The 42,191-nt window shown below is 38.4% G+C and carries 32 protein-coding genes and 1 pseudogene; 23 read left to right on the top strand and 10 right to left on the bottom strand.

What is annotated here, in order from left to right; genetic code table 11:
- Positions 1-242: 242 nt before the first annotated feature.
- On the top strand, positions 243-1,496 hold the full coding sequence (locus IQ226_RS15065) for an FGGY-family carbohydrate kinase (RefSeq protein ID WP_193896633.1): 1,254 nt from the start codon (positions 243-245) through the stop codon (positions 1,494-1,496).
- 47 nt (positions 1,497-1,543) lie between these two features.
- Here IQ226_RS15065 and IQ226_RS15060 read toward each other — a convergent pair whose 3' ends face one another.
- Complete coding sequence (locus tag IQ226_RS15060; protein WP_193896631.1) at positions 1,544-2,914, bottom strand: hypothetical protein; 1,371 nt, start codon at positions 2,912-2,914, stop codon at positions 1,544-1,546.
- 233 nt (positions 2,915-3,147) lie between these two features.
- Between IQ226_RS15060 and IQ226_RS15055 the strand changes: the two genes are divergently transcribed.
- A complete protein-coding gene (locus IQ226_RS15055; protein ID WP_193896629.1) occupies positions 3,148-4,656 on the top strand; it encodes a UbiD family decarboxylase in 1,509 nt (502 codons plus the stop codon).
- A 139-nt stretch (positions 4,657-4,795) separates the two neighbouring features.
- Positions 4,796-5,272, top strand: a complete 477-nt coding sequence (locus IQ226_RS15050) for a DUF1499 domain-containing protein (protein ID WP_193896627.1) — start codon at positions 4,796-4,798, stop codon at positions 5,270-5,272.
- A gap of 225 nt (positions 5,273-5,497) precedes the next feature.
- On the opposite strand, the gene IQ226_RS15045 is transcribed toward IQ226_RS15050, so the two are convergent.
- A complete protein-coding gene (locus IQ226_RS15045; RefSeq protein ID WP_193896625.1) occupies positions 5,498-6,157 on the bottom strand; it encodes a rhomboid family intramembrane serine protease in 660 nt (219 codons plus the stop codon).
- Positions 6,158-6,740: 583 nt separating this feature from the next.
- Between IQ226_RS15045 and IQ226_RS15040 the strand changes: the two genes are divergently transcribed.
- Both IQ226_RS15040 and IQ226_RS15035 read left to right on the top strand, forming a co-directional pair.
- Complete coding sequence (locus IQ226_RS15040; protein WP_193896623.1) at positions 6,741-7,355, top strand: 2OG-Fe(II) oxygenase; 615 nt, start codon at positions 6,741-6,743, stop codon at positions 7,353-7,355.
- A 249-nt stretch (positions 7,356-7,604) separates the two neighbouring features.
- Positions 7,605-7,988 (top strand): hypothetical protein, encoded by a 384-nt coding sequence (locus IQ226_RS15035; protein WP_193896621.1) that lies wholly within the window; start codon positions 7,605-7,607, stop codon positions 7,986-7,988.
- Positions 7,989-8,078: 90 nt separating this feature from the next.
- Here IQ226_RS15035 and IQ226_RS15030 read toward each other — a convergent pair whose 3' ends face one another.
- A complete protein-coding gene (locus IQ226_RS15030) occupies positions 8,079-9,275 on the bottom strand; it encodes a 1-deoxy-D-xylulose-5-phosphate reductoisomerase (protein WP_193896619.1) in 1,197 nt (398 codons plus the stop codon).
- Positions 9,276-9,452: 177 nt separating this feature from the next.
- On the opposite strand from IQ226_RS15030, the gene IQ226_RS15025 reads away from it, so the two are divergent.
- A complete protein-coding gene (locus IQ226_RS15025) occupies positions 9,453-10,775 on the top strand; it encodes a hypothetical protein (RefSeq protein ID WP_193896617.1) in 1,323 nt (440 codons plus the stop codon).
- A 42-nt stretch (positions 10,776-10,817) separates the two neighbouring features.
- Here IQ226_RS15025 and IQ226_RS15020 read toward each other — a convergent pair.
- Positions 10,818-11,093, bottom strand: a pseudogene (locus tag IQ226_RS15020) (Uma2 family endonuclease); the annotation flags it as partial.
- Between the two features lie 241 nt (positions 11,094-11,334).
- Between IQ226_RS15020 and IQ226_RS15015 the strand changes: the two are divergent.
- The 12 genes from IQ226_RS15015 to IQ226_RS14960 all read left to right on the top strand — a co-directional run bounded on the left by IQ226_RS15015 (position 11,335) and on the right by IQ226_RS14960 (position 26,883).
- Entirely contained in the window at positions 11,335-12,516 is a 1,182-nt protein-coding gene (locus tag IQ226_RS15015; RefSeq protein WP_193896615.1) for a hypothetical protein, read from the top strand.
- A gap of 11 nt (positions 12,517-12,527) precedes the next feature.
- Positions 12,528-13,934 carry a DUF2079 domain-containing protein gene (locus IQ226_RS15010; RefSeq protein ID WP_193896613.1) on the top strand — a complete coding sequence of 469 codons (1,407 nt, stop codon included), beginning with the start codon at positions 12,528-12,530 and terminating at the stop codon, positions 13,932-13,934.
- 319 nt (positions 13,935-14,253) lie between these two features.
- Positions 14,254-15,543: a glucose-1-phosphate adenylyltransferase gene (locus IQ226_RS15005; protein ID WP_193896611.1), complete on the top strand. Its 1,290-nt coding sequence runs from the start codon at positions 14,254-14,256 to the stop codon at positions 15,541-15,543.
- Positions 15,544-15,636: 93 nt separating this feature from the next.
- Entirely contained in the window at positions 15,637-16,092 is a 456-nt protein-coding gene (locus IQ226_RS15000) for an AAA family ATPase (protein ID WP_193896609.1), read from the top strand.
- A 317-nt stretch (positions 16,093-16,409) separates the two neighbouring features.
- Positions 16,410-17,387 carry a DnaJ C-terminal domain-containing protein gene (locus IQ226_RS14995; protein WP_193896608.1) on the top strand — a complete coding sequence of 326 codons (978 nt, stop codon included), beginning with the start codon at positions 16,410-16,412 and terminating at the stop codon, positions 17,385-17,387.
- 500 nt (positions 17,388-17,887) lie between these two features.
- Positions 17,888-18,916, top strand: a complete 1,029-nt coding sequence (locus IQ226_RS14990) for a hypothetical protein (protein ID WP_370567154.1) — start codon at positions 17,888-17,890, stop codon at positions 18,914-18,916.
- Positions 18,917-19,058: 142 nt separating this feature from the next.
- Complete coding sequence (locus tag IQ226_RS14985) at positions 19,059-20,270, top strand: hypothetical protein (RefSeq protein WP_193896604.1); 1,212 nt, start codon at positions 19,059-19,061, stop codon at positions 20,268-20,270.
- A 626-nt stretch (positions 20,271-20,896) separates the two neighbouring features.
- Positions 20,897-22,132, top strand: coding sequence for a DUF1565 domain-containing protein (locus tag IQ226_RS14980; RefSeq protein WP_193896602.1), 1,236 nt, complete (start codon positions 20,897-20,899; stop codon positions 22,130-22,132).
- A gap of 39 nt (positions 22,133-22,171) precedes the next feature.
- Positions 22,172-22,852 carry a COP23 domain-containing protein gene (locus IQ226_RS14975; RefSeq protein ID WP_193896600.1) on the top strand — a complete coding sequence of 227 codons (681 nt, stop codon included), beginning with the start codon at positions 22,172-22,174 and terminating at the stop codon, positions 22,850-22,852.
- Positions 22,853-22,956: 104 nt separating this feature from the next.
- Positions 22,957-23,628, top strand: coding sequence for a COP23 domain-containing protein (locus IQ226_RS14970; RefSeq protein WP_193896598.1), 672 nt, complete (start codon positions 22,957-22,959; stop codon positions 23,626-23,628).
- A gap of 436 nt (positions 23,629-24,064) precedes the next feature.
- Positions 24,065-24,898, top strand: a complete 834-nt coding sequence (locus tag IQ226_RS14965; RefSeq protein WP_193896596.1) for a serine protease — start codon at positions 24,065-24,067, stop codon at positions 24,896-24,898.
- 65 nt (positions 24,899-24,963) lie between these two features.
- Positions 24,964-26,883: a tetratricopeptide repeat-containing serine protease family protein gene (locus IQ226_RS14960; protein WP_228039459.1), complete on the top strand. Its 1,920-nt coding sequence runs from the start codon at positions 24,964-24,966 to the stop codon at positions 26,881-26,883.
- A 12-nt stretch (positions 26,884-26,895) separates the two neighbouring features.
- On the opposite strand, the gene IQ226_RS14955 is transcribed toward IQ226_RS14960, so the two are convergent.
- The 3 genes from IQ226_RS14955 to IQ226_RS14945 all read right to left on the bottom strand — a co-directional run bounded on the left by IQ226_RS14955 (position 26,896) and on the right by IQ226_RS14945 (position 28,680).
- Positions 26,896-27,432 carry a peroxiredoxin gene (locus IQ226_RS14955; RefSeq protein ID WP_193896594.1) on the bottom strand — a complete coding sequence of 179 codons (537 nt, stop codon included), beginning with the start codon at positions 27,430-27,432 and terminating at the stop codon, positions 26,896-26,898.
- 44 nt (positions 27,433-27,476) lie between these two features.
- A complete protein-coding gene (locus IQ226_RS14950) occupies positions 27,477-28,088 on the bottom strand; it encodes a peroxiredoxin (protein WP_193896592.1) in 612 nt (203 codons plus the stop codon).
- A gap of 154 nt (positions 28,089-28,242) precedes the next feature.
- Positions 28,243-28,680: a hypothetical protein gene (locus IQ226_RS14945; RefSeq protein WP_193896590.1), complete on the bottom strand. Its 438-nt coding sequence runs from the start codon at positions 28,678-28,680 to the stop codon at positions 28,243-28,245.
- Positions 28,681-29,228: 548 nt separating this feature from the next.
- Here IQ226_RS14945 and IQ226_RS14940 point away from each other — a divergent pair.
- Both IQ226_RS14940 and IQ226_RS14935 read left to right on the top strand, forming a co-directional pair.
- Positions 29,229-30,611 carry a hypothetical protein gene (locus IQ226_RS14940; protein WP_193896588.1) on the top strand — a complete coding sequence of 461 codons (1,383 nt, stop codon included), beginning with the start codon at positions 29,229-29,231 and terminating at the stop codon, positions 30,609-30,611.
- 144 nt (positions 30,612-30,755) lie between these two features.
- Positions 30,756-32,315: a tetratricopeptide repeat protein gene (locus IQ226_RS14935; RefSeq protein ID WP_193896586.1), complete on the top strand. Its 1,560-nt coding sequence runs from the start codon at positions 30,756-30,758 to the stop codon at positions 32,313-32,315.
- Between the two features lie 429 nt (positions 32,316-32,744).
- Here the strand turns inward: IQ226_RS14935 and IQ226_RS14930 are convergent, their stop codons facing one another.
- The 3 genes from IQ226_RS14930 to IQ226_RS14920 all read right to left on the bottom strand — a co-directional run bounded on the left by IQ226_RS14930 (position 32,745) and on the right by IQ226_RS14920 (position 35,473).
- Entirely contained in the window at positions 32,745-33,683 is a 939-nt protein-coding gene (locus IQ226_RS14930; protein WP_193896584.1) for a polysaccharide deacetylase family protein, read from the bottom strand.
- Between the two features lie 338 nt (positions 33,684-34,021).
- A complete protein-coding gene (locus IQ226_RS14925) occupies positions 34,022-34,396 on the bottom strand; it encodes an EamA family transporter (RefSeq protein WP_193896582.1) in 375 nt (124 codons plus the stop codon).
- Between the two features lie 132 nt (positions 34,397-34,528).
- Positions 34,529-35,473 (bottom strand): glycosyltransferase family 2 protein, encoded by a 945-nt coding sequence (locus IQ226_RS14920; RefSeq protein WP_193896635.1) that lies wholly within the window; start codon positions 35,471-35,473, stop codon positions 34,529-34,531.
- A 47-nt stretch (positions 35,474-35,520) separates the two neighbouring features.
- On the opposite strand from IQ226_RS14920, the gene IQ226_RS14915 reads away from it, so the two are divergent.
- The 3 genes from IQ226_RS14915 (at position 35,521) to IQ226_RS14905 (ending at position 42,133) form a co-directional block, all read left to right on the top strand.
- The gene (locus IQ226_RS14915) at positions 35,521-37,959 is read left to right on the top strand and encodes a hypothetical protein (RefSeq protein WP_193896580.1); all 2,439 of its coding nucleotides are present in this window, start codon (positions 35,521-35,523) and stop codon (positions 37,957-37,959) included.
- 3 nt (positions 37,960-37,962) lie between these two features.
- On the top strand, positions 37,963-39,486 hold the full coding sequence (locus IQ226_RS14910) for a glycosyltransferase family 39 protein (protein WP_193896578.1): 1,524 nt from the start codon (positions 37,963-37,965) through the stop codon (positions 39,484-39,486).
- A 130-nt stretch (positions 39,487-39,616) separates the two neighbouring features.
- Complete coding sequence (locus IQ226_RS14905) at positions 39,617-42,133, top strand: endonuclease MutS2 (RefSeq protein ID WP_193896576.1); 2,517 nt, start codon at positions 39,617-39,619, stop codon at positions 42,131-42,133.
- The last annotated feature ends 58 nt before the right edge of the window (positions 42,134-42,191 follow it).

The raw sequence follows: 42,191 nt of genomic DNA, 5'->3' as shown, positions 1-42,191 counted from the left end.
CCCTATTCCCTATTTTCTATTCCCTCTTAACTGTCACCTGTCACCTGTCACCTATTCCCTATTCCCTATTCTCTATTTTCTATTCCCTCTTAACTGTCACCTGTCACCTGTCACCTGTCACCTGTCACCTGTAACCTGTAACCTGTCACCTGTCACCTGTCACCTGTCACCTGTCACCTGTCACCTGTAACCTGTCACCTGTCACCTGTCACCTGTCACCTGTTCCCTGTCACCTGAATCTTATGAATTTGTCCCTGGGTATTGATTTTGGCACTTCTGGCGCAAGGGGTGTGGTAATTGATGAAGAAGGTCGCGTTTTGTCGGAAATGCGTCATTATTGGCTGGCTGAGACTGTTGATTGGGTACAATGTTGGCGAGAGGCTTTATGGAGTCTATTGGGGCAAATTCCGGGGGCTTTAAGGGGGGAAATCGGGGCGATCGCTATTAATGGGACTTCTTCTACTATTTTGCTGACTGATGGGGCTGGAGAGCCTGTGGACGCGCCGCTGTTGTACAATGATGGTCGGGGTGCGACAGCTTTAGAACGGTTGAGTTGGGTTGCTCCGGCTAATCACACTGTGTTAAGTGCTACATCTAGTCTAGCGAAACTCCTCTGGATGCAAGCATTACCTGATTTTACAAAAGCCAGATATTTATTACATCAAGCCGATTGGCTGGGGTTTCTTTTGCATGGAAAGTTAGGTATTAGCGATTACCACAACGCTTTGAAGCTGGGTTATGATGTAGAAAAATTGCAATATCCAGAATGGTTGGAACAGTTACAAATTCCCCTTCAGTTACCACAGGTCTTAGCACCGGGAACTACTATTGGTGAATTACTTCCCCGGATTGCGGCTGATTTTGGCTTTAAAGGCGATTGTTTGGTGGTTGCTGGTACGACAGATAGTATTGCGGCTTTTCTAGCCAGTGGAGCTAAATTTCCGGGGGAAGCGGTAACTTCTCTTGGTTCGACTTTGGTACTAAAACTCTTAAGTCGGCATAGAATTGAAGATGCGCGATATGGAATTTATAGCCATCGTTTAGGTGATTTGTGGTTGACTGGAGGTGCTTCTAATACGGGAGGTGCTGTTTTAAAGCATTTTTTTAGCAATGTTGAGTTAGTCAGGTTAAGTGCTGAAATTGATCCAACTCAACCCAGTGAGTTAGATTATTACCCATTATTGAAACCAGGCGATCGCTTTCCGATTAATGATCCCCAATTATTACCCAGACTAGAACCCCGTCCCGATCAAAACAAAGAATTTCTACATGGTTTATTAGAAAGTATGGCGAGAATAGAAACTAGAGGATATGAACTATTACAAAATCTAGGTGCAGATTCTTTAACTAATGTTTATACTGCTGGTGGTGGTGCGACTAATTCCACTTGGACAGCTATTCGTCAACGTTATTTAAAAGTACCAGTTGTTTCATCAATTCATAGGGAAGCAGCTTATGGAACAGCACTTTTAGCAATGGGGAAAGTACAGATTTAGTTAAAGATTCAGATACCCGACTTCTTAAAGAAGTCGGGTATCTTAGTTTATGAACTAACAGCTAATGATTTTTTACTGTAGTATTCTGTTTGCGGGTAAATGCTAATAATGGTATTTCCTACTTCAAAAAATGTTCCTGACTGTTCATTTTTAGAAAATTGCAAATGTGGGTATTTAGCCGCTAATTCATCAGCAGTTAACGCTGTAGCTGAGATTTTATTTGGTAAGAGTCCTGTCGAACCAATATAAAACACCATAGGAGAAATCTTTTCTTGATAAATTTGATCAACATAAGCTACTAACTTTTTATAAGCCGTCGTCATAGCTGCAATTAACTCTTCTCTATTGACAGATTTATGAGCGTGTTGAGTATATAATAATAACGCCAAGTTATGCTCACCAACTTTTCCGAGAATTTCTCCTACTTTTCCATTTATCTTAATTCCCAGAAAGTCATCAAAAATAGGTTTCATCAAATCATCAACCTTAGTTAGTTTCATTCTTGCAGAAATGGCTTTTTGTCGAAAAACTATATTTTGATTTAACACCATTTCCAAAGTTGGTTTCAGGAAAATCTCGCCAGTTTCTTGGTCGTAAACTTCATATCTCCGCCCTAAAAACTGGTTAGCGGCATATAATTTACTCAAGTTGAGAATATCCTGATTACCAAACTCGATTTTATGACTAATATGAGAGTCAATAGTTTCTGAATATTCCTGAGTGGTAGGAAAATTTAGATAGAGATTTTTCGATAAATAATGTTGTTTTAATTCCTCTACTTGGTTACTCACAAATAATTCTGATTGATGACGTAAGCAAGCAGACAAAATACTCGTAATCACCTTAATTTCTGCTAATTGCGTAAATAACCCATCAATATTGCCAAAATTGATATTAACAGGAACTAATGGTAAATTATCTAATTGGATTTGATATTCACAATCAAATTCAAACTTATCAGCAATAATCACACCTTTAGATTGCAATAAATCAAATACTTTTTTGTTGCTGATTTTAATATTTAAAGTAGAAACATGAACTTTACCATCTTTGACAATGGTATAATTGTTGAAATTATGCAAATCATGAGCCAGCAAACCTGCAATCTCAATAATAGGAGTATGATCTTCCCCCTTTACCAGTTTAACTTTCCGCTTCACTAACATATTAATAGTAGCGGTATTGCGATTTATAGCAAATACACCCATTTGCACAAAATCACCAGCATAAATATCTTCAGTTTGTAAACTAGGAGAAATTAAATCACCATTAATATCTCTAACACCTCTCACAAATTTAATCCCAGTTCGCTGGTAATCTTCCTTTAACTTATATAAATTCAAAATGATATGTTGACGATATTCAGATAAAATTTGGATAAGTTCTAACAGAGAAATTTGGTGATTTAACTTCGACATAAAACCCCCTAACTTTTATCAATTAAAAACCGGATTTCCCTCTCCGCGCCTCTGCGTCTCCCTTCGGGTTCACCAGTCGCCTACGGAGGGAAACCCTTCTACAGCGCTGGTTCACTGCGTGAGAAAAATCCCTCTTTTCCTCAATATAGTATATTTGTACTAAAAAGTCAACTTATCCAAATCAAGACTAAAATAAAAATAGCTTTACAATTCTTCATAATTAAAACAAAACAATGGCGCGAGATTTACGGGGATTCATGAAAATTCTAGAAGAAAGAGGACAATTGAAGCGAATTTCAGCTTTGGTTGACCCAGATATGGAAATTGCGGAGATTTCCAACCGAATGCTGCGAAAAGGTGGTCCAGGCTTACTATTCGAGAATGTCAAAGGTGCATCTTTTCCCGTCGCAGTTAACTTAATGGGGACTGTGGAAAGGATATGCTGGGCGATGAACATGGAAAAACCAGAGGAGTTGGAAACCCTGGGAAAGAAGCTAAGTATGCTTCAGCAACCCAAACCACCGAAAAAGATTTCCCAAGCTATAGACTTTGGTAAAGTGCTGTTTGACGTGGTGAAAGCTAAACCGGGAAGGGACTTTTTTCCGCCTTGTCAACAGGTGGTAGTTGCTGGAAATGATTTAGACTTAAATAAGTTACCTTTAATACGTCCTTATCCGGGAGATGCTGGCAAGATTATTACGCTAGGATTGGTAATTACTAAGGATTGTGAGACGGGAATCCCCAATGTAGGCGTATATCGTTTACAGTTACAGTCTAAGAATACTATGACTGTACATTGGCTATCGGTGCGGGGTGGTGCGAGACATTTACGCAAAGCGGCAGAACGTGGTAAAAAGTTAGAGGTGGCGATCGCTCTGGGTGTAGATCCTTTAATCATTATGGCAGCAGCCACACCCATTCCTGTAGATTTATCAGAATGGTTATTTGCTGGATTGTATGGCGGTTCGGGAGTCAACTTAGCCAGGTGTAAAACTGTAGATTTGGAAGTTCCCGCAGATTCCGAATTTGTTTTAGAAGGGACAATTACACCAGGGGAAGTTTTACCGGATGGACCCTTTGGCGACCACATGGGATATTATGGCGGTGTGGAGGATTCCCCTTTGGTGCGGTTTCAGTGTATGACACACCGCAAAAATCCCATTTATCTGACCACATTTAGCGGGTTGCCACCGAAAGAAGAAGCCATGATGGCGATCGCTCTTAACCGCATTTACACCCCTATTCTACGACAACAAGTATCAGAAATAGTTGATTTCTTCCTGCCAATGGAAGCGTTAAGTTACAAAGCCGCAATTATTTCCATAGATAAAGCCTATCCTGGACAAGCACGGCGAGCAGCTTTAGCGTTTTGGAGTGCGTTACCACAATTTACTTACACTAAATTTGTGATTGTTGTTGATAAAGATATCAATGTTCGTGATCCCCGTCAAGTTGTTTGGGCAATCAGTTCCAAAGTTGATCCTACCAGAGATGTATTTATATTACCAAACACTCCCTTTGATACTTTAGATTTTGCTAGTGAAAAATTAGGTTTAGGTGGGAGAATGGGCATAGATGCCACTACAAAAATTCCTCCAGAAACAGAACATGAATGGGGTGAACCATTAAAATCAGATCCCAATGTTGCGGAAATGGTAGAAAGACGTTGGCAAGAATATGGTTTAGCAGATTTACAATTAGGAGAAGTTGATCCTAATTTATTTGGTTATGACATGAAGTAATACCCACGCTTTCCCTTCTTTATCGGGAGGGGAGTGTGACTTTAAGATTAAAAATTTGCAACCCATAATTCAATTTGATGATCATGTATCGAAAGCTGATAATATACAAAAAATCACAGAATATAACAGTTAACTAATTATGTCCAATTTAACAACAATCACTCAACTGCAAAAGATTATTTTCTCGATATTCCTAACGTTAATTCTGAGTTTCATAATTCCTGCAACTGCTTTGGCTTCTAGCATAGGAATTGAGTCAGGTAATCTTAGTTCTTGTCCAGTTTCTCCTAATTGTGTTGTCAGTCAAAATGCTGATGCTAAACACGCTATTGAGCCGATTACCTATCATATAGAACGAGATCAAGCGAGAGAAACTTTACTAAAAGTTCTCACTGTTGTTCCCCGCACCACAATTGTATCACAAACAGATAATTATATTCATGCAATTTCTAAAAGTCGCATTTTTAAGTTTGTGGATGATGTGGAATTTTATTTTCCTAGCGATAAATCAGTCATTCATATCCGTTCTGCATCTCGTGTAGGAGATTCTGATTTTGGTGTCAACCGCAGACGTTTAGAACAAATTCGGTTAGCTTTACAGGATTTGAATATTTAATTATTGTCTGATAGCGTAGCGTGGCGCAAGCCATATCAGGATTTCCAGGATTTAAGGATTAACAGGATGAGAATAGAGATTTTATTATCGGCGTTGGTGAATGAAAGTATGAATTGATCTGACGCAGAGGCGCAGAGAGGAAGAGTTTGAGAAATGGAATTTTTGATTTTCGTATCTTGATTCAGCAACGCCAGATTTTATTACCAATTACCAATTACCAATTCTCTATTCTCTATTTCCCAGGGCAAAAACACTCCCCACAACAAAACCTCCAAGATGCGCCCAATAAGCGACTCCTCCCGTTTCTACACTCATTTTAGCTGCGGCTTGGAGACTGGCAAAACCAGCAATGAGATTTTGTATAAAGAAAATACCAATAATTACTAATGCGGGAATATTAATTGTGGTGATGAAAAAACCGAGGAAGACTAAAGTGGTAATTCTGGCTTGAGGAAACCAGATTAAATATGCACCTAAAACTCCAGAAATTGCCCCACTTGCACCCAAGGAAGGAATAGGAGAGTACATGCCAATAAACCATTGACATAAAGCAGCTATAGCACCACAGGTTAAATAAAACAATAGATATTTAAAATGCCCTAAGCGGTCTTCAATATTGTTACCAAATACCCACAGATAGACCATATTGGATATTAAGTGCCACCAACCTCCATGCAAAAATTGCGAGGTAAATAAGGTTGTCCACTCTCCACTCCAGTTGATGGTTAATTCTTGCGGTATTACAGCATACAATTGGAAAAATTGTTCTAGTTGTAAATTCGACAAACTTATTTCATGGAGAAAAACTAGAATATTCATGCCAATTAAACCATAGGTAAAATATGGCGTAATTCGGGTCGGGTTTTCATCGTAGAGGGGAAACACAAATGTCGTCAATATTTAAATGTATATCTAAAGTTAATCATAATAATTTCGGTTCTACCACTCTCCTTCTGGAAAAGAATATTAATTTACGGGAGAAGTCAGGAGTTACTGAATCAGGAGTCAGAAATAAAACTGGCTTTGTGTATAGGTTTCAATTTAGATTCTGTACCTTCTAAGTAGGTGAACACAATAAAACCAATCTGTGTAAGGAAAAGTAAAATCGCCCAAACCCTCTTCACTCTTGCCTTGCCATAACGACGATTTTCAATACTAACCTACTTAACTACGCCATTTACTGTAATTTGTGTGAGTTTAGTTGTATCAAGACCCAAAGTTAATAGAGTTTTGCCGAGTTCGACATAAGATAATTTGTCGAAAACTCGCCATGAGTCTCAAACCCTTATGATCTCGTTGAAAAAATCATAACTCCGTTAGCGTAGCGTCTCCGAAGGAGAAACTCCTAACACCGAACTCAGGTAGGATAAGATGTTGTGGGTGGACTACAACATGATCATCTCATAGATCGCTCTTGGATGAATGGTTTCAAAGAGAATTTGTGTTTTCAAGAAATAGAATAAGGACCGTGAAATACTATCAACAACATCCTAACGCCTTTCCTCTTCAATATCTCCAGGACTTATGGGGAGAAATCCAAGCTTGTCCATATTTTGCTATTAATAACCTCAACCGGGATTTTATCAATACTAAAGGCTTTTCAGTGGTATTTCAGCGTCAGGGTTTAGGAGAAGTTATTCAAAAATTCCCCTATTTTAAGCCTTATTTGGATTTGGCACTTTTACCTAATTGTAATGCTTTTTATCTGAATCCTTTATTACTCAAAGCGGGTTCTCGCGTTGACCCCCATATTGATCGGTCTTTGCGTTCCTATTGTAAAACCGTTGAACCACCTGCATTTGTCAGCGTGCTTTATGTGCGCGTACCAGAGGACATGGAGGGAGGTGAATTGATGCTAAAATCGCAAAAACGCCAAGTAGGACAAATTAAACCCCAAACCAATTCTTTAATTTACTTTCAGGGTGATTTAACTCATTCTGTAAATGCAGTAACAACTGTAGGGAATCGTTTAAGTCTTGTGTGTGAACAGTATTGTTTGACTGAAGATGAACTTGAGGAAATACCCAAGTTTACATTAGAATCTAGGGCTAATCAAGGGAATGGGAAAAAACAAAGGAAGTAAGTTACAGAAAATTCTGATAAATGAGAAAATAGTATTCTTGTATTTATTCATTAGCAAAAAGGTCTAACTGTGTTTGTTTAATTTCACTTTGTTTTTCGGCAGAGTTTCCGGTATCCGTAAAGGCGACGACAGCCGAATAAAAGCTAGAATTAAACAGAAGCTTGAACAATTCAGCCCTACAGATGGTACACTTCCAGCTTATATCGTGGTAGTTGAATTTAGTAATCCTTTAGCATTCATAGTAAAAAAATGAGTCAGATTCAAGAGTTACATCAACAAGCTATGGATTTAGCAGAAATGGCACAAGTTGCTAAACTCAAAAGTAACTTAGATTTAGCTTCCCAATTATCCCGACAAGCATTTGAAAAAGAAAGATTAGCAGCAGAATTAATCACAAATGATTTTGCAGCAGAACCAACCCGTCCAATATTGTATCGTAGTGCTGCAACCTTAGCAATTGACTGTGGAGAAATTCACAGCGCCGAACATTTAATTGCAGTTGCTTTATCAGGAAATCCACCAATTGAAATTGCGGAAGAACTCAAGGACTTATTTGTACAAATCAATATTCATAAATATTTTGCCCGTCGAGGTATTGTATTTGATGAGGCTAAACTTCATATTTTTAGCTAGGAATTAGCAATTATTAAACAAGAGCAATAGTCTGAATAAAGTCAGTTATTTATTAATATCCCCCGATAATAAATCGGGGGTTTTAAACATTTAACCAACAGAAATTATCTGTGGTTGAGTTGCTACCTTTTCCATAGCTGTGAAAACTTCTTTTCTAGCCCATTTATCTGCTGCCAAAATGTCATCTAAGGAGGGATTTTGTTTGTTATCATTTTGATGGCGATCGCACACAAATTCAATACACCGAGCAATATCCAAATAGTGAATTTTCTCATCTAAAAATAACGCCACAGCTTGTTCATTAGCCGCATTCAACACCGCCGGCATAGAACCACCAGCCCTTCCCGCAGCATAAGCCAAACCCATGCAAGGATATTTTTGATGATCTGGTTCACGGAAAGTTAAATCACCAGATTTCACTAAATTTAATCTTTCCCAATTAGTGTAAACTCGCTCTGGCCAAGATAAAGCATAAAGCAAAGGTAAACGCATATCCGGCCAACCAAGTTGAGCCAAAACAGAAGTATCTTGTAATTCTATTAACGAGTGAATAATACTTTGAGGATGAATGACAATTTCGATGTTATCGTAATCTACACCAAACAAATAATGAGCCTCAATTACTTCCAAACCCTTATTCATCAAAGTTGCCGAATCTACCGTAATTTTTCGCCCCATTGACCAATTAGGATGTTTAATAGCATCAGCAACCTTTACCTCTGCTAACTTGTCCACAGGCCAATCTCGAAAAGCACCACCAGAAGCAGTTAGTAAGATCTTTCTTAAACCATCTTTAGGAACACCTTGCAAACATTGAAAAATAGCCGAATGTTCGGAGTCTGCTGGTAATATTTTCACTCCATGTTTTGTTACCAAAGGTAACACCACAGGAGCGCCAGCAATGATAGTTTCCTTATTTGCTAAAGCAATATCTTTGCCCGCTTCAATAGCTGCAATGGTCGGCAGTAACCCCGCACAACCAACAATACCAGTAACAACCGTCTGAGAATCGCCATAACGGGCAACTTCTATCACTCCCGCTTCCCCAGCCAGTAAAATGGGTTGAGGATTTAAGTCTTTAATGGCTTCTTTGAGTTCCGGTAACTTTTCAGCAGCAGAAATGGCGGCAATTTGGGGACGAAACTGGCGAATTTGCGCCGCGAATAGCTCCACATTCCGTCCAGCAGCCAATCCGACAATGCGGAATTTATCGGGGTGTTCAGAGACGATATCTAAGGTTTGAGTCCCAATTGAGCCAGTAGAACCAAGTAAAGTAATAGCTTTCACAATTTTTTAAGGATTAACAGATAATTCCAACTATAAATGGCTTGGGACTCGTTGATAAGAGCAATTCCGACAATCAATTAACTCCAATCAAAACTTTTGCTATTTTGGACATAAATGCGTAACATTACTTAAAACTCACCTTGTCATCACCTCAGAATCAGAAAAAAGCAGAAGCCTATGGTTAAAGCGCAAATGGCGATATCTACACTCACCACAGCGATCGCCAAATTTATCTGGACATATGATTTCTTGTTTCCTGCGTCTATGTGGCTTGTAAGTCGCATATTTATTTGGACTGCTATGTTATTGATTGCCCCCCATTTACCAGCATTACAAGATGGCATTACGCCCCATTTTGGCTGGGGGGTTTTTGATGCTTGGGATAGTGTCCATTATCGAGCAATATCCACTGAAGGTTACGAATTTGTTGATGATGGGAAACAACATAATCTGGCATTTTTTCCCCTGTTTCCTGTCAGCATTTTTATTTTCATGAAATTCGGTTTTTCATTTGAAATAGCCGGATTAATTATCAATAATTTGGCATTTCTAGGAACACTTTATTGCTTATATTCCTGGGTAAAAAAACAATGTGGCATCAGTGCAGCCCATTGGACAATTGCTGTTATGGCTTACTGTCCTATGTCTCTATTTACAGCAGTAATTTATACAGAAGGTTTGTATTTGTTATTGAGTACAATGGCTTTACGTGCCTTTGATCAAAAACAATATGTTTGGACAGCAATTTGTGGGGCAATGGCCACAGCAACACGCCCGACAGGTATGGCATTAATTTCCGCATTTTTAATTACAGCTTGGAAACAAAATAAACCACCAATTGCCTACATTGCAAGTCTATTATCTGCTACAGGTTTATTACTATTTAGTGTGTATTGTCAGCTAAACTTTCATGATTTTCTAGCCTTTATTACTGCACAAAAAGGATGGCGGCCTTCCTTCGGTTTTGATTGGGAAGGTTGGTTAAATATGTTCATGCAAATTCCCTTTGGCAACAATTGGTATTTTGGTTGGGTTGAGAATGATCAAGGCGGAATTAAAGACTTTTGGTATCCGCTATTTTTTAGTTTAATTGTGATTAGTTCTTGTTGTTTATTGTATTGGCGGAAATATTTCAAGCCATTGATATTCTATACTGGTTATGCGACAATCATATTATCATTAATAATTGCTGATCAGGGATTAATAAATAATTTGCTTAACGTATCTATGATATTAGGTAGTAGTTACCTTTTATGGTATTTCCGTCAGCAACTAACTCCAGTCATGGTAGCTTATGGTTTTTGTGGTATTGCTTTACTTTTAGCCTCTGGTGGGACAATTTCTTTAAGTCGTCTTGCTTATGGAATTGTTCCTCTAAATATAGCTATAGGTGTCTGTTTATCTCGTTATCCCCGTCAAGCTTATTTAGTTATGGGTTTGTTTATTACCTTACTTGGTAAATTAGCAATAGGTTTTGCTCAAGAAATTTGGGTAGGATAGGGGAAAATAAGTAGTGAGACAGAATTAATTACACAATGTCATTGGTTCATCTGCAATAATAATCACATCTGGATAAGTGTATATTAATCTTTGGGGTATCCATAGACGCATATCACTGTTAAAAACCTCATATTTGCCTTGTTGTCTAAAGGCAAAATTCAGCGTAGCGTAAAAATTACCTGTAATCCGGTTATGATTTATAGATGCACCAGCCGTAGGAATTATTTGTCCGTCAATGTATTCGCTTTTATACTCAGCAGTGGCTTCTAATTCCAGATATTCTTCTGGGGTGTAATATTGCTTTGCTATTAATTGCATATTTTTGATCAGAAAGCGATGTTTGCTAGTTTAACATATCAGTAATAATTATTGATTAAGTTTTTATCTATTAAATTCCTAATACTTTTCATCTGTTGCATTAGAAATGCAACCAAAGTATGGTAAGTTTTAATACGTTGGCAATAGTAAACTTTTTACTAAATAGATCAATAATAGTACGGTATTTCCTATTTTTCTTAAAGTAAAATTTACAAAGATAAAAATATCATAATTAATAATCATGAATAATTCACACAAAACATTATTGAAGTCAATAAAAGATAATTTTTATCATATATTAATTCCCAGATATTTGGCAATTGGTATTATATTTGCTGTAATAATCAGATTAGTTTGTGTTCCCAATAAATCAGTAGATTATAAATATTTTTTAGATCCTTGGTATGATTTTATCGCCTCTCATGGCGGATTTAGTGCCTTGAAATATGGATTTGCTGATTATACACCTGCCTATCTTTACTGGCTTTTGATTGCTTCTACCTTGCTTTCTGGATTACCAAAAATTCTGGCAATCAAACTTTTTGCCATGACTATTGACTTTATTTGTGCATTTTTTACTTATAAAATTGTCAAACTTAAATATCCTGTGGGTAAAATGGCAAATTGGGCTTTTTTAGCCGTTATCTTAAGTCCCACTGTAATTTATAATAGTTCCCTTTGGGGACAATGTGATGTGATATATACCACAGGATTAATTGCTTGTGTTTACTTTTTATCTATTCACAAACAAATTCCCGCATTAATGAGTTTTGGTCTGGCACTTTCGTTTAAATTACAAGCGATGTTTTTAGCACCTTTGTTGTTAACTTTATTGATTAAAAAAAGAATATCTTGGTTCTATTTACCAATAATTCTCCTAACATATCTGGTGGCAATGTTGCCAGCTTGGATTGCTGGTAGACCAATTACAGAATTACTATTAGTCTATTTTGAACAATCTAATAAATATAAAGAACTAGCTAAAAATGTCCCTAATCTTTATCAATGGATTCCTAACGATTTTTATAGTATTTTTGTGCCGATAGGGTTAATGTTAACTGTAGCTGCCATATTTTTGTTAGCATATCTTGTTTATAGCAGTAAACTAGAAATTACTCAAGATAGACTGATATATTTAGCAACAATATCAGTATTTTTTATGCCATATTTATTGCCAAAAATGCACGAAAGATATTTTTATCCTACAGATATTTTGTCTATTATCTTTGCTTTTTACTTTCCTCAATATCGTTGGGTAGCAATATCGGTACAACTGGCATCATTTGTTAGTTACTTGGGAACTCCTATATATATTCAATTGTTTTCTATTCCTTTAGGTTTTACCCTTTGGTTTATTGTGCGAAATTGTGATATGATCTACCAGAAATCAAAATCTGATTTTTTCTTAAACATCAATAAATAATCAATTCTAATGTGGAAAAATTAATAGCCAAAAATAATATTTCTTTAATTATTGGTATTAGTGCCTTAATTTTATTAGCAGCTAGTATTATTCGGCATGAGTTATTTAATTCATCTGGAGATTTAGCATTTTTTGATCAAACAGTTTACCTAATTAGTCAGGGAAAATTGCCAATTTCCTCTGTACTTGGTTTTCATGTTTTGGCTGATCATGCTGCTTGGATTTTGTACCCTATAGCTTTACTATATAAAATATATCCTAGTGTCTATTGGTTATTTGCAGTTCAGTCTGCTGCTTTGTCTCTAGGTGCTTGTTCTACATATTTACTCGCATTACAAGCAGGGTTGAAAGACAATCAAGCAATAGCAATCGTAGCTGTTTACCTACTATATCCAGTCCTATATAACAGCAATTTGTGTGATTTTCATCCAGATACTCTTGCCGTTCCTGCACTTTTGACAGCAGTTTTAAACGCAAGAACCAACAAAACATTTTGGTTTTGTATAAATGTTTTGGTAGTATTGGGATGTAAGGCTGTACTGTCCTTGACAGTAGTAGCTATGGGCGTTTGGTTACTACTATTTGAAAAGCGACGTTTGTACGGTGTCATAGCTATTATTAGTGGTTTAGCATGGTTTGTAATTGCTAACAAAATCATTATTCCTGTTTTCGGTAGCGAAGCAGCATTAGTCAGCCGACATTTTTATCGCTATAGCTATTTAGGAAATTCACTTTCGGAAACATTACAAATTATCCTATTTCAACCTCAAATTATTATTAGCAACATTTTATCGTCTATAAATTTAGAATATTTGTCTTTTTTATTAGTACCTGTCATCTGGGGTTTAATACCCAAATACATGACACCATTAATAGGTGCAATTCCTTGTTTAGCACTAAATATACTTGCTGATCATCCTTCACAAAAAAACGTAATTTTACATTATTCTTTGCCAGCAATTCCATTCATAATGTTAGCATTAATTGCTAGTATTGCAGCAGATAAAGCATGGATAAAACAAAAAAGAGTAATTTTTTTATGGTCTCTAATTTGGTTTTTGATTTTAGGTAAATGGGGTTTCTTTATTTCCAAATATCTTCATTCTGTAGATAATTTGCAAGCTACTAAAAAAGCAATATCTTTAGTAAAAACTCAAGATAGCGTGTTAACTACAGATGTAATTACTCCACATTTAACCCATAGACAACAGATTAGTTTTAAATATAAACTCGATGAGTTGAATAATTTTCATTATATATTACTTAATATCCGCCATCCTGGTTGGGCGGCAACGGCAGAAGATTATGATAATTTGGTTAAGGAATTACAAAAAAATTCTGATTTTAATTTGAAATATCAACGTGATGATGTATACCTCTTTGTAGATAGAAAAATTACTACCCCGCTGACGGACTAGGTAATTTTCCAAGATTTAAGCTTATACTCAAAGCGGCTTGATTGTTTGATTATAAAGCCAAACTCCTATATATCTAAGTTCTTTGTCATTTCGCAAAGGTTTATATACTAACCGCGTCTAGTACAATCGGGTTTGCCGCCACCGCTGTTTAACATTTTAGACTCTCTTGCCACCCATTTATATAGTACATAAGTTCTATTTTAGCTAATTGACCACCATCTCAAAAATTCATCCCTAAGATTCTTTGATCCCCCTTTATCAGTTGTTACATACAGTCCTAAACTGTAGATGAGAGTGAAAGGCAGTTGGGAGAAATTTTGTGAAAAAAGTTTTAGCAATTATTCTGGGTGGGGGTGCGGGTACCCGGCTTTATCCGTTAACTAAACTCCGCGCCAAACCAGCAGTACCAGTAGCAGGGAAATATCGTCTCATAGATATACCTGTTAGCAACTGCATCAATTCCGAAATATTCAAAATCTACGTCCTGACTCAATTTAACTCAGCCTCTCTGAATCGTCACATCGCCCGTGCTTACAACTTCAGTGGGTTTAGCGATGGGTTTGTGGAAGTGTTAGCAGCACAACAAACCCCAGAAAACCCCAACTGGTTCCAAGGTACGGCTGATGCTGTGCGTCAGTACATCTGGATGTTACAAGAGTGGGATGTAGAAGAATTTCTGATTCTTTCCGGTGATCACCTTTACCGCATGGATTACCGACAATTTATCCAGCGTCACAGAGATACCAATGCTGATATTACACTTTCTGTAATTCCTATGGATGATCGTCGCGCCTCAGACTTTGGCTTGATGAAAATTAATGATTCAGGTAGGGTAATTGACTTTAGCGAAAAACCCAAAGGTGAAGCTTTAGCACAAATGCGTGTTGATACCACCATCTTGGGGCTGACAAAGGAACAAGCTGCATTACAGCCATATATCGCCTCAATGGGGATTTATGTCTTTAAAAAAGATGTTTTGATTAAGTTGCTAAAAGAATCTTTAGAACGGACTGATTTTGGTAAGGAAATTATTCCTGACGCAGCGAAGGATCACAACGTCCAAGCTTTCTTATTTGACGACTATTGGGAAGATATTGGGACAATTGAATCTTTTTATGAGGCTAATTTAGCCCTGACTAAGCAACCCCTACCTCCTTTTAGTTTCTACGATGAAGCAGCACCAATTTATACTCGCGCTCGTTACTTACCCCCCTCTAAACTGTTGAACTGCCAAATCACAGAATCCATGATTGGCGACGGCTGTATTTTGAAAGATTGTCGGATTCAACATTCAGTTTTAGGAGTGCGATCGCGGATAGAATCAGGATCGATAATCGAAGAAACCCTGATCATGGGTGCTGACTATTACCAACCATCTGTTGAAAGACAATGCAGTTTAGAGCAAAATGATGTTCCTGTTGGTATTGGTACGGACACCATTATTCGCCGTGCCATTATTGATAAAAATGCCCGCATCGGTAACAATGTGAAAATTATCAATAAAGACAACATCCAAGAAGCAGAAAGAGAAAAGCAAGGCTTTTACATCCGTAGCGGCATTGTCGTTGTTCTCAAAAATGCTTTAATTCCTGATGGCACAATTATTTAGTTAGTAGTGATTGGTAATTGGTAATTGGTAATTGGTAATTGGTAATTGGATGATTTATCTTTCTTGTTCCCTGTTCCCTGTTCCCTATTCCCTATGACTAAATTAATTTTGCTAATTGGTCTTCCTGGTAGCGGTAAATCAACCCTAGCAAAACAATTATTGACAGAATGCCCTCAGATGCAGCTAATTTCCACAGATGCTATCCGAGGGCAGCTTTTTGGCTCAGAAGCAATTCAAGGACCATGGCCGCTAATTTGGCGGGAACTGGAACGACAATTACAACAAGCCATAGCTGCGGATCAACAAGTGATTTTTGATGCTACCAACGCCCAAAGGAAAAATCGTCGGGAAGTAATTACCCTCGCCCGTGATTATGGCTTTAGTTATATTATGGGGGTTTGGGTAAAAACTCCAGTTTGGCTATGTTTGGCCCGAAATCAAAGACGGATTCGCCAAGTTCCCCAAGATATAATTCTCCGAATGCACCGTCAACTCCAGGATGCTCCCCCTAGTGTAGAAGAAGGAATAGATGAGCTTATATTCTTTTAATTATAGCAGACCTGAGTTCGGTGTTAGGAGTTCGGAATTCGGAGTTTCTCCTTCGGAGACGCTACGCGAACGGAGTTATGATTTTTTCAACGAGATCATAAGGGTTTGAGACTCATACTTGGGGCAGTTTTCCACAAACTATCTTATGTCGAACTCAGGTATAGCAGAAGTACGGGAATTGCGATCGCCCATTCAGCAAGAACCACACTTGATCATAGGAATGATTTGTTAGTCTAATGTCAGGGTCTTTTTATCTGAGATTAGACCAAATAAAAGTTAGAAAAAACATCACGTAAACTTATATAGGAGGCTAGTAGATGGCTGCAACCGACTTTAAAGACTATTATGCAATGTTAGGAATTAGTAAAACCGCCACTTCAGAAGAAATTAAACAAGCTTTTCGCAAACTAGCCCGTAAATTTCATCCTGATGTTAACCCCAATAACAAACAGGCGGAAGCCAAATTTAAAGAAGTTAATGAAGCCTACGAAGTATTATCAGACCCAGATAAACGCAAAAAATACGATCAATTTGGTCAATATTGGAAACAAGCCGGTCAAGGTTTTCCCGGTGGTGGTCCTGGGGATATGGGCGGAGTTGATTTTGGTCAATACGGCAGTTTTAATGACTTCTTAAACGAATTATTTGGTGGTGCAGGTCCTGGCAGCGGACGACAAAGTTACTCTTATCGGACTCCTCCCAGCAGACCAGGTGGCGGTTTTAACGATTTTGGTTTTCCAGATAGCGGTATTGGCGGCACACAAGATACAGAAGCTGTAATTATTTTAACTTTTGCAGAAGCATTTTCCGGTATTCAAAAACGGTTTAGTTTAGGAAACGAAACTATTGATGTGCGTATTCCTGGTGGTGCTAAAACTGGGACTCGTTTACGGGTGAAAGGAAAAGGCCAAATTAACCCCATGAGTCAACAACGGGGAGATTTATACTTAAAGGTAGAATTACAACCCCATACTTTTTTCCAAATAGAAGGGGACAATCTGGTTTGCGAAGTCTTAATTACCCCTGATGAAGCCACATTAGGTGCAGCCATAGATGTACCCACACCCGATGGTCATGTTAGTGTTAAGCTACCTGCGGGAGTTCGTTCTGGTCAATCTCTGCGCTTACGTGGTAAGGGCTGGCCTATAGCTAAAGGTGGACGTGGTGATCAATTTGTCAAAGTAGCGATCGCTCCCCCCAAAGACCTCACCCCCCAAGAACGAGAATGTTATGAAAAAATTCGGGCTATCCGCACTTACAACCCCCGTAGTCATTTAGCACAAGTTAAATTGTAAGAACTATTGAGAGTATTTCCTGAAAAAACAATCCAGAACTGCTATTTTGTCACCTTACAAAAAACTCTCCCCAATGTTTCACATCCTGCGCTGTAGTATTTTGCTACAGCCTTAATATTAACTTATATATATTTAAAAACTCGTAGTTAATTTAAAGAAAATATTTACTTATGTAAAGCTTGCCTTTAAAGTTACATTTCCTGTATAATCAAAAGCGTGTGGTCAATTCCTTTGTAGATATATATACAAAATAGTTAGTATTTCGTCTGAATATTTAAGTGCCTGGGCGGAAGAAAATCAAAATATATTTCGTTTTTTGAAATGACTAAAACTCAACGATAATGACCCATTGAGGTGAATTTACATATCGTTACACATTTTGGTTATTTCACATCCACCTACTTAATTCAGTCAAATTCAAAAACTATCTTGTATAGCTGTATACAGGAGAATGAATTTTTGCCACTGCATAACATCTTGTGAGGAGTGATATTTTGAAGATGAAAAAGCATTCTCTTATACTAATTAATCACTACAAACGCTTTTGCTACTTGGGTTTATTGCTAACCCTGCCAAGTTTGCTGATTACTACCATCATTTCAGTTAATTCCGCATCTGCGGCAGATGACATAGTAACTGAAAATCAGCCCAGTGAACTAATCACAGATAAAGTAGTCACAGCCGCAAAATTAGAACCAAAGGTTGAATCTATTTCTGAGCAACAACAACCACAACTAATTGCACAAACAGCGGACAGCAATCCGGATGATATTAATAAAATCCGCCAAGAGCTACTAGTTGAACCCCTCATCAAACTCAAAATAGCACAACCTAAGCCAACCTACCCACCTGGACTCAGTTTTGCTGCTCCCAGTGCCTTCGGCGCTAACATGGGTGATGCGTTTGTGGGAGCATCAGCAGCAACCGCTGGTAACAGGGGTAACTCTATAAATGACATAGACGCGAGTACCAGCATTGGTTTTGGTTTAGGGAATTCCCAAAAACTAGTTGGTCTAGAATTATCCTTCAACAACGGTAGTGTCAAAAACTTTGGTGCTAATGGCACCTTTGACTTAAAAGCTCACCGCATTGTCTACGCTAAAGGAACCAATCAAGTTGGTGTAGCTGCAGGCTGGAAAGCCTTTGCCCAGTATCAGACTGAAGCCAGTAGTGAAGAAATCAGGCCTTCCAGCGTCTATGGTGTGGTGACAACTTACTCTCTTTTAAGGCCTAATGATGCTGTGAATAAAATGCCCGTCTCATTCTCTCTGGGGGTTGGAGGTGGTGACTTTAGGCAAGGTAACGCCAGTACTGGTGTATTTGCTGGAGCAGGTGTGCAAGTTCATCCCCAAATCGGTGTGGGCTTTGGCTGGAGTGGGGTTGGCTTAAACCTTGGTGCTTCCTTCGTGCCTATGCCTACGTTACCCTTAACAATTACAGTCCAAGGTGCGGATCTCACAGATAACAGTGTAGGCGGCACAACATTTGCGCTAAGTATAGGTTATGGTTTCAATTTCTTGCCTAAATAGGGCTTGCTGATAGAGTAGCGTGGCGATAAACCTGAAACCCTTGTATATAAAAATTTCAAGGGATATTAGAGCCAAAAAATATCCAGGGAATCAGTGACTATAGCATCAATTGTCAAACAGTTCCATATTTTAGATAATCATCATGTTGAAAACCAGAAATCTCATTTTTGCCCTCAGCTTGAGTCCTCTGCTGTTATTTGCTTGGCAGTTACCAAACAAAGCCCAGAGTTTCAGTCCCAGTAAAGGTACAGCCGGTGTTGATGCTGGCGCTGCTACTAGTGCTTCACAAACTAGTGGTTTTTCCGTGCCAACCACAACGACAACAACACCGACAACAACAACGATAGGAGGAACAACAACACCAGCAGTAACAGCAACAACAGCAACAGGAACTTCTATCACCATTCCTATCATAACTGGTGTTTCCGCCACCATTACAACTGGTGTTTCCACAGCAGGTACTCTGTCGGCGGTTAGTACCACTGGTGGCACAACTACAGGAGGAGGTGACACAACTACAGGAGGAGGTGACACAACTACCGCATCATCTACAGTTCCCGTTTCAGCAGCGACCGTAGAATCAACTTCATCTAGCGTCACTGTAACAGACAGTGCAACGGGGAACACTATTGTGATCACTCTGGCTCCACAAGTCCAGGTTACTGTGAATCAGTTGGCTGCTGCTATTGTTCAGACTCTTAGCACAGCAGGTGGTGGTACTGCTGTAGGTGGTGGCGGTGCTGCTGCTGGCGGTGGTGATGCTGGTGGTGGTGCTGTTGCTGGCGGTGGTGGTGATGCTGGTGGTGGTGCTGCTGCTGGCGGTGGTGATACTGCTGGAGGTGGTGGTGATGCTGCTGGAGGTGGTGGTGATACTGCTGGAGGTGGTGGTGATACTGCTGGAGGTGGTGGTGATACTGCTGCTGGAGGTGGTGATACTGCTGCTGTTGGTTCACTGCTTACAGGCGGTGCTGGGTCACAACAGGCTGCGGTAGCTCTGACAAACAGTCTCACTGCTGCGGGTATTTCTCCACAACTAGCAACAGCACTAGTCACATCTCTCGCAGGTTTGTTTGGTTCTACTGTTTCTACTAACACTTCCTTACCAAATCAGCCCCTAGCCCAAGCAACATCAGGACAGATAATAGCAGGAACTAAAGCTCTCAAACCCGTTTATGTCATTGGTCAAAGCGGTGCTAGGCTAAGTGTAAATATCAATAAGCTGAACGATGCTATTGTTGCCTACAACGGAATTATTCTCCAAAGCGAACCTAAAGCTCTCAAGAATCTCTCTCGAAATACAGGTTTCGTCGGTATTGGTGGCATACTCAAACAATTGAGAACCGCGATCAAATAGCCTCCTGTGTCAATACTGCTCGGTTAAGCCTAAAAAGTCATTATCCGGTAGGTTGGGTTGTTCGCGTCAGCGTTGCGGAGCAATGGAACGTTCACGAAGTGTGGCGATAGCTTGCGTGGCGACGTAGGAGCCATAGCCATAACCCAACATTATCAAAAATTCTGTTGGGTTTCGCTGTCGCTTAACCGACAAGTACTGACCCGCGACCAGCTAGATTTTTTTCGTTTTATAAGAATTTCCTGAGTTGCTCAAAACGGTGATTTTGGGATTATTAACGGAAGAACGGGTGTTTTAGCAAATAACCTCGATTAAGTGTATATAAGTAATGTATATATATGACTTTAAGATTATCCTAGTATTTATGGTATAATCGTCTGTAATAAATAAATAGTGCTATGCTGAATAGACCTAAAACCGTTTATTAGTAAGGGGTTAGCAGATTTTTATCATAAAAAAGTGCAAGGTTTTAGCTGATAGTGTCTCAAAATAGTTGCATTTTTCTGTGTCGAATTTAGAAAATTGAGGATATTCACATAGCTGAAACTGTTCCCTGTTCCTTGCCCTCGCAGACAACTTGTTCAGCAAACCCTAAATAATCATCTACTCATCAAATCGAGGAGTTATTTATGAGTAATCGCTTCAGATCAAAAACCCCTTTCTTCGTGACGACATTAGCCATATCTAGCTCCCTAATTTTCACATTCCCAGTACAAGCCGAATTGCCTCCCGTTGCCCAAGTAATTTATGTTAATCCTGTTAATGGTTTAAATACTGCTGAAGATGGAACATCAGCAAACCCATATAAAACCATTACTTCCGCCCTCAGTCGAGCCAAACCAGGTACAGTTATTCAGTTATCTCCTGGCAATTATAGTAATGAATCATTCCCGATCATACTTAAACCAGGCGTAACATTACGGGGTGATGAATCCAGCAAAGGTGAGAGAGTCCTTATTTCAGGTGGTGGTGATCATATCAGTCGCATTTTTGCTAAACAGAATATTACTATCCTGGCAGATCAAGATACCACAATTGTTGGTGTCACAGTCACCAACACTAATGAAAGGGGTACGGGTGTATGGGTAGAATCAACAAACCCCACTATCATACATAATACATTTACTAGAAACTTCAGAGAAGGTGTATTTGTCACAGGCGAGGGAAATCCTCAAGTCAAAAATAACCGATTTGTGCAAAATATTGCCAACGGCATTTCCGTAACCAAATCAAGCCAGGGCGAAATTCGTAATAATCTATTTCAAAATAATGGCTTTGGTTTAGCCATTGGTGATACTTCCACACCCTCAGTCATAGAAAACCAAATCGTCCAAAACAAAGATGGTATAGTAATCACCGAATCGGCTACACCTGTAGTGCGTAAAAATGTAATTCAGAACAACACACGGGATGGTATTGTCCTCACCCGGGATGCTGCACCTGATCTGGGGACAAACGATAATCCTGGTGGTAATATCATCGGCAACAATGGTCGTTACAACCTCCAAAATGCTACCAAAAATAACACCATTTCTGCTGTTGGTAACAATTTTGATGTCTCACGGATTGTTGGTTCAGTAGAAGTAGGTAAAATTCAAACACCAACACCAAACTCTTCGCAAAGCGATAATTTATCAGTCAGTGATCCCAACATAGCACTCCTACGACAATGGGAATTAACACCCGTTTCCTGTGCCTCTGGTCGCCAAATAATTACCATCATGATGAGTGGTAAACGATACTGTGTTACACCCCAGCCTGACTTAACAGCCAGCAGTTACGAATATAATCAAGCTACTGGCGTTCTCAAAGCTTTAGCAAATTCCCCCAGCCCTGCTTCCCGGCAGCAACCTGGTGGTTTATAGGTTTCTGCATCAAATTAACATTCAAATCTACGAGGTTTTATGAAACATCAATTGAAAACAGCGATTGCAGTTGCCACCCTATCCCTATCCAGCATTTTTGCTTTGGGATCTATAGTTCAAGCTCTACCGCCAATAGATAATACTGTTGATGTTGATAATAGTAACAGGAGTACGATTCCAGATGTAGACCCGTTGGAGCAAGCGGACGCTGCAACTGAATTTACCTGCGTCCCCCAGGGTGATGGTAACGTGGCTACGGTTGGTCAGCGACCCGGTGGACAGCCAATCCCTGTCATTATTTGGACTTCAGCATCTTCAAAGTATTTTGGTGAGAAATTTACTCCTCAAGCCCGTTGCCAAATCGTGACACCAAAATTAAATCAGGCTGTAGCTGAAAGTGGTGGTAGCCTCAAGGATGTTGTGTTGATGAACGGTCAAGTCGGAAGTAAAACCGTCATTTGCGTAGTTTCTATCAATGACACTGGTTGTGATGGTAGTAATACTCTGTTTACCTTAAACTCCAGGAATGCCAAGAAGGCAGACCAAATTCTTGCCCAAATCGTGCAAATCAGTCGTGAGGGTTCCAGTGCCGGCGTAATTCGGGAAACAAAAGGTCGTGTCCAGGTTAGATTAAAGGATTTGCTAACCATGAAGGCCAAGCGTCCACTCCGGCAAACCAGAGTAAAACCTGCTGCTCAAAATAACCCCGGTGGTTTGTAATTATCAACATCCTGCTCATAAATCCTAGAGAAAACTGGACATTTACTTCAGGCAGGAACCGGAAAAGTCTCATTTCTTTTTCTTTTTAACATTTAGGAGGTCTTATGAAATATCAATTAAAAACAGCGATTGTAGTTGCCACTTTAGCCCTATCTCACATTGTTGGTTTGGGATATACGGTTCAAGCCTTACCACCAGTGGATAATACAATTGATAATAACAGTAGTACGATGCCAGATATAGACCCATCGGAGGTAGCCAATACTGGGACTCAATTTACCTGCGTATCTCAAGATGATAATAGCGTGGCTACGGTTGGTCAGCGCCCCGGTGGACAGCCAATCCCTGTCATTATCTGGACTTCAGAATCTTCAAAGTATTTTGGTGAGAAATTTACTCCTCAAGCCCGTTGCCAAATCGTGACACCGAAATTAAATCAAGCTGTAGCTGAAAGTGGTGGTAGCCTCAAGGATGTTGTGTTGATGACCGGTCGAGTTAATAAGAAAACTGTCATTTGCGTAGTTTCAGCAAATGACACTGGTTGCAATGGACGCAATACTCTGTTTACGCTGAAACCAGAAAATGCCCAGAAAGCAGACCAAGTTCTTGCCCAAATCATGCAAATCAGTCGTGAAGGTTCTAGTGCGGGTTCCGTTCGTGAGACAGAAGCTCGTGTCCAGATCAAATTAGAAGATGTGTTAACAAGCAACCGCAATCTCTCTGTTCAGCAACCGACAAAGACACCTGCTGTTAGAGATGACTCCCGTGGTTTGTAATTATTAACTCAAGTTGCTAGTTATCTGAATTAACGCGGGAAAAAGATTATGGGTAATTGATCCTGAATTCCTGAACTTCTAGTCCTCACAGATAACTTATTCAGCAACCCCCTAATTAAGCGGTTGCTGAATAAGTCTTCTAGTGAAGGGAGGTGACAGGTGCTACGCCACGGGGACAGGTGATAGTTTCAGCTATCTGTCATCCCCAAACTTTTGAGTTTATTAGGGGTAAAATGCTCCGTTTTGGTACTATCCCCCTCAAAAACCTTGCACCTATCTATTTTCCTTTTTATCAACCTCAAACCTTTGATTCATTTACGGTTTACGTTTTTTCGGCAAGCCCTAATTAGAGAAGAGATGAAATTCTGATCTTTTCCCTAATTACTAATATACAATTGGTAGGCATGATTTAATCCACATTATTTGAATGTTAATCATGTTTTCTCCCATAGCTCGTAGGTTGTTTTTAATATTTATTACGACGTTTTGTGTGATTCAGTTGTATGCCCATTCCAGCCCAGCAGTTTTAGGTGCTACATCCGATCCTGATGTTGATGTTACCGCGGCTAAAATTGCCAATCAGGTAACTGTCAGGATTTTAACTCAATCTGGTTCTGGCTCAGGGGTGGTCATTAAACGTGAAGGGCAAACTTATACAGTATTAACAAATAATCATGTAGTTGCTGATAGTCCTGAAGATGGTTATGGCATTTTGACTGCTGATGATAAGATTTACCAGGGACAACAAGTAAATGGTGTTAATACGAAGAAATTGGACTTAGCCTTGGTAAAATTTACTAGTCCACAGGATTATCAAGTAGTAAAATTGCCAAAGTCAAAAGCTATTTCTGAGGGAGAAACAGTATACGCCTCTGGTTTTCCGGCTTGGCATTTTGTCTTCAAAGGCAAGAAAATCACTAAAATGGAAGAAACCCGAAATTGGGGAGTTAAAGCCTTTCAAGTCAAGCCCGGAACTATTAAAATGCAGATTACTAAAACTCTCCCTGGAGGTTATCAATTAGGCAACACTAATGATATCTTTCAAGGGATGAGTGGGGGACCTGCCTTAAATCAGCAAGGTGAACTAATTGGTATTAATGGGCTGTTAAAGTATCCTTTTCAAGGTATTGAGGCTTTTACTTTTACCGATGGTACTATACCAAAAGAAGAAGATTATTTGCAAATGGAATCTCTCAGTTGGGCTATTCCTATTGATAATGTTCTTGCTTTTCTCCAAGAACAAGAAGTTGTCAAGGAAGATAAAACATAGTTACTAGAATTTACAAGAATACTCAGAATATGAATTTATATTTTACCAGGGTAAATTATACCATCTTGACTACGACAGTAATCGCAACTATTGTAATTTCTCTACCAACATCTGCTGCTGATACTGTTAGTACCCAAAAGATTGCTCAAATTGCTAAAAGCACCTCAGTCCAAATTAATGCAGGGGGTGATCTTACTCCCGGCGGTTCAGGAGTGATTATTGCTAAACAAGGTAATACTTACACTGTACTCACAGCTAATCATGTGGTGTGTGATGATTTAGGCCGGGCAGGAAAAATTACTTGCGCTACAGATACTACTTATTCCATACGCACAAACACGGGTAAGGATTATCCTGTCAAAGATATTAAAGTATTACAGCAAACTAGAAATGACGCGGATTTAGCTATAGCTACTTTTGTGGCTACAGAAGATTATCCTATTGCGACTTTAGGAAACTCTGATCAAATGGTAGAGGGTGCAGATGTGTTTGTTGGTGGGTTTCCAGCCGTATTTGGTAAAGTTGGATCTGCCAGAGACTTTGCTTTCACCACGGGAATAGTTGTTTCTCGTGCCAGTAATGCCATTAATGGCTATGGTTTGATTTACGATGCTAGAACCATAACTGGTAATAGTGGCGGTCCTGTGTTTGATATTGCTGGTAGAGTTGTGGCCATTCACGGGTTAGCTGATACTTCAGGTAAGAATAAAACAGAAACGGGAGCAGTGGTAACACAGAAAACAGGATTTAATGCGGGGATTCCTATTAACACTTTTTTAGCTGCAAGTGAGCCAATTATTAAAAACACCCCCATCAAAAAGGATAATAGTTCTACTAGGGAAAGTCCTGCTACCCGTTTAAACAATCCTCAGTCAGCAAGAGACTTTTATGCCAGGGGTATTACTAAACTAGATCAATATAATTATCGGGACGCAGCGGCAGATTTTACTCAAGCAATTAAGCTTAACCCTAAGTATATAGAAGCACACTTTAAAAGGGGATATTCATACACATGGGTCAGCAAACATCAAGAAGCTCTTACAGATTTTAACCAAGTTGTTGTTCTTGATCCTAACTACTTAGATGGCTACCTCAACCGGGGCTGGAGTCAGATATTCTTACAAAATGATCAAGCAGCCCTTGAGGATTTTAACCGGGCAATTCGTCTCAACCCTAACTATGCTGCCGCCTATGCCCATCAGGCTATGGCTTATATTAAATTAGGAAAGTATCAAGCGGCGTTGGAATCTTCCAAGCAAGCTATTCGTCTTGATCCTCATAATAGTTATGGCTACACAATTCAGGCAGATGTGTTTAACAACTTAAAAGACTATCCAGCAGCCATAAAAGTGTCAACTCTAGCTATTATTATTGATCCTGATGATTTTAATGCTTACATTAACCGCGCCATAGCCTACACTTTAACTGGTAATTATCAAAATGCACTTGCAGATTATCAAAAATCCGCAGAAATTTTTAATAGGCGTTATGTTAAAAAATCTGCAGATGAAGCAGAGGAAAATCCCAAACCAACTTCTAATTCTCAAGCAGAAGCAAAGCCAAAACTAACTTCTAACTCTTCCACTGATGCTAATGTAGAGTTAATTAAAAGTTGGGAATTAACTAATGTTTCCTGTGATTCTGGGGAAAAGTTAGTCACAATTATGATTGATGGTAAACAATATTGTGTAAGTCCTCATCCTAGTTTAATTCAGAAAAGTTATCAATACAATCGGGGTACAGGTAGGTTAGAATCTTTGACTAAATTACAAGAAAATCGAAAACCAACTTCCCAGATTGCCACTGATGCTAATGTAGAGTTAATTAAAAGTTGGGAATTAACTAATGTTTCCTGTGATTCTGGGGAAAAGTTAGTCACAATTATGATTGATGGTAAACAATATTGTGTAAGTCCTCATCCTAGTTTAATTCAGAAAAGTTATCAATACAATCGGGGTACAGGTAGGTTAGGAGCTTTGAATTAAACTGCATCCTCTTCAATTATATTTTTCCAGAAGTGTCCCTATACTGGCATTATGATCTAAAAAGGAAAATAAATGTCTGTAGAGCAGTTTGCCATCTTTATCTAATACAAATTGTGCTGGTAAAGGCGCTCCCAATGCTTGTCCAGTTTTATAAATACGAAATGTATGGCAACTTGAATCACTTAATAATGGCATTTTTAAGCCCAAGTCTTGAACTATTATTTGACTTTGCTTTTTGTCGGTGCTGGTAATTAATAAAATTTCAATTCCCCGATTTTTAAACTGTTCATAGTTGTCATTTAAAGCTTGAATATGGGGATAACAAAATGGACAATATTGCTTTTCGGTAAATATTCTGGTAAAGGCAATTATTACGGATTGTTTACCGCGAAAATCAGATAGCTTAACTACAGCATTATGAGTAATATCTAATAGTTTAAAATCTGGTGTGCCTACACCCAATCTAAAATTATCTAACGCCGGTATGGGTAGAAAATTATGGAAAAATCGCTCATTAAATAAGCCAGTAAAATCAGTTGAAGTCAGCATAAAAAATTCAAAATTAAAAGTTTAATTACCAAATTTCCCATTCTCTAAATATCAGCAAAGTAAATTTTAGACTTGATGGGATCAGGATTCATGGTTTTGTCTCCAGGTTGCCAATTAACAGGACAAACTTCATCAATATGGGTCTGAACGTGCTGAATTGCTTGTAGTGTTCGCAGGGTTTCATCCACATTGCGACCAAAGGCTAAGTTATTAATAGTGGAGTGTTGCAGGATGCCATCTTTATCTACGATAAATAAACCTCGCAAAGCAATACCAGCGGCTGGATCAAGAACGTTATAAGCGGCACTAATTTCTTTTTTGATGTCGGAAACTAGGGGATAATTTATATCACCGACTCCACCAGATTTACGATCTGTTTGAATCCAAGCGAGGTGGGAAAATTCACTATCAACGGAAATACCCAAGATTTCTGTATTTAGTTGGCTAAATTCTGGGTGGCGATCGCTATATGCTGTCACTTCAGTTGGACAAACAAAGGTAAAATCTAAGGGATAGAACAACAGAACAACATATCTACCACGATAATCAGACAATTTAATTGACTTAAACTCCTGATCTACTACGCTTGTTGCTGTAAAATCGGGAGCTTGTTGGCCAATACGGAGACATCCCTCTGTTCCATAGGTAAGTGTCATATTTTCGGCTTAATTAGGGACTTTTTAACTCAATATCATCAACAACAAATTATATCATGCCGCAGGATATCTGCAAGTCGGCTTTTAGTGATATGCGCTCCTATGGCTACGTGGAAGCGCATCCCAAAGCCTAAAGACTAAATTCTATTTTTAGCTAGTTATTAGCATACTTGCCAATCACTTGAGCTAAATCTGGAACTGCATCCTCTACATGTTTTTTGGCGGAACTACGTAATTTGTCGTAAGTCCCGCGCACAATTTGGCGTTTCGTATGTTTAACCCTGGCATCAGTTACACCTAACAGCGCGTCCGCGGTTTTATCGCTATTGGCTGCAAGGTATTTGACTGGTTCACCCTGTTGCACTCCTTCACTCCAGATAGGATCAATTGCTGTTAAGCAAACTGGTAGGAGGGATTCAATGACATTAGGGATATAACCCGGTTGGATTCCCTTCAGTGCGGCAAAGGCGGTTTTTAGGGCTACGCCACTTAGTCCTGACTTAGAAGCTAGTTGCGCGTCTATCATAGTACAGCAGTCTTGGACAATTAAGTCCTTATGACTAGAATTCATGATTTCTTCACTCAGTCCCATTTTCATACTCCTACGTATCAAGTTGCTTGATTTATTATTCTATAAGTAGTTGGATAAAATTAAATTCATTCATAAAGTCAAGAAACAGGGAAGAGTATAGTATTTGGAGATTTTTGATGGCGATGTCCTCCATCATCGCCAGGATGGGTTAGCGGAGATAGCTATAGATGTTGGTGAATCTTAATCCGTTACTATAATTACGCGCTCTAAGGAATGGGACAGAATTAATTACACAATTGATTTCCCTGTTCCCGAACATAAAAACTGAAGATATCATTAATTCCCCGGTTGAACTTATCCCCTGGGGAAGTTATTATGTATGGGAATAGGATGCGTCTTGGCAATGGCAAAATAGTCTAAAAGATAAAAAATAATTCAGAAGACACAAATTTCAGGAGTTAATCAATTCTACCTTGAGTATCATTATTCCCCCCGTCCCTCAGTAGATGATACTGTGGGATATTAACTTCACGATTGGGATAACCCCTGAATTCTTTGTTGATAAAATTTCTATTCAGCTTTCACCGATCAGAATCAACCATAACAGTATGTCTTACGTATCTCTCCTAAAAAACATACCAGAAATATTCAGCCAGCCAACGGGAATAGCCGCCATAGCCTCCCTTGGTATTCATGGTGCTATTGCCTTGATTGTTCCATTAATGCCAGTTAACTCTAATCAATCTTCAAAAACTGACTCACCCAAAGCAGTCGGATTAATGGAATTGAGCGCGGCTGATCAAAGCCGATTACCACAACCCCTTAGTAGATCCCAGGTAGCTTTACAGCAACCCCCATTACCTCTACAGCAACAACTACCAGGTATTAATTTGAGTAGTCCATTAACTAGCTATCCCGCTTTACAACCGGAATTATCTAGTCAGTCGGTATTACCACCTATTCCGAGTTCGCCAACCAACTTGAACCTTTCTTATCTACCCAGTAAGCAATCTATTGAAAGATTGACTCGCAATGATTTACAAATGGCAATGTCTAGATTGCCAGCCAGGAGTACATATACTCCCCCAACTTATTCGACCTCTCCTCTTGTCAATAATTTAGATCAGCAAATACGAGAAACTGCACCTCTAGGTATTAATAAGTTGCCAGAACTGCGACAAAGCAATGAAATACCTGGAGAACCACTAAATAATCCATCTGCTGAAGCTATTGATATTGGCAGTACAACAACAGCGGGTATTTCAGCACCACAAACAGTGGAATCAGGAAATAATGCCACTAAACTGCCTCAAGATGGGGAGAAATTGGCTTTAACAGATAATTATCAGGGAAAATCACCAGCAATCATCACCAATGAGTCTGAATCAAAAGGTAAAAGAACGGAGCAATTACTGGCTAAACTGAATTCTTACAATACTCTTAGACAAAATGTTCGCCAAGAATACCCCAATATAAAAGAGAAAGGGGTAATTCGGGAAACCATCTCTACAGATACACCTGAAATGGAAGGAACAGTTGTGGGTAGATTAGTTGTAGATTCAGATGGTAAGGTCTTGGATATTAAGTTCCAAGCAGGAGCAGAATCGCCGCAGCTACAATCTAAGGTTAGAGAATTTTTCAGTGCCAATCCACCTCAAGCTGATAAGCAGTTAATTAGCTCTTATCCTTTCCAACTGAAGTTCCAAAATAATCCCAATGCTACAGGCATAAGCTCTAAGATTCAACCTTCCGCTACTTCAAATACTGAAAAGGTATTTGAACCTCAAATAAAACCTTCAGGAACTCCCAACTCTCAAAAATCACCGGAAACTGAAAATACTCAAAGTCGTCCTGAGACTCCATCAGTAAATACTCTTAGTCCTATCACTTCAGCAACACCCAGTAGTGATGCTGCAGCTGTATCTACTGAATCTAGTAAAAAACTGATCCAAACCTTACGCCAAATCAAGGAAGAAAGAAAAAATCCTTAGCACCATGATCAAAGATGTGGTGCGTGACGCTGTCGTTCTCAGCTTTACACACCCTCTGTGCTTTTTTTGAACTGGATTTCTATAGATTTATAAGGGTTTGGCAGTGTTAAATCCTTATATAAAAAGATCACAGAAATATTGTACATGGATTGGATTACTCTCCTGCGATCGCTACAATCTGATTTTCTGAAAAGGTTAACATCTGGTTGTTTACTTCATTGTCAAATAGAAGGTCAACATAGTGAATTAACTATTATTTCTGGTGAGAGATTAAAGGCATTACGGGAATTTTGCTGGTTAATGGCGGAAAAATATAAACGCACTTCTCCAGTCCGTGACGTTTTTATTAATAATCTTAAAGGTAAATTAGGCGAGGAAGTTGTTAAGGAAAGATTAGCTAATTTTATTACAGAAGTAGATTATGAAAAACGCTTTGGTGGTGATGGTAAAAGTGATTTTACACTCACTGCTAATTCTGCCATTGGCGTTGAAGTCAAATCTCGTCACGGTAGTATTGATAGAGTCAGATGGTCAGTTAGTGCCGAAGAAGTGGAAAAAAATGCAGTCATTGTCTGTATTTTGATTCAAGAAGAAGTCAATGAAGCGCAATCTGCATATCATCTTTTTCTAGCTGGATTTCTACCCACGCAAATGATTAAATTGAAAACTGGGAAAATTTCCTTTGGGATTAATCAATTATTGTATGGTGGTGGTTTATTTTCCTATTTAGCACAATTTCCCATTCCAGCAACTTCTTATCCATCTAATTTATCTCAAAGTCAAATAATTAAACCCCAATCCACACCTGTGGATTTAACTATTTTTTATTTAAATCTTGGTGATGAATACTTCCAAAAAGGGGAGTATGCAGCAGCAATTAATAGTTATAATCAAGCCTTACAATTTAATAATAGTGATGCTGATATTTATTATAAACTAGGTTTAGTTAATTATCAATTAGGTGAGTATCACACAGCAATTACTAACTATAGTCAGGCAATCAATATTAATATTAATCATGGTCAAGCTTATTATCAAATAGGTTTGACACATTATCAAATAGGGAATTATCAAATAGCTATAGAGGCTTATACCCAAGCAATTAGAATTAATCCCCATATTGCGATTAATTATAAAAATCGTGCTGATGTTCGCTCTCATATTGGTGATCCTCAAGGAGCAATTGAAGATTATAATCAAGCAATTAAGCTAAATCCTGATTATGTGACTACACAAAAAGATAGACAAATATCTCGTTACCTATTAGATGATCAACAGAAATCGCAGCAAGTAATTAATATTGATTTTGATAATGCTATTGGGTACAAAAATCGGGGACATGATCGGGTTGAATTAGGAGATTATGAAGGAGCAATTGCTGACTATACCCAAGCCATTCAAATTAGTCCTGATGATATTGATGCTTATTATTGTCGGGGTAATGCTCATTTTGATTTAGGAAAATATGCAGCAGCAATCACTGATTATACCCAAGTAGTGAAAATGAATTCTCACTATATTAATGCTTATTATAACAGAGGAAATGCCCTATTAGAAATTGCCGACAAGCAAGGAGCAGTGGCAGATTTTCATAAAGCCGCAGATTTATATTGGCAAGAGGGAAAATTAGCAGAATATCAAGATATAAAAGCGAGAATAATAGAATTAGAAATAGAAGCATCTTTAGATATTTTAAATTTCTAATAAATAACTGGAGTTTAGACTAAAAACAGATCCTTGAGTTAATACATAAAAGATGGCATTAAGTACGCACCAAATATCTACTTCTCGTTTTCTACCACCAGTTTTAGCTCCTGGAATTAAAGGTTCTATTAGTAATTAAAAAGTCTGAATCACGGATTATATGGATTACGCTGATTACACGGATTTTTTTGATTTGCTAAGATAACCAAAATCTGTGAAATCCTTTAATCTATAAAATCCGTGATTCTAACCTTGTTTTTAGCCATTCACTCATCACTCAGGCTTACTCAGGAAAGGCGATCGCTCTCGTCATTAGTATAATCGTTCCACAAGAGTTTTAGTTGTGAGCAATATACAATCTAAATGTCCAACAGCTTATTCATCCTGTTCATCCTTTAATCCTGGTTATCCTGATTCTGACATTTTTATTTATGGTTTCTTCGCTTTTTGAGATTTCTGGGATTTTTGGGCAACTAAATGTGGATATTGATCTTGCATTTCTAAAAGTTCGGGGACAGTAACAAACTCATAACCCTGTTTACGGAACTTGCTAATGATTTCTGGTAAGGCTTTGACAGTGTGAGAGCGATCGCCACCACCATCGTGCATTAACACAATACCTCCTGGTTTAGCTTCTCTAAATATATTGTTAATTAGTCTTGGTACACCAGGACGAGAATAGTCCATAGAATCAGACGACCACATAATAACAGCATATTTATTACTTTTGGCGTAAGCTGCCACTCCATTCCTCATGTTTCCCCCTGGGGGACGAAACAGACTGGTTTTCACCCCTGTAGTTTGATAAATGATGTCTGTTGTATTAGCAACTTCATAAGCTGCTACCTGGGGATTCATGTGATGATACCAATGATGCCAGGTATGATTAGCAATAGTATGACCATCTGTAACTACCCGCTTTGTTAAATCTGGATAGTTCTTGACATTTTGGCCAACAACAAAAAATGTCCCCTTAATATTATTTTTCTTGAGAATATCTAACACCTTGTCGGTGCTACTAGGCCAAGGTCCATCATCAAACGTTAAGGCAATAACTTTTTTTTCTGGGGGAAGTTTAGCTTCGCTAATTACAATCCCTTGAAAGTGAGATGGTACATCAGTGGACACCCCTTTGGCTTGTGCTTCTTGTTGCCAAGTGGTCAGCATTTCTGTTTTAAATTCCTCTAACCGCTGCTGAGTTTTCACACTAGCTGCAATGTCTTTATTTTTAACAATTACACCTTGAATTTGAGCATCAGAGATTTTCGCCTTGAATAAAATCATCAAAGCAATGCTTAAAGTGCCCGTTAGTCCAAGTATTGCAATTAATATTCCCTGCGTTCCAAAAAAAGACTTATTATCTTCCACAGTGTAACTCCTTCAAGGGGTGAGCAACCATTGATGGCAGCGATCGCTCTGACGGTAGGTTATAACACATTTTTCTAAAAATTGAGGTAGTTTACCATACTCTGAAGTATGATGTCCTTGGTATTCATGTATATTCTGTTGATTGAACTCATGATTCACTATTAAAAAAAATAATTTTTTCCTCAATGCCATGAGTAGTTAGATGATAATTAACTGAAGATAGTTTCTCATTTATTAATGAAATTTAGTAGTTACATTAGCTACTAATCTAACCTTGAGTGGACATATTTTTATCACGGATTGATAACTCTTCCATAATAGTGGATTTAGCTGTTCTGTTAAGTTGATTTTTTCCAAATCACTAATATCACCCCAGTGACAATCAAACCTAGTCCAAAAACACGGGTTAGAGAAATAGGTTCTTTTAAAACAAAGTAACCTAGTAACACAGAAAATATGTAACCAATAGATACAGCAGGGGCGGCAACGCTGAGATTGACCCTGGTTAGGAGTAAGATATAGGCTACTGCACCAATACCATAACAGGTTAATCCTAATAAAAGTTCTGGTATGGTGATCATATTGAGAATCAGACTGATCATGTTTCCTCCATGAACTTTACCTAATTTAATTGCCCCCATTTTCAAAAAAAATTGTCCAGCGACACTAATGATAACTGATATTAGTAGTAAACTAAATTCTGGGATTGACACTGATATTACCTTAATTTTATTATTGATAACGGTGATTGTGGGATGAAATAGAATGGAGGGCGCAGACCCTGCGCCCCTAGGTTTTTGAGATTTAAAACTATTGAATAGTATTATTTTTTTTAAGTCAACATTTTAGTTTTTTGTAAAGCCTCCAGTTTCTTTTAATGTATAAAGAGGACGACCTTTTACTTCTTCATATATTCTGCCAATATATTCGCCTAAAATACCAATACAAATTAATTGGACTGAACCCAAGAAAAACATAGAAATTGTAATTAATGTGTAACCAATTAAGTGAGAGACTGGGGCAAATATCCGCCAATAAAGCACTAATACTATCATAATCATAGCGATCGCCGCCGAGATAATCCCTAAGTAGGTTGCCAGTCGTAAGGGAACTGTGGAAAAAGAGATAATACCATCAATTGCCAGGGATAAAGATTTACCAAAAGTGTATTTTACATCTCCGGCAAACCGAGGGTTTCTTTCAAAAAGTACAGAGGTTTGTCGAAAACCTACCCAAGCACGTAAACCGCGAATATAACGGTTGCGTTCTGGCATAGAATTTAAGATATCTACTACTTGTCTATCCATTAAGCAAAAATCGCCTGTATCTACGGGAATATCAACTTTAGCCAAGCGTCGCAGAATGCGATAAAAAAGGTATGCTGTTAAGCGTTTTAGCCAACCTTCCTTTTGACGGGATATGCGTTGGGCGTATACTACTTGGTATTCTTGATGCCATTTTTCGATCATTGTTAAAATTAATTCTGGTGGATCTTGGAGATCGGCATCCATAACAATGATACATTTACCTTGGACAAAGTTCAAACCAGCGGTAACGGCGATTTGATGCCCAAAATTCCGGGCGAGACTGAGGTAATGGACTCGATTGTCACGGTGGTGTAATTCGCGCATCATACTTAAAGAGCGATCGCGGCTACCATCATCAATTAAAATTAATTCCACCTCATCGTCTAACTGTTCCATGACATCATGTAAACGGCGATACATCTCCATGATGTTTTCTTCTTCGTTATAAATGGGGATAACTAGGGAGTAGATGGGCTGATTGATCATGATAAAATTTATTGAAAATTTAATTGCCTGAAAATCCAAATATAATGAATTATTCCTCTTATCTAAAAATCAATAAAGACTATATCATACTATTAACCATCTGGTTAATAGGATTAATGATAGATAGAACATGGTTTTTCCTAGATGAATCTATTCCAGCTTATGATCAAAGCGCACATTTAACTGGAGCCTTACATCATTATCGAATTTTTCAAAACTTAAATATCTTATCAGGTGATTGGTGGTTATCTCTATGGCAATTAACCCCTAGTTATCGCGCTCCTTTTGTATATATTTGTACTGTACCGTTTTTAGGATTGTTTGGTAAGGGTCATGATCAAGCAAGTTTAGTCAATTTATTATATACAGCGATAATTATTTTATCAGTATATCATTTAGGGAATTATTTATTTCCCAACCGAAAAATTGGCATCACAGCCAGCATATTTTGCTTGTTATTTCCCATTATGGGAATTATCCGCACGGATTATTTATTAGATTATGGTTTAACGGCTATTGTCATAGCTACTTTCACAGTTTTAACAATTTGGAAAGATAGTTATACTGGGTTTTTATCATGGATGTTAACTCTTTTGCTAGGAATAGGAATAGGGTTGATTATGTTATCTAAACCCACAGGTTTTATTTTTATTCTCATTCCTAGTATTTGCACATTAATTATTTTTATCAGCAAACGTAAATTTATTAAATTAATTCAAACAGGATTATCTTTAATTTTAGCTTGGTTGATTGCTGGTTCTTGGTATAGTGTAAATTGGTTAACTATTATTACTTCTGCCTTAAATGCTAATCATGTGGGAAAAGGAGAAGGTGATCCATCTGCAACAACAATTGCTGGTTGGTTATATTATCCGCAAGCTATCCCTGAAACAGTTGGTTTTCCCATATTATTTGTAAGTATTGGTATTTTCTTAATTTACCTTTTTAAACGTCGGGGTACTCAAGATTTCTTGCCAGATAATTTATCAAAATCTGCATTAAGTTGGTTATTTATTTCTCTAATTAGTAGTTATATAATTTGTTCTCTGGGGACAAATAAAGATATTAGATTTATTCTGCCTTGTTTTCCGGTAATTAGTTTAATTTTGGCTTACTTTCTTAACTTGATTGACAATATCTGGTTTAATAGATTAAGATTAGCAACTTTTGTATTAAGTGGGATAGTTTTACTCAATAATTTATTTCCTTTACCCCTAATTCAAGTCTGGGGTGGAAAACATTTACCAAATGATGAGAGTAAAAAATATCCCCTTGCGGAATTAATGGCGAAAATTAATCAAACTACTCCATATTTAAGAACAACTTTGGGAGTAATTCCAGTTTCTACACCCCAAGTTAATGAATTTACTTTAGATTATTTCGGAACACTGGCTGATTTTCGCATTTACGGCAGAAAATTAACTATGAAATTATCTCAGGTAGATCAAGATTTGCAGTATTTATCGTGGTATGTCACCAAAGATAATGAACCAGATGAACCAGGAGAAAAGGGAGAAACTAAACGCAAATTAAAATCTTTAGTAGAATCTGATCCTGCATTAAAATTACAAAGTGATTGGGTATTACCTCATGGTGATAAATTACGGTTATATCATCGCAAAAATCCCCATATAGTTGTTGAAAAAATCAATAGTAATAATAATTCAATTTCTTTGGAAAAAGTCATAATTGCCAATCAACTCATCAAAAATCAAAATAACTCAGTTACGTATCAAATAACAGGTGCATGGGATGAATTGCAAAATGGTTTGTTACTTTTGAAATGGCAAAATGGAAAATCAGCTTGGTATCATGATCATGCGATCGCATTAGGTAATCTATATTGTGGTATAAAATGTCATCCTCAAGGAAATTTTCGAGTAATTGAGAATCTCGCTACATTTATTCCCCAGGAGTTACCGCTAGGAAAATATCAACTATCCGCACTATATTTAGATAAAATTAATGGCAAAACTACACCTTTAAATATTCCTAAGATAATTGTCAATGTTACAGATACAGGAAAATTATCAAAAACTCCACCTTTAGATTTAGTTTCCCGAATGTCACAACTAGCAGTAGACTTACGACAGGGAAAATTAGATAATATCTTTGTGCAAATAGATAATTTTAATCAATATGATCCTACTCAAGATTATTTGAAGCAAATTGAATTTGCTGCTAATTATTACCTAGAAAATGAACCAAACAACCTGAATTGGCGTTATACTTTGGTTTTATCACAACTTTTACAGCGCAAAGCCAAATCATTAATCCAGAATTTAACAGAATTGACTAAATATGATCATCAAAATCCCTATACTTGGCTTTATTTAGCATTTGTTTATTTATATGACTTTCAACCCAAACAAGCTCAAAAGCAGTTGATAGTAGCAGAAAAATTAAAACCAGATATACCAGAATTAAAGACTTTAAAAACAGTTACAAATATCATGAGATTTCTCCCATTAATTCATTTATAAAATATGAGTCATAAACAATGGTTTTTAGGTTTATTGGTAGCATCTTTAATTTTATGGCTGCTAGGTTTGGGTAATTTACCTTTACGAGATTGGGATGAAGGTACTTATGCTATAGTCGCTAGAGAAATTTATCGGACTGGTAATTGGGTTTATCCAACTCTCCAAGGAGATCCTTTTTTATTAAAACCACCTTTGATGCAATGGTTAATTGCTGTTTGCTATCATATTTTCGGAGTGCAAGAATTTACTACCAGATTTCCGGGAGCATTTTTAACAGCTTTAGGAGTACCTTTAGTTTATTTAATTGGACGTTTAGCTTTTAAAGAAAATTTACCAGCTTTATTTTCAGCTTTGGTTTATTTAACATTATTACCGGTCGTTCGTCATGGTAGATTGGCAATGTTAGATGGGATGACTATTTCCTTTTTTCTATTGTTGTTATTTTGTGTCCTGAAAGCAAAAGATTATAAAAAATATGCTTTGGGTATCGGTTTTTGTTTGGGTTTAATTACTTTAACTAAGGGAATGTTGGTGGTAGTTTTAGGGGGAATAGTCTGTTTATTTATTATTGTTAATCAACAATTAGCTTTATTAAAAAATCCATTTCTCTGGATAGGAATGGTGTTAGGTAATTTCCCTGCTGTTGCTTGGTATTTTTCCCAATGGCAACATTATGGCAATATTTTCTTAGCAGTGCATTTTCAATCCCAAGCTTTTGATAGATTGGGAAAAGCTGTGGAAGGTAATACGGGTCCTGTTTGGTATTATTTACTGGAAATTCTCAAATATGGTTTTCCCTGGTTGTTGTTTTTGCCAGGTGGTTTATATTTAAGTTGGAAAAATCGTCATACTGTGTGGGGTTGTTTAATTCTGATTGGGACAATTGTTTATTTTGCCATAGTTTCTTTAATGGGGACAAAATTACCTTGGTATATTATGCCTGTGTATCCATTTTTAGCGTTAGCAATTGGGGCTAATTTAAGTTATATTTGGCAAAGTGGGCAGTTTAAAAGTAAATTTTTGACAGGATTTTTGGCATTTTTAGTGATTGTTGGTTTGGCAGGTTGTGTTTATTTCAGTATGTTTGATCAACAGCCATTGTTAATTGTGATGAGTGTGATTTTAGCAATAACTATGGGGATAACATCATGGTTAGTTAATCAGCGTAATCGTCAATTTATTCCAGTTTTATTGACAGGAATGTATCTGGTTTTAGCCATGTTGATGAGTTCTCAATCATGGATTTGGGAGTTAAATGAAAAATACCCTGTTCTCCCAGTGGCAGCTTTAATTAGAGATAATGTGCCACCGGGAACACAAATATATACTTCTTTTCCTGATAGTCGTCCTAGTTTAGATTTTTATAGTGATTGTCAAGTGATTCCTGCATCTATGGCAGATTTACAAGATAAGGTTGCTGATAAATCTTATTTATTATTGGGTAAGGAGACTTTGCCGAAAATTAATTTAAATCAAAGTCAAGTTATGGGAGAGACCAATGGTTTTAAATTAGTCGCCACAAATTAATGCTGATTAATATATAGACAGCCACGTGGGGATTGCCCCTACGAATTGATACCGGACAATTTGATTCTGGAAAATATAGTCTTCTAGGGGCTAAAATTGTTACGATAACTTCAGATTTGTTGTTGAAACCTTGATCCAATCTGAAACCTTAGAATTACTAGAGTGGCCCCGTCTGTGCCAGCACCTTTCCACCTTTGCGGCAACTAAGTTAGGGGCGATAGTTGCGCGTAACCTGCCGATTCCTGAAACTCAGGTAGAAAGTGAACAGTTATTAGCGCAAACCAAGGAAGTGTACGAACTGGAAAGTCGTTTGCATCCAGGGTTGTCCTTTGAGGGAATACAGGATATTGGTGATTCCCTGGAACGGGCAATACTCCAAAGTATTTTACCTGGCGAGGAACTGTTGGCGATCGCTACTACCCTCGCAGGAACAAGAAATTTACGCCGTGTCATTGATAATCAAGAAAATGTCCCGGTTTTATCCGATTTAGTTTCCCAATTGCGGACTTACCCCGAATTAGAACAGGAAATCCACCGTTGTATTGATGAACGGGGGCAAGTAACTGATCGTGCTAGTCAGAAAATGGGGGAAATTCGCATAGAATTGCGGAAAATTCGCGGACAAATCACCCAAAAACTCCAAAATATTATTCAAGCTAAATCAGGGGCGATTCAAGAACAGTTAATTACCCAAAGAAGCGATCGCTTTGTTATCCCCGTTAAAGCCCCCCAAAAGGACGCAATTCCCGGCATTGTACACGATACCTCTACCAGTGGCGCAACCCTGTATATAGAGCCTAATAGTGTCGTACCATTGGGTAATCAACTCCGGCAAGTGATCAGAAAAGAACAAACTGAAGCTGAAGTAATTCGCCGCACTTTAACGGAGAAAGTCGCCGCAGTTAGCCCAGACTTAGAAAGATTATTAGCTATTGTCACCACCTTAGATTTAGCAACTGCCAAATCCCGTTACAGTCTGTGGATAGGTTCTAATCCCCCACATTTTGTGAATCGAGAAGACAATGAAATTATCACCTTGCGAAATCTGCGCCACCCCTTGTTAGTCTGGCAACAGCAGCATGAACAAGGAAATCCCGTCGTACCTGTAGATTTGTTAATTAGTCCCCAAATTCGCGTAGTTACAATTACCGGACCAAATACAGGGGGAAAAACTGTCACCTTAAAAACCTTGGGATTAGCCGCTATCATGTCCAAGGTGGGTTTATTTGTTCCCGCCCGTGAACCCGTAGAAATGCCTTGGTTTTCCCAAGTTTTAGCTGATATTGGCGATGAACAATCTTTACAACAGAGTTTATCCACATTTTCAGGACATATTCGCCGCATTAGTCGAATATTAGAAGCATTAGAGTCAGGAGGTAGGGGCGCAGGGCCTGCGCCCAACAATCAGGAAGAAAAAGAAGAAGGAGTCAGGAGTCAGGAGTCAGAAGTCAGTAGGGGCGGGGTTTCCCCGCCCAGAAGTCGGGAGAAAGAAGAAGAAATAAAACTACCAGTCCCCAATCCCCAGTCCCTAGTTCTACTTGATGAAGTTGGTGCAGGTACAGATCCCGTTGAAGGAAGTGCATTAGCGATCGCTTTACTGAAATATCTCGCCAATCATACCCAGCTAACAATGGCTAGTACCCACTTTGGTGAACTCAAAGCCTTAAAATATGAAGATCCTCGGTTTGAAAATGCTTCCGTAGAATTTAACGAAACCACACTGTCACCCACTTACCGTCTCTTGTGGGGGATTCCTGGCCGTTCCAACGCCCTGAGTATTGCCTTGCGTTTAGGCTTAAAACCCGAAGTAGTCGCAGAAGCAAAAACTCAAGTCGGAGAAGCCACAGATGAAGTAAACCAAGTTATTGCCGGTTTAGAAGCCCAACGTCGCAACCAGGAAACCAAAGCCGCCGAAGCCCAAAAATTATTACGTCAAGCCGAACGATTATATAAAGAAGTTTCCGACAAAGCCGCGTCCTTAGAAGCCAGAGAAAAAGATTTGCGGGCTTCCCAAGAAATCGCCGTTCAACAAGCAATTACCCAAGCCAAAGGCGAAATTGCCCAAGTCATCCGCCGCTTGCAAAAAGGCACACCTAACGCCCAAGATGCCCAACAAGCCACCGCATCCCTAAGTCAAATTGCCCAAAAATATGAACCTGCACCCCCACCTAAACCTAAGCCTAGGTTTATGCCAAAAGTGGGCGATCGCGTGCGAATTCCCAAATTAGGTCAAACCGCCGAAGTTTTAACAATTCCTGATGCTGACGGCAACTTTAATGTCCGGTTTGGCATCATGAAAATGACAGTCCAACTCCAAGATATAGAATCCTTAGATGGACAAAAACCCGAACCCATAGTTAAACCAAAACCAGCCCCAGCAGTAGTTACACCACCACCAGCCCCAGCCATTCGTACCTCCAAAAATACTGTGGATTTGCGCGGAAAACGAGTGGCCGATGCCGAATACATCTTAGACAAAGCTATTTCTGAAGCCGCTGGCCCCCTATGGATTATTCATGGACACGGTACTGGTAAACTTAAGCAAGGAGTCCACGCCTTTCTACAACAACACCCTAGAGTTACCCACTACGAACCAGCCGAACAAGCTGATGGCGGTACTGGTGTCACCGTTGCCCATATCATATAGCAGGAGAGGCAAGGGAGGTAGGGAAGTAGGGGAAGTAGGGGAGGTAGGGGAAGTAGGG

This window comes from Dolichospermum sp. LEGE 00240, assembly GCF_015207875.1.
GTDB lineage: Bacteria > Cyanobacteriota > Cyanobacteriia > Cyanobacteriales > Nostocaceae > Dolichospermum > Dolichospermum gracile.
This window is presented reverse-complemented; position numbering and strand designations above follow the sequence as displayed.

Bases quoted from the DNA above. Each gene is read 5' to 3' on its own strand.
- IQ226_RS15065 (WP_193896633.1), top strand. From the start codon at position 243: ATGAATTTGTCCCTGGGTATTGATTTTGGCACTTCTGGCGCAAGGGGT.
- IQ226_RS15060 (WP_193896631.1), bottom strand. From the start codon at position 2,914: ATGTCGAAGTTAAATCACCAAATTTCTCTGTTAGAACTTATCCAAATT.
- IQ226_RS15055 (WP_193896629.1), top strand. From the start codon at position 3,148: ATGGCGCGAGATTTACGGGGATTCATGAAAATTCTAGAAGAAAGAGGA.
- IQ226_RS15050 (WP_193896627.1), top strand. From the start codon at position 4,796: ATGTCCAATTTAACAACAATCACTCAACTGCAAAAGATTATTTTCTCG.
- IQ226_RS15035 (WP_193896621.1), top strand. From the start codon at position 7,605: ATGAGTCAGATTCAAGAGTTACATCAACAAGCTATGGATTTAGCAGAA.
- IQ226_RS15025 (WP_193896617.1), top strand. From the start codon at position 9,453: ATGGTTAAAGCGCAAATGGCGATATCTACACTCACCACAGCGATCGCC.
- IQ226_RS15015 (WP_193896615.1), top strand. From the start codon at position 11,335: ATGAATAATTCACACAAAACATTATTGAAGTCAATAAAAGATAATTTT.
- IQ226_RS15000 (WP_193896609.1), top strand. From the start codon at position 15,637: ATGACTAAATTAATTTTGCTAATTGGTCTTCCTGGTAGCGGTAAATCA.
- IQ226_RS14995 (WP_193896608.1), top strand. From the start codon at position 16,410: ATGGCTGCAACCGACTTTAAAGACTATTATGCAATGTTAGGAATTAGT.
- IQ226_RS14990 (WP_370567154.1), top strand. From the start codon at position 17,888: ATGAAAAAGCATTCTCTTATACTAATTAATCACTACAAACGCTTTTGC.
- IQ226_RS14985 (WP_193896604.1), top strand. From the start codon at position 19,059: ATGTTGAAAACCAGAAATCTCATTTTTGCCCTCAGCTTGAGTCCTCTG.
- IQ226_RS14980 (WP_193896602.1), top strand. From the start codon at position 20,897: ATGAGTAATCGCTTCAGATCAAAAACCCCTTTCTTCGTGACGACATTA.
- IQ226_RS14975 (WP_193896600.1), top strand. From the start codon at position 22,172: ATGAAACATCAATTGAAAACAGCGATTGCAGTTGCCACCCTATCCCTA.
- IQ226_RS14970 (WP_193896598.1), top strand. From the start codon at position 22,957: ATGAAATATCAATTAAAAACAGCGATTGTAGTTGCCACTTTAGCCCTA.
- IQ226_RS14965 (WP_193896596.1), top strand. From the start codon at position 24,065: ATGTTTTCTCCCATAGCTCGTAGGTTGTTTTTAATATTTATTACGACG.
- IQ226_RS14955 (WP_193896594.1), bottom strand. From the start codon at position 27,432: ATGCTGACTTCAACTGATTTTACTGGCTTATTTAATGAGCGATTTTTC.
- IQ226_RS14950 (WP_193896592.1), bottom strand. From the start codon at position 28,088: ATGACACTTACCTATGGAACAGAGGGATGTCTCCGTATTGGCCAACAA.
- IQ226_RS14945 (WP_193896590.1), bottom strand. From the start codon at position 28,680: ATGGGACTGAGTGAAGAAATCATGAATTCTAGTCATAAGGACTTAATT.
- IQ226_RS14940 (WP_193896588.1), top strand. From the start codon at position 29,229: ATGTCTTACGTATCTCTCCTAAAAAACATACCAGAAATATTCAGCCAG.
- IQ226_RS14935 (WP_193896586.1), top strand. From the start codon at position 30,756: ATGGATTGGATTACTCTCCTGCGATCGCTACAATCTGATTTTCTGAAA.
- IQ226_RS14915 (WP_193896580.1), top strand. From the start codon at position 35,521: ATGAATTATTCCTCTTATCTAAAAATCAATAAAGACTATATCATACTA.
- IQ226_RS14910 (WP_193896578.1), top strand. From the start codon at position 37,963: ATGAGTCATAAACAATGGTTTTTAGGTTTATTGGTAGCATCTTTAATT.